The organism is Streptomyces sp. NBC_00224 (genome assembly GCF_041435195.1).
Taxonomy (GTDB): Bacteria; Actinomycetota; Actinomycetes; order Streptomycetales; family Streptomycetaceae; genus Streptomyces.
On the sequence record NZ_CP108106.1, the window covers coordinates 1716251 to 1772899 of the forward strand.

At 72.2% G+C, this 56649-nt stretch carries 46 protein-coding genes and 1 pseudogene (2 of these 47 only partly in view); 19 read left to right on the forward strand and 28 right to left on the reverse strand.

The genetic code is table 11. From position 1 onward, the window contains the following. A protein-coding gene (locus OG965_RS07625; RefSeq protein ID WP_371650465.1) for a beta-ketoacyl synthase crosses the window boundary here: on the reverse strand, positions 1-440 show its beginning. 1084 nt of this gene lie to the left of the window's left edge; the window shows 440 of its 1524 coding nt (coding positions 1-440); the start codon lies at positions 438-440; its stop codon lies off the left edge, out of view. Positions 441-631: 191 nt separating this feature from the next. On the opposite strand from OG965_RS07625, the gene OG965_RS07630 reads away from it, so the two are divergent. Next, positions 632-1798, forward strand: coding sequence for a serine hydrolase domain-containing protein (locus OG965_RS07630; protein ID WP_371656878.1), 1167 nt, complete (start codon positions 632-634; stop codon positions 1796-1798). A gap of 43 nt (positions 1799-1841) precedes the next feature. On the opposite strand, the gene OG965_RS07635 is transcribed toward OG965_RS07630, so the two are convergent. The 3 genes from OG965_RS07635 to OG965_RS07645 all read right to left on the reverse strand — a co-directional run bounded on the left by OG965_RS07635 (position 1842) and on the right by OG965_RS07645 (position 6000). Beyond that, positions 1842-2891, reverse strand: coding sequence for a glutathione S-transferase family protein (locus OG965_RS07635; protein ID WP_371650467.1), 1050 nt, complete (start codon positions 2889-2891; stop codon positions 1842-1844). 150 nt (positions 2892-3041) lie between these two features. Continuing rightward, the gene (locus tag OG965_RS07640; protein ID WP_371650471.1) at positions 3042-4253 is read right to left on the reverse strand and encodes a glycoside hydrolase family 64 protein; all 1212 of its coding nucleotides are present in this window, start codon (positions 4251-4253) and stop codon (positions 3042-3044) included. A gap of 190 nt (positions 4254-4443) precedes the next feature. Continuing rightward, positions 4444-6000: an FG-GAP-like repeat-containing protein gene (locus OG965_RS07645; protein WP_371650473.1), complete on the reverse strand. Its 1557-nt coding sequence runs from the start codon at positions 5998-6000 to the stop codon at positions 4444-4446. 296 nt (positions 6001-6296) lie between these two features. On the opposite strand from OG965_RS07645, the gene OG965_RS07650 reads away from it, so the two are divergent. Next, complete coding sequence (locus tag OG965_RS07650; protein WP_371650475.1) at positions 6297-6797, forward strand: Asp23/Gls24 family envelope stress response protein; 501 nt, start codon at positions 6297-6299, stop codon at positions 6795-6797. A gap of 109 nt (positions 6798-6906) precedes the next feature. Continuing rightward, a complete protein-coding gene (locus OG965_RS07655) occupies positions 6907-7623 on the forward strand; it encodes a flavodoxin family protein (RefSeq protein WP_371650477.1) in 717 nt (238 codons plus the stop codon). A gap of 115 nt (positions 7624-7738) precedes the next feature. Here OG965_RS07655 and OG965_RS07660 read toward each other — a convergent pair whose 3' ends face one another. The 7 genes from OG965_RS07660 to OG965_RS07690 all read right to left on the reverse strand — a co-directional run bounded on the left by OG965_RS07660 (position 7739) and on the right by OG965_RS07690 (position 13928). After that, positions 7739-8968, reverse strand: coding sequence for a cytochrome P450 (locus OG965_RS07660; RefSeq protein ID WP_371650479.1), 1230 nt, complete (start codon positions 8966-8968; stop codon positions 7739-7741). Continuing rightward, a complete protein-coding gene (locus OG965_RS07665) occupies positions 8965-10212 on the reverse strand; it encodes a cytochrome P450 (RefSeq protein WP_371650481.1) in 1248 nt (415 codons plus the stop codon). The genes OG965_RS07660 and OG965_RS07665 overlap by 4 nt, the downstream gene beginning before the upstream one ends. Then, positions 10209-10841: an ATP/GTP-binding protein gene (locus OG965_RS07670; protein WP_371650483.1), complete on the reverse strand. Its 633-nt coding sequence runs from the start codon at positions 10839-10841 to the stop codon at positions 10209-10211. Before OG965_RS07670 ends, OG965_RS07665 begins: the two co-directional genes overlap by 4 nt. Then, positions 10816-11175 carry a DUF742 domain-containing protein gene (locus OG965_RS07675; protein WP_371650485.1) on the reverse strand — a complete coding sequence of 120 codons (360 nt, stop codon included), beginning with the start codon at positions 11173-11175 and terminating at the stop codon, positions 10816-10818. The genes OG965_RS07670 and OG965_RS07675 overlap by 26 nt, the downstream gene beginning before the upstream one ends. After that, complete coding sequence (locus tag OG965_RS07680; RefSeq protein ID WP_371650487.1) at positions 11172-11594, reverse strand: roadblock/LC7 domain-containing protein; 423 nt, start codon at positions 11592-11594, stop codon at positions 11172-11174. Before OG965_RS07680 ends, OG965_RS07675 begins: the two co-directional genes overlap by 4 nt. After that, the gene (locus OG965_RS07685; RefSeq protein WP_371650489.1) at positions 11591-12955 is read right to left on the reverse strand and encodes an ATP-binding protein; all 1365 of its coding nucleotides are present in this window, start codon (positions 12953-12955) and stop codon (positions 11591-11593) included. Before OG965_RS07685 ends, OG965_RS07680 begins: the two co-directional genes overlap by 4 nt. Before the next feature lie 181 nt (positions 12956-13136). Further along, a complete protein-coding gene (locus OG965_RS07690) occupies positions 13137-13928 on the reverse strand; it encodes an MgtC/SapB family protein (protein ID WP_371650491.1) in 792 nt (263 codons plus the stop codon). Between the two features lie 105 nt (positions 13929-14033). Here OG965_RS07690 and OG965_RS07695 point away from each other — a divergent pair, with 105 nt between their 5' ends. Next, entirely contained in the window at positions 14034-14339 is a 306-nt protein-coding gene (locus OG965_RS07695) for a MazG-like family protein (RefSeq protein ID WP_371650493.1), read from the forward strand. 18 nt (positions 14340-14357) lie between these two features. On the opposite strand, the gene pulA is transcribed toward OG965_RS07695, so the two are convergent. From pulA to OG965_RS07710, 3 genes and pseudogenes are all read right to left on the reverse strand, one after another. Further along, positions 14358-19748 carry a pullulanase-type alpha-1,6-glucosidase gene (pulA, locus tag OG965_RS07700; RefSeq protein ID WP_371656879.1) on the reverse strand — a complete coding sequence of 1797 codons (5391 nt, stop codon included), beginning with the start codon at positions 19746-19748 and terminating at the stop codon, positions 14358-14360. A gap of 82 nt (positions 19749-19830) precedes the next feature. Further along, a pseudogene (locus OG965_RS07705) lies at positions 19831-21252 on the reverse strand (alpha-amylase family protein); the annotation flags it as partial. Between the two features lie 341 nt (positions 21253-21593). Then, positions 21594-22238 (reverse strand): LUD domain-containing protein, encoded by a 645-nt coding sequence (locus OG965_RS07710; RefSeq protein ID WP_371650495.1) that lies wholly within the window; start codon positions 22236-22238, stop codon positions 21594-21596. Between the two features lie 96 nt (positions 22239-22334). Here OG965_RS07710 and OG965_RS07715 point away from each other — a divergent pair, with 96 nt between their 5' ends. Next, positions 22335-23570 (forward strand): ROK family protein, encoded by a 1236-nt coding sequence (locus tag OG965_RS07715; RefSeq protein WP_371650497.1) that lies wholly within the window; start codon positions 22335-22337, stop codon positions 23568-23570. 122 nt (positions 23571-23692) lie between these two features. Here the strand turns inward: OG965_RS07715 and xylA are convergent, their stop codons facing one another. Beyond that, the gene (xylA, locus tag OG965_RS07720) at positions 23693-24862 is read right to left on the reverse strand and encodes a xylose isomerase (RefSeq protein ID WP_371650499.1); all 1170 of its coding nucleotides are present in this window, start codon (positions 24860-24862) and stop codon (positions 23693-23695) included. 197 nt (positions 24863-25059) lie between these two features. Here xylA and xylB point away from each other — a divergent pair, with 197 nt between their 5' ends. Further along, positions 25060-26526: a xylulokinase gene (gene xylB, locus OG965_RS07725; RefSeq protein WP_371650503.1), complete on the forward strand. Its 1467-nt coding sequence runs from the start codon at positions 25060-25062 to the stop codon at positions 26524-26526. 131 nt (positions 26527-26657) lie between these two features. On the opposite strand, the gene OG965_RS07730 is transcribed toward xylB, so the two are convergent. Then, a complete protein-coding gene (locus tag OG965_RS07730; RefSeq protein ID WP_371650506.1) occupies positions 26658-27074 on the reverse strand; it encodes an SsgA family sporulation/cell division regulator in 417 nt (138 codons plus the stop codon). Positions 27075-27328: 254 nt separating this feature from the next. On the opposite strand from OG965_RS07730, the gene OG965_RS07735 reads away from it, so the two are divergent. Next, on the forward strand, positions 27329-28849 hold the full coding sequence (locus OG965_RS07735) for a carotenoid oxygenase family protein (protein ID WP_371650508.1): 1521 nt from the start codon (positions 27329-27331) through the stop codon (positions 28847-28849). 5 nt (positions 28850-28854) lie between these two features. On the opposite strand, the gene OG965_RS07740 is transcribed toward OG965_RS07735, so the two are convergent. Together OG965_RS07740 and OG965_RS07745 are read right to left on the reverse strand one after the other, a co-directional pair. Further along, on the reverse strand, positions 28855-29049 hold the full coding sequence (locus OG965_RS07740; protein WP_371650510.1) for a DUF2304 domain-containing protein: 195 nt from the start codon (positions 29047-29049) through the stop codon (positions 28855-28857). 160 nt (positions 29050-29209) lie between these two features. Continuing rightward, complete coding sequence (locus tag OG965_RS07745; RefSeq protein ID WP_371650512.1) at positions 29210-29932, reverse strand: class I SAM-dependent methyltransferase; 723 nt, start codon at positions 29930-29932, stop codon at positions 29210-29212. A gap of 74 nt (positions 29933-30006) precedes the next feature. Here OG965_RS07745 and OG965_RS07750 point away from each other — a divergent pair, with 74 nt between their 5' ends. Continuing rightward, the gene (locus OG965_RS07750) at positions 30007-30432 is read left to right on the forward strand and encodes a hypothetical protein (protein WP_371650514.1); all 426 of its coding nucleotides are present in this window, start codon (positions 30007-30009) and stop codon (positions 30430-30432) included. Positions 30433-30454: 22 nt separating this feature from the next. Here the strand turns inward: OG965_RS07750 and OG965_RS07755 are convergent, their stop codons facing one another. Next, complete coding sequence (locus tag OG965_RS07755) at positions 30455-30778, reverse strand: putative quinol monooxygenase (RefSeq protein WP_371650516.1); 324 nt, start codon at positions 30776-30778, stop codon at positions 30455-30457. Positions 30779-30874: 96 nt separating this feature from the next. Between OG965_RS07755 and OG965_RS07760 the strand changes: the two genes are divergently transcribed. Further along, positions 30875-31672, forward strand: a complete 798-nt coding sequence (locus tag OG965_RS07760; protein WP_371650518.1) for a putative protein N(5)-glutamine methyltransferase — start codon at positions 30875-30877, stop codon at positions 31670-31672. 88 nt (positions 31673-31760) lie between these two features. On the opposite strand, the gene OG965_RS07765 is transcribed toward OG965_RS07760, so the two are convergent. Both OG965_RS07765 and OG965_RS07770 read right to left on the reverse strand, forming a co-directional pair. Next, positions 31761-32432 carry a DUF6445 family protein gene (locus tag OG965_RS07765; protein ID WP_371650520.1) on the reverse strand — a complete coding sequence of 224 codons (672 nt, stop codon included), beginning with the start codon at positions 32430-32432 and terminating at the stop codon, positions 31761-31763. Positions 32433-32611: 179 nt separating this feature from the next. Then, on the reverse strand, positions 32612-33448 hold the full coding sequence (locus OG965_RS07770; protein WP_371650522.1) for an SAM-dependent methyltransferase: 837 nt from the start codon (positions 33446-33448) through the stop codon (positions 32612-32614). Between the two features lie 223 nt (positions 33449-33671). Between OG965_RS07770 and OG965_RS07775 the strand changes: the two genes are divergently transcribed. From OG965_RS07775 to OG965_RS07785, 3 genes are read left to right on the forward strand one after another with little or no spacing between them, the layout of a single operon-like run. Next, positions 33672-34502: a transporter substrate-binding domain-containing protein gene (locus tag OG965_RS07775; protein WP_371650524.1), complete on the forward strand. Its 831-nt coding sequence runs from the start codon at positions 33672-33674 to the stop codon at positions 34500-34502. Then, positions 34499-35299 (forward strand): amino acid ABC transporter permease, encoded by an 801-nt coding sequence (locus tag OG965_RS07780; RefSeq protein WP_371650526.1) that lies wholly within the window; start codon positions 34499-34501, stop codon positions 35297-35299. The genes OG965_RS07775 and OG965_RS07780 overlap by 4 nt, the downstream gene beginning before the upstream one ends. 7 nt (positions 35300-35306) lie before the next feature. Next, positions 35307-36092: an amino acid ABC transporter ATP-binding protein gene (locus OG965_RS07785; protein WP_371650528.1), complete on the forward strand. Its 786-nt coding sequence runs from the start codon at positions 35307-35309 to the stop codon at positions 36090-36092. Positions 36093-36170: 78 nt separating this feature from the next. Here OG965_RS07785 and OG965_RS07790 read toward each other — a convergent pair whose 3' ends face one another. Continuing rightward, on the reverse strand, positions 36171-37526 hold the full coding sequence (locus OG965_RS07790; protein WP_371650530.1) for a vanadium-dependent haloperoxidase: 1356 nt from the start codon (positions 37524-37526) through the stop codon (positions 36171-36173). Between the two features lie 265 nt (positions 37527-37791). Here OG965_RS07790 and OG965_RS07795 point away from each other — a divergent pair, with 265 nt between their 5' ends. Genes OG965_RS07795 through OG965_RS07805 form a run of 3 tightly spaced genes read left to right on the forward strand, consistent with a single transcriptional unit; the run spans position 37792 to position 41801 of the window. After that, a complete protein-coding gene (locus tag OG965_RS07795; RefSeq protein ID WP_371650532.1) occupies positions 37792-40143 on the forward strand; it encodes an FHA domain-containing protein in 2352 nt (783 codons plus the stop codon). A gap of 9 nt (positions 40144-40152) precedes the next feature. After that, entirely contained in the window at positions 40153-40803 is a 651-nt protein-coding gene (locus OG965_RS07800; RefSeq protein ID WP_371650534.1) for a hypothetical protein, read from the forward strand. Further along, entirely contained in the window at positions 40803-41801 is a 999-nt protein-coding gene (locus OG965_RS07805) for a serine/threonine-protein kinase (RefSeq protein ID WP_371650536.1), read from the forward strand. Before OG965_RS07800 ends, OG965_RS07805 begins: the two co-directional genes overlap by 1 nt. A 37-nt stretch (positions 41802-41838) precedes the next feature. On the opposite strand, the gene OG965_RS07810 is transcribed toward OG965_RS07805, so the two are convergent. Then, a complete protein-coding gene (locus tag OG965_RS07810; RefSeq protein WP_371656880.1) occupies positions 41839-43062 on the reverse strand; it encodes a streptophobe family protein in 1224 nt (407 codons plus the stop codon). 354 nt (positions 43063-43416) lie between these two features. Here OG965_RS07810 and OG965_RS07815 point away from each other — a divergent pair, with 354 nt between their 5' ends. From OG965_RS07815 to OG965_RS07825, 3 genes are all read left to right on the forward strand, one after another. Beyond that, entirely contained in the window at positions 43417-44718 is a 1302-nt protein-coding gene (locus OG965_RS07815; protein WP_371650539.1) for a DUF6777 domain-containing protein, read from the forward strand. Between the two features lie 297 nt (positions 44719-45015). Next, positions 45016-46899, forward strand: coding sequence for an ATP-binding cassette domain-containing protein (locus OG965_RS07820; protein WP_371650541.1), 1884 nt, complete (start codon positions 45016-45018; stop codon positions 46897-46899). Positions 46900-47054: 155 nt separating this feature from the next. Next, positions 47055-47693, forward strand: coding sequence for a hypothetical protein (locus OG965_RS07825; RefSeq protein ID WP_371650543.1), 639 nt, complete (start codon positions 47055-47057; stop codon positions 47691-47693). A gap of 18 nt (positions 47694-47711) precedes the next feature. Here the strand turns inward: OG965_RS07825 and OG965_RS07830 are convergent, their stop codons facing one another. From OG965_RS07830 to OG965_RS07840, 3 genes are read right to left on the reverse strand one after another with little or no spacing between them, the layout of a single operon-like run. Beyond that, positions 47712-49127: an MFS transporter gene (locus tag OG965_RS07830; RefSeq protein WP_371650545.1), complete on the reverse strand. Its 1416-nt coding sequence runs from the start codon at positions 49125-49127 to the stop codon at positions 47712-47714. Further along, complete coding sequence (locus OG965_RS07835; RefSeq protein ID WP_371650547.1) at positions 49124-51157, reverse strand: PEP/pyruvate-binding domain-containing protein; 2034 nt, start codon at positions 51155-51157, stop codon at positions 49124-49126. Before OG965_RS07835 ends, OG965_RS07830 begins: the two co-directional genes overlap by 4 nt. Next, positions 51154-52542: an acetyl-CoA carboxylase biotin carboxylase subunit family protein gene (locus tag OG965_RS07840; protein ID WP_371650549.1), complete on the reverse strand. Its 1389-nt coding sequence runs from the start codon at positions 52540-52542 to the stop codon at positions 51154-51156. Before OG965_RS07840 ends, OG965_RS07835 begins: the two co-directional genes overlap by 4 nt. 400 nt (positions 52543-52942) lie before the next feature. Here OG965_RS07840 and OG965_RS07845 point away from each other — a divergent pair, with 400 nt between their 5' ends. Beyond that, the gene (locus OG965_RS07845) at positions 52943-54238 is read left to right on the forward strand and encodes a PAS domain S-box protein (RefSeq protein ID WP_371650552.1); all 1296 of its coding nucleotides are present in this window, start codon (positions 52943-52945) and stop codon (positions 54236-54238) included. 105 nt (positions 54239-54343) lie between these two features. On the opposite strand, the gene OG965_RS07850 is transcribed toward OG965_RS07845, so the two are convergent. Together OG965_RS07850 and OG965_RS07855 are read right to left on the reverse strand one after the other, a co-directional pair. Next, complete coding sequence (locus OG965_RS07850) at positions 54344-54958, reverse strand: hypothetical protein (RefSeq protein WP_371650554.1); 615 nt, start codon at positions 54956-54958, stop codon at positions 54344-54346. Beyond that, positions 54955-56649, reverse strand: the 3' portion of a protein-coding gene (locus OG965_RS07855) for an alpha/beta hydrolase (protein WP_371650556.1). The gene runs 24 nt beyond the window's last position; only the last 1695 of its 1719 coding nucleotides appear in the window; its start codon lies beyond the right edge, outside the window; it ends in the stop codon at positions 54955-54957. Before OG965_RS07855 ends, OG965_RS07850 begins: the two co-directional genes overlap by 4 nt.

Here is a 56649-nt window from a genome sequence, read left to right on the forward strand (position 1 = left end):
GACGGGTCCACCGCGGACCGGGCGGCAAGCCGCACCGGCAGCGCGTCGAACTCCTCGTCCTCCAGCAGCCGCACCGCCGAGCGCCCCGAGAGCAGCCCCTGCCAGAGCCCGGGCACGTCCGCTCCGAGCGGGGTGAGCGCGCCGAGGCCGGTCACCACGACCCGCCGTCTGCCGGTGCCGGGGCCCTCGGGCTTGGTCACGTCGGCCGGGTCGACCCGGCCGACCCGCACCACCTGGCGCTCGCGCCGGTCCAGGAGGCGCTCCTGGTCGGGGCCGCCGCCCACCGGGCGCAGGACGAGCCGGGTCCGGGCCTCGCTGGCGGGCGCGGTGCGCGTCACCACGTGCCAGCTGTCCACGCCGGTCGCGACCACGTCGCCCGGTACGAGTTCTCCGGTGGTGAGGAGACAGCACTCCCCGCCCATGACCGACTCTTCGCTCATCGCCGCTTCCTGGTTCGCACGTGTGAACGGCTCCAGGGCATCACTTCAGCCCTAAGAAGTCGATAAAGCGATCTGGAAACATCTTGCCTGCCCCCTCTCGTCCCAGCACCTCGGCGGGCCGGGCACCGCGCCGGGCATACGGCCCTCTTCCGTACGGTCCGACCAGTCGGTACGGTCCCGGCATGCCCTCCATGACTGAGCCCGTTCCGCCGGTCCACGGCCACTGCGACGCCCGCTTCGAGGCCGTCCGCGCCGCCTTCGAGGAGAACTTCCGCGACCGCTCGGAGCTGGGCGCCGCCGTCAGCGTCCTCGTCGACGGCGTGAGCGTCGTCGACCTGTGGGCGGGCTGGGCCGACGGCGCCCGGACCCGCCCCTGGGAGCGGGACACCCTGGTCAACGTGTGGTCGACGACCAAGGGCCCGACCGCCCTGTGCGCCCACCTCCTCGCCGACCGCGGGCTGCTCGACCTGGACGCGCCGGTCGCCGCGTACTGGCCCGAGTTCGCGGCCGCGGGCAAGGAGTCCGTCCGCGTACGCCATCTGCTCGCGCACCGCGCCGGGCTCGCCGGGCTGCGCGAGCCGCACACCCTCGCCGACCTCTACGACTGGGAGACGACCACCGCGCGCCTCGCCGCGACCGAGCCGTGGTGGGAGCCGGGCACCCGGTCCGGGTACCACGCGCTCACCTACGGCTATCTGGTGGGCGAGGTGGTCCGGCGGGTCACCGGGGTGCTGCCCGGCGAGTATCTGCACCGGGAGGTGACCGGGCCGCTGGGCCTCGACTTCACCATCGGGCTCGACGCCAAGGAGGCCGGGCGCGCCGCCGAGCTGGTGCACCCGCCGACCGCCGACAGCAGTCAACTGGCCGCGCTCTTCGCCCGGTTGGAGCCGGTGGCGATCGCCGCGCTCAGCAACCCGCTGGCCGGGGCCGCCGACGCCAACACCCCCGAGTGGCGGGCCGCCGAGATCCCGGCGGCCAACGGCCACGGCACCGCCCGCGCGGTCGCCGCGCTCTACGGGATCTTCGCCCGGCGGGGCCGCTGCGGCGACCGCCGCGTCCTGTCGCCCGAGGCCGCCGAGCGGGTCCGCGAGGGCCAGGGCGCCTGCCGCGACCTGGTGATCGGCGCGGGCTTCGCGCACGAGACCGAGCTCGGCCTCGGCCTGTGGCTGAGCGGCCCCAACGGCTCGTACGGCCCCAATCCGCGCGCGGTCGGCCACGACGGCTTCGGCGGCTCCTGCGGCCTGGCCGACCCGGAGGCGGGGATCTCCCTCGGCTACGTCATGAACCGCATGGGCTCCCACATCGCGGACGACCCGCGCAAGATGGCGCTGGTCGAGGCCGTCTACAGCGCACTGTGAACCCCGGGCGTCGGGGCGCAGACGGGGGTTCAAAGACAGGCTCTCAGGGGCGGCCCGCCTCGGGGACCGCCTCGCCGCGCCGCACCGGCTCCGGCGGGGTGCCGTCCCCGAAGGGGCGGCCGCCCAGCTGCTCCCGGTGATGGGGTGTCAGCCAGCCGGACAGATCAGGGCCGACGGGCACGATCCCGGTCGGGTTGATGCCGGACTGCACGAGGTAGTAGTGCCGCTTGATGTGGTCGAAGTCGACGGTGTCGCCGAAGCCCGGGGTCTGGAAGAGGTCCCGGGCGTAGGCCCAGAGCACCGGGTCCTCGATCAGTTTGTTCCGGTTGCACTTGAAGTGCCCGTGGTAGACGGCGTCGAAGCGCACCAGCGTGGTGAACAGCCGGATGTCCGCCTCGGTGATGGTGTCCCCGACCAGATAGCGGCGGTCCGCGAGGCGCCCGGAGAGCAGGTCGAGCCGGCGGAACACATCGCGGTGGGCGTCCTCGTACTCACGCTGCCCGGTCGCGAACCCGGCCCGGTACACCCCGTTGTTGAGGTCGCGGTAGACGCCGTCCATGACCTCGTCGATCTCGTCGCGTAGCTCCTCGGGGTAGAGGTCGGGCGCGCCCGCCCGGTGCAGCTCGCGCCACTCGGTGGCCAGGTCCAGGGTGATCCGCTGGAAGTCGTTGGTGACCAGCTCCCCGCTGGGCACGTCCACGATCGCCGGGACGCTGACGCCGCCCGAGTAGCCGGGCTCGCGCGCCTCGTACGCCTCGCCGAGGTAGCGGATGCCGAGCACCGGGTCCCGTCCGTCCGGATGGAGGGTGAAGCGCCAGCTGCGGTCGTCCTGGATGGGGTCGGCCACCGCGAGCGAGAGCGCGTCGTCCAGGCCGAGGAGCCGTCGGGAGACCAGGGCGCGGCTCGCCCAGGGGCAGGCCCGGCTGACGACCAGCCGGTAGCGGCCGTACTCGACGGGCCAGCTGTCGCGCCCGTCGCGCGTGATGCGGTCGACGAAGTGGCTGCGCGAGCGCTTGAACGGCTTGTTCCCATAGCCCGCGTTGCCGTCCGTGCCCTCCATGCCCGCCGTGTCGCTGTCGTCGGGGCGGCTCATCCCGGTCTCCTTCCCGCTGGGCTCACGTGCTTTCTGCGAGCCTTCCCCCGAAGCGGGAGATCTCCCACGGGATGAGCCGCCCGGTCGAGCCCGTGTCCCCCGTCGGGGGCGGGCTCAGGGCCGGGGCCGACCAGATCCGCCGGACAGGCCCTAGCTGAACGGGTCGAGCGTCAGATACGCCTGCCTCGGATCCCCGTCGTTCACCAGCGACTCGTGGTTGCCGACGTCGTCGAAGGCGAAGGCGTACGCCTTGCCGTCGGCCATCCGGGCATGGATCTCGCGGGCGTACTGGTTGGTCACCGCGTCCTGGTAGAAGGCGGCGGACCCGGTGTCGGGCTGGTTGGGGTTGACCAGCAGCGTGGAGCGGTTGTAGCCCGCGCAGAGCGTGCGCGAGATCGGGCCGCGCACCAGGTCGTTCGGGGCGTCGAGCAGCTTGTAGCAGCCGAATACGCTGTCGGAGTCGGGCTTCTGGAAGCTGGTGACGACCGCGCCCGCGCCGTTGGTGAAGTTCATCGTGGAGCCGGAGACCCGGCCGAAGTACTTGGTGTTCGGCTGGTCGGCGAAGGGCGTGACGGTCAGCGTCGAGGTGCTGTACTTCTGCCAGACCCGGTTGATGTAGTCGTCGAGGACGGTCTTCGCCAGGGCGCCCGACTCGATGCCGTGGCCGGGGGCGAGCGCGCGCAGGACCGTTCCGTCGGGCCTGGTCTGGATCAGGTTGGCCCAGCCGCCCGGCTTGCCCCTGAGCGCGGTGAAGATGCCGTTGTAGCCGCCGGGCTTCAGATGCCCGGTCGACCTGGTGGTCCCGTCGGCCGTCTTCACGCCGACCGCGTACGGGGCCGAGACCATGTCGACCTGGGTGCTGTTGATCCACAGTCCGGCGTCGTTGAGCGTGTACTCGGACCAGTTGAACAGGATGTTCCGGTTCGGGTCGCTCGGATTCTGCACCGCCGGCTGCACCAGACCGCCCGTGGTGAGCTTGAAGACGAGCTTCTGGCCGTACGAGAAGTAGACGCGGCCGGAGAACTTGGGCATCCGGATGGTGGTCGACTGCCCGCTCGCCGGCCCGGCGATCGAGGCGTCGGGCGCCGGGGTGGGCGGGTTGCCCCCGGCCGGCCAGGGGTGGAAGGTGCCGTTGGCGTCGGCCCAGCCCTGCCGGCCGGTCGAGAGCTGCGTTCCGAGGTTGTAGATGTAGACCGGCTCGCTACGGCCGGAGTTGTTGGTCACGGTGAGCGGGATGGTCGAGGGCACGGCGGCGGTGGCCGGGGCTGCCGCGCCGGTGGCCGTGAACCCCGCTGCGACGAGCAACGCGGCAACCAGGGGCGCCAGGGGTTTTCCTAGGACAGACACGCTCCAACTCCTCATCGGATCCGGCGGGTTACGTGGGGGCGCCGCGAGGAGGAACGAGCTCTTCCACCTCGTGAGAGCGCTCTCAGAATCGTCGCGGGACGAGGGTGTGTCAATGCGCGTGCGTCAATTTCCTTGAGGAAGCGGGGGTGTTGGCGGGGCCAGGCCGTTCACTTGGTGTCGTGGCCCCGCCTTCGCCGCCGTACGGCTACGGCTTCGGCTTCGGTGCCACCGAGACCACCCGGCCCCGGTCCACCCAGCCGCCGTGCCCGTCGCCGCCCGCCCAGGCGTGCACGGACGCCGCCGTGGCCGAGGGGCCTGCCAGGATGTAGTCGGCGTTGCCGTCCCCGCTGAAGTCCGCCAGCGACACCCGCGCGGCGTCGGTGGTGAAGCCGGTGGTGGTGGTGCCGAGGTCGACCCAGCTGCCCCGTCCGTCACCGCCCCGGTTGAGGAAGCTGCGGACCGCGCCGTTCGCTCCCACCACGCTGTAGTCGGGGCGGCCGTCGTCGTCGAGGTCGGCGAACCGCACCCGGCTCGCGTCGGCGGTCACCCCGGTGGCGACCCGGCCCCAGTCCGTCCAGCCGCCGCGCCCGTCGCCGCCGCGGTTGAGCCGTACCCGCACCTCGCCGGTGGCGCCGAGGGTGACGTAGTCGGTCCGGCCGTCGCCGTCGAAGTCCGCGAACACCACATGGCTCGCGTCCTCCGTGGTGCCCTCGGTGACCTGCCCCAGCGCCTGCCAGCCGCCGTTCGGGTCGCCGCCCCGGTTGAGGTAGACGCTTACGGCGCCGTTCGCGCCCAGGGCGACGCAGTCGGCGCGGCCGTCGCCGTCGAAGTCCGCGAACCGCACCCGGGCCGGGGCGGCGGGCAGGCCCCGGACGACCCGGCCGAGCGACTTCCAGCCGCCGTGGCCCGCGCCGCCCCGATTGAGGCGTACGGACGCACCGCCGTGCCCGTCCAGCGTGAACTGGTCCATGCGGCGGTCGCCGTCGAAGTCCGCCCAGCGCACCGAATTCGCCCCGCCCGCCTCGGTACCGGCGCCGAGCGCGGGACCGCCGCTCTCCCAGCCGCGCCGCCACACCGCGTCGAGCGGCTTGAAGAAGGACCAGGCCATCCGCCGGAATCCGGCGTCGTTGGGGTGGAGCTGGTCGACGAACTCGGCCGAGGTCAGCGCGGGCGGCTCCACATAGCGGAACTTCCGCCCGGCCCGGCTCTCGGTCTCCTCCAGCGCCTCGGCCCGTACGTTGAACGCCTTGGCGGGCTCCTCCAGGCCGCTCGTCGTGGGGATGAGGCCCATCACGAGGACGGTGACGCCCGGCTTGTCCGCGTAGATCCGGTCGACCAGGGCCGCCAGCCGGTCGGGGGCGTGCGGCAGGTCGATGCCCCGGGCGATGTCGTTGATCCCGATGTGGAGCAGCACGACGTCGGGCCGGGCGCCCGCCATCCAGCCGTCGATGCCGTCGCGCAGCTGGTCGATGACGTAGCCGCTGTGGCCCTCGTTGGAGAAGTCGGCGAAGCTGCCGGAGGCCTTGGAGCCCACGAACCGTACGGTGTAGCGGCTTTCGAGCCGCATGATCTGCCACAGCGGGCGCCGGTAGGAGGAGAGGGTGGGGCTGCCGCCGCCCCAGGTGATCGAGTCGCCCAGCGGCATCACCCGGAGCACCGGGGTGCCCTTGTGGTCGGCGGCCGAGGGGCTCGCGGGCAGCGTCGCCAGGGAGAGCGCGCCCGTGAGGGCGAGGAGACCGCGGGTCAACCGGATACGTCTCATGATCTTCCTCCAGCCGAAAAGGCGCCGGTGACGCCTTGTCTTGACGGGGCATCAGTTGCCACGGCAGTCATGGGATCACTCCGGACCACCGTCTCGCGCGTTCTTGTACAGCAGGAGAACCCGGCCGGAGCAGCGGACGGCGCCGTGTTGACGCGCGCGGGACAAAGAACCCGGGACAAAGACCAACGGGCGCGGAACGCCCCCTTGCCCGCATGACAAGCCGCGCGCACGGTACTCGCAGGACGAGAACGCGCGGATCCCGCGCTCCAGCCCCCAACCCCAGGAGGTGGCTTCGGATGACGGAGCCGATCAGCCCGGCCGTGGAGAAACCCGACACCGACGAATACCGCACCGGCACTTCGGGCACCACCCTGCAGTCCGCGCGGAGCGGTGCGGGTCAGCCACCCGCGACCCGGGGCCGGACGACGATCGCCGGGGGCGTGGTGGAGAAGATCGCCGGGCTGGCCGCGCGCGAGGTGCCGGGCATCCACGCGCTGGGCGGCGGGTTCGCCCGTACCATCGGCGCGATGCGCGACCGGGTGCCGCGGGCGCGCGGCGCGGCCGTCAGCCGGGGCGTGAAGGTCGAGGTCGGCGAGCGGCAGACCGCGATCGACCTGGACGTGGTGGTGGAGTACGGCGTGAGCATCACGGCGGTCGCGGCGGAGGTGCGCGAGAACGTGATCGCGGCGGTGGAGCGGATGACCGGTCTGGAGGTCGTGGAGGTCAACATCTCGGTCGACGACGTCCACCTGCCGGACGACGGCGCCTCCGAGGTCTCCGAGGGCCGCGTGCAGTAGCGGGACCGGACCGCCGGTGCCCGGCTCATTCGTTCGGGGCCGCCGAGGTGGCCCGGCGGCCCCGGACCCGGGAGGCTGGGGAGGACTCCGACCGCCCCGAGGAGAACCGATGGCCCCGACCCCGTACCGCTACGACGACCTGCGCGCCCTCTACGTCAACTGCACGCTCAAGCGCTCCCCCGAGGTCAGCAACACCGAGGGGCTGATCGACCGCAGCCGCGCGGTGATGGAGGGGAACGGGGTCACCACGGAGGTGATCCGCGCCGTCGACCACGACATCGCGACCGGCGTCTGGCCCGACATGACGGCGCACGGCTGGGCGAGCGACGAGTGGCCCGAGCTGTACGAGAAGGTGATGGCGGCCGACATCCTGGTGCTCTGCGGGCCCATCTGGCTGGGCGACAACAGCTCCGTCGCCAAACAGGTGGTGGAGCGGCTCTACGCCTGCTCCAGCCTGCTCAACGAGCAGGGCCAGTACGCCTATTACGGCCGGGTCGGCGGCTGTCTGATCACCGGCAACGAGGACGGCGTCAAGCACTGCGCCATGAACCTCCTCTACAGCCTCCAGCACCTCGGCTACACCATCGCGCCGCAGGCCGACGCGGGGTGGATCGGTGAGGCGGGGCCCGGCCCGTCGTATCTGGACGCGGGCTCGGGCGGCCCCGAGAACGACTTCACCAACCGCAACACGTCCTTCATGAGCTGGAACCTGATGCACCTGGCGGCGATGCTCAAGCGGGCGGGCGGCATCCCCGCGCACGGCAACCAGCGGTCGGCGTGGGACGCGGGCTGCCGGGACGACTTCGCCAACCCCGAGCACCGGTGAGGTCCGGGCGGCGCCGGGGTCGCTCAGATCGTCCGAAATGAAGCGGTGGAGCGCCGCCGGATCGCGTCGTACGTGACCCCGTGCGAGCGGCGTCCGCCCGCACGGGACCCACAGCTCAGCCGAGCCGGACCGGGATCTCCTGGTAGCCGAAGGCGATGAACGACGGCACCTGGCTCAACTCGTCGACGTCGGCGGCGAGTCGCAGGTCCGGGAAGCGGTCAAACAGGGTGGGCAGCGCCGCCAGCGCCTCCATCCGGGCCAGCGGCGCGCCGATGCAGCGGTGGACGCCGATGCCGAAGGCCAGGTGGTCGTCGGCGGCGCGGGTGGCGTCGAAGGCTCCGGCGTTCTCGCCGTAGTGGGCCGGGTCGTGGCCGGCCGCCGCGTAGGTGGTGACGATGGCGTCGCCCGCCGCGATGGTGACCCCGTCGACGGTGATGTCGGAGACGGCGAACCGCAGCGGCAGGGTGGCGATGGACGGGTGGACCCGCAGGACCTCGTCGATCACGTTGTCCCAGCTGATCTCGCCGGAGCGGACGGCGGCGAGCTGGTCGGGGTGGTGGAGCAGGTCGACGACGGCGTTGCCGATGAGGTTGACCGTGGTCTCGAAGCCGGCGCCGATGACGAGCAGCAGCGTGTAGACGAGCTCGTCGTTGCTGAGCCGGTCGCCGTCCTCGTCCCGGACCTTGATCAGCTCGGTGGTCATGTCGTCGCCGGGCACCTCGCTCTTGAACGCGATGAGCGAGGGCAGCACATAGGCGATCTGCTTCTGGACGGACTCGGCGTGCTCGGGGCTCGGGTCCGAGGTGTCCATGATGGCCGCGATCAGCCGGGCCATGTCCTTGACCAAGTAGCCGGGTACGCCGAACAGTTCGCAGATCAGCCGCATCGGCAGGGGGTGCGCGTAGGCCGCCTTCAGGTCGACCGGCTCGCCGGACGCGGCCGCCTCGGCCAGCTCGTCGAGCAGCTCGGCGGTGATCTCCTCCACCCGGGCGCGCATCGCCTCGGTGCGCCGGGCGGTGAAGCTGGGGGCGACGAGCTTGCGCAGCCGGGTGTGGTCGGGCCCGTACGTGGAGAGCATGTTGATCACGCCGACCCAGCCCAGGATCCAGCCCCAGTCGGGGTGCTCGCCGAGCTCGGACCACAGCCCCCAGTGCCGGCGGGGGTCCTTGCTGACCCGGGGGTCGAGGATCAGGGACTTGAGGGTGTCGTAACCGGTGGGCGCCCAGGCGGGGATGCCCCCTGGCAGCTCGACGGGCACCACCGTGCCGAGCGCGCGCAGCCTGGCGCTCTCGGCGGGGATGTCGGCGCCGAACGGGTCGAGGGGCACACGCGAGGACGGGGTCATGCTCGTTCTCCTGGCTGGTCGGGGGTGCGCGGGGTGAAGCGGACGGGCAGCGACGTGAGCGAACGGTGGAACGGGCCGGGGCGCCAGGTCAGGCGCCCGCGCTCGGTGGTGGGGTCGAGGTCGGGCAGCCACTGGGTGAGCCGCTCGATGGCCTCGGTGGCGATCAGCAGGGTGTGCTGCTTGACCGGGCAGCCGTGGTTCCCGGCGGACCAGGACAGGTGCGAGGCGTCGTGCGGGTGGTGCGCCCCGGCGAAGTCGCGCTCCGCGAACTGGCCGATGGCACCGAAGGAGACGACCACCGGCACGGCGGCCTGGATCCACACGCCGTGGAAGCTCAGCGACTCGCGGGCGAAGTGGATGCCGTAGTTGGAGAGCGGCGTCTCGTACCGCAGCACCTCGGCGACGGCGTCCGTGACCGGGCGGGAGCCGCTGGTCAGGGTCGAGTAGTAGGCGGGGTTGCCGAGGATGCGCGACAGCGCGTTGGAGACGAGGTTGGCGGTGGGCTCGTGGCCCGCGCCGAGGGTGAGGAACACCTGCCAGGTGACCTCCTCGGGGGTGAGCGCCGCCGGGTGGTCAAGGAGCCGGCTGGTGAGGTCGTCGCCGCGCCGCTCGCTCTTGGCCGCGACGAGTTCGAGGACGTAGCGGCCGTACTCGGCCTCGCCCTGCGCCGCCTGCTCGCCGCCCTCCATCATCTGGCCGAGGGAGTCGTTGAGGCGGCCGCTCTCGCTGTCGGGCAGACCGAACAGGTTGTTGAAGATCAGCGCCATCAGGGGCCGGGCGAACTCCGTGACCAGGTCGGCCCGCCCGGCCGGTCCGAACCGGTCCACCAGGATGTCCACCGCCCGGTGCACCCGCTCGCGCAGGTCGTGCGGCTCGACCAGGTCGAAGGCGTCGAGGAGGGTGCGCCGGTAGCGGATGTGGGCGTCGCCGTCCGCGAAGAGCGCGTTGGGCCGCCAGCGCATCATGCCGAGGATCGGCGAGTCCGCGGCGACCGTGGCCTCCCAGGGCCTCGGGTCGTGCGACCACGTGTCGGGGTCGTGCAGCAGGTCGAGCGCGGCCCGCCGGTCGGTGACGACGTACGCGGGGACGCCCGGGGCGAGTTCGGCCCAGCCGACCGGGCCCTGGGCGCGCAGCGCCGCGTAGTAGGCGTGCGGGTCGGCGGCGAAGCCGTCCTCCCACAGGCGCACCGGCGCGGAGAGCGAGAAGGCGGCTGCGGGGGCGGGGTAGGCGGGGTGCGCGTTCACCGGGTCTCCGGGCGGTTGCGGGCGATCAGGTGCTGGACGAGCGAGAGCAGCGCGTCGATGGAGGAGTTGGTGTCGCGCGCGTCGCACGTCACCATCGGGGTGCCGGCCTCCAGGTCGAGCGAGCGGCGCAGCTGTTCCTCGGTGTACGGGCGGGAGTCGGGGAAGGTGTTGAGCGCGACCGCGTACGGCAGTCCGGTCTCCTCCACCAGGCCGAGTACGTCGAAGGAGTCGTCGATGCGCCGGGTGTCCACCAGGACGAGCGCGCCGAGCGCCCCGTAGGCGATGTCCGCCCACAGAGAGCGGAAACGTTCCTGTCCGGGGGTGCCGAAGAGGTAGAGCACCACTCCCCCGCCCAGGCTGATCCGCCCGAAGTCGATGGCGACCGTGGTGGTGGTCTTGTCCCGGACGCCGGCCAGGTCGTCGACCCGGGCGGACGCCTCGCTCAGGTGCTCCTCGGTGTGCAGCGGGCGGATCTCGGAGACCGAGTCGATCAGGGTGGTCTTGCCCACCCCGAACGGCCCCGCGACCAGGATCTTCACCAACTCGCGTGCGGTGTCGGGCAGATGGATCCCACGGGCCCCGGCGGCGCCGGTGGGGCCGGGGCTACTGCTTGAGGGCGCGGAGGCCATCGGCCACTCTCTTCAACAGATCGGGGGCGGGCAGTGCGGCGACGGGAATCGGCGGGCGGGCGCTCACCAGACCCTGGTCGATCAGCTCGGCGGCGAGCACCCGGACGGCGGAGACCGGCAGTTCCAGGAGCGCCGCCGTCTCGACGACGGTGAGTGAGCCGCCGTCCAGCACGTCGAGCACGGCGTGCTGGGCGGCCGGCAGTCCGGCGGGCTCCGGCCCGCCCCCGCCGGTCAGCACGGACAGCCGCTCCAGGCTGTTGCGGCTGGGCCGCGCGACGCCGCCGGTGGACAGATAGGCGGGAACCAGCGGGCGGCCGCCGCGGCGGCCCGTCATGCGTGGGTGGCGCCGTCGGCTCCGCGCGGCGCGGCCGCCATGGTCTTCTCACCGAGCCGGGCCACCTGGGAGTGGACGCGGTGGGCGAGCAGGTCGAGCCGGACGTCCGGGTCGCCGTAGGCGGCCACACAGGTGCCGTGGGCGGTCGGCGCGACCAGGATGTAGCCGTGGTCCGACTCGATGACGACCTGGCGGATACGGGCGTCCTCCTGGTCCGCGAAGGCGGCCGCGGCGGTGCGGCAGGCGCCCTGCACGGTGCTCATGATGGCGGCGGTGCGCTCGGCGGACGCCTGGGAGAGGGCCTTGGTGTAGCCGGAGACGAGGCCGTCCCGGGTGAGCAGGACGGCGGCCTGGACGTGCGGGATCTCCAGGATCGCGTCGAGCACCCACGCCGTTTCGCCGGTAGTGCCGCTGGTCATCGCGGTTCGTTCCCTTCGGTGGGGGCGGCGGAGCGGGCCGCGGCGGTGCCGGACTGCAGTGCGCCGAGCGCGGCGGCCGACTCCTCGGGGGTACGGGCGGGCGCCGCGGCCGTCTCGGCGGGCAGCGCGGCCCGGGCGCGGCGGCGCCGCTGGGGCAGCGCGTCGCCGTCGGGCGCGGGTTCATGGGTGATCGCGCCGGTGTCGTACGCGGCGACGGGCTCGGGGGCGTACGGCGCGGCGGGCTCCAGGGCCGGCTGCTCGTCGGCCGTGCGCGTGGAGCGCGGCGCTGCCGCGGCGGGCCGCCGCCGGGCCGGGTCGATCCGGCTCAGCAGATGGTTCTTGACCAGCAGCACCGCGCGGACGCCGCCGTACGGCGAGGGCGAGGACAGGTCCACCGAGAGGTCGAACTGCCGGGTCAGCTGGCCGATCGCGGCCAGGCCCATCCGGGGCGGGTCGCCGAGCTCGGAGAGCAGGATCGGCTCGGTGCCCGCCACCATCCGCTGGGCGTAGGCGCGTTCGTCGGGGCTCATGCCGACCCCGGCGTCGTCGATGGTGACCGAGACGCCGTGGTGGGCGCGTTCGAGGTTCACCACGACCTCGGTGTCCGGGGCGGAGTGGCGCAGCGCGTTGTCGAGCAGCTCGGCCACGATGATCGCGACGGGCTCGACCGCGTGCGAGACGAGCGCGGTGCCCGGCTCCAGATGGTTGTGGATCCGCACCCGGTGATAGCCCACGAGCCGGGACTGGCCGCCGGTCACCGCGTCCACCAGGTGCGACTCCTCGCGGGCCAGGCCGACCCAGGCGCCGCAGACCACGGCGGTGACCTGGGCGCGCCGCAGCGACTGCTCGTTCTCGTGGTCGAGGGCGAAGAGCGTCTGGGCCAGCTCGGGGTCGTCGTAGCGCTGTTGGAGTCCGCGCAGCTGGTCCTGGAGGCGGTAGAGCCCGGCCTGGATCTCCCGGGTGGCGCCGCGCATGCCCGCGCGGGCGGCGGCGTCGACGCGCTTGCGCTCCTGCGCCACGGCGGTCGCGATCCCCTCCAGGACGCCGTCGAGGCCGGCGCCGAGCTCGGTGCCCGCGAGGTCCGGGTGGAGGGGGCCGGGCACCTGCACGTGCGGATGCGCGGCCCGGGTCGCCTCGGCCGGGACGCGCCGCTGGGCGAGATGGGCCACCTCGGCGGCGTACGCCCGGGAGAGCCGGCTCACTTCGGCGCGGGCGCCGTCCCCCTGGGAGCGCAGTTCGGCCATCTCCTCCTGCTGCCGGGCTCCCCGGCGCCGGGAGCGCAGCAGCCCGCCCGCCAGCACGAAAGCGGACAGGGTCCCGGCCGCCAGGCCTCCGGCGGCCAGGTCCGGTATCTCAATCATCTGATGGACCTTCAGGGGAGATCGGGGGAAGGGCATGTGGACGACCGCCCCGGAAGGCGAACGTGGCCAGTACACACTGTCATTGACCGGTCCCGCACTGTTTTACACGAAGATCCTTTCGAACCTGAACGCGGGAGTCCGATTCTGTACGAAACGTCAGCGTGTCAGATCTGGCACATGCCTACTGTTGGTTGAAGAAGTTGCGGACCCAGTAGCGGCGGCGCCGCGACTCGCCGCCGTACTCCTCGTCGTCGTTGTCGTCCGGATGGTGCAGCACCGTCCAGCTCACCGCCGAGACGGCCGGTTCCAACGACAGCCTGCTCACCGCCTCTTCGAGGAGGCTGTCGTCGCGGCGCTCGGTGGTCAGCTCGGCGGTCACCGTCACCTTGCCCGGGGCGTCCGCGTCCTGGCTGTGCACCGAGCGCAGCCGGAACCCCGGCCGGGTCAGGGCCTGGACGGAGAGGATGCGGATGTGCGCCTCCTCGGGCTCGGCGCACACCACCTCGAACAGGTAGTCCGTGCCGACCTCGACCCCGCCGTGCGGCTCACGGTCCATGCGCCGCCCCAGCGGCCGCAGCAGCAGGTTCGCCCCGACCACCCCGGCGGTGCCGAGCGCGGCCACCCCGTAGAGCCCGGCGCCGGAGAGCGCCCCGACCGCCGCCGAGCACCACAGCGTCGCGGCGGTGTTGAGCCCGCGCACGCTCAGCCCGTCCCTCATGATCACACCGGCGCCGAGGAAACCGATACCGGAGACGATCTGCGCGGCGACCCGGGAACCGTCGTAGCCGCTGGTGCTGGTGGCGTCCACGAAGCCGTACGTGGAGAGCAGTACGAAGAGCGCGGAGCCGGCGGCCACCAGCGCGTTGGTGCGCAGCCCGGCCATCCGGGCCCGCCACTGGCGCTCCAGACCGATGATCCCGCCATAGCCCAGGCCCGCGCCGATGTTGGCGGCCGTGTGCCACTCGTTGAGCATTGAGTACTCCTCGCCCTCGCTCCGTCCCCCTCCCTATCGGCGGGCCGCGCCGCGCTCGATAGGGTCGGCGGGCAGGAGCGCCCCGCACGGAGGAACCGAGAGACCTTGGACATCCGCACCGCACAGCAGCAGGCGTGGCAGAACAAGCTCGACAAGGGGTTCAACGTCAGCGATGTGCCGCTGGAGTTCGGGCTGCTCAACGCCGAGGTGGGCGAGGCGTTCACGGCCTGGCGCAAGCGGCTGCCCGACTTCGGCGAGGAACTCGCGGACGTCCTCCTGTACCTCGTGGCCCTCGCCGAGATGAACGGCATCGACCTCGACGACGAGGTCGCCCGCAAGCTGGAGAAGAACCGGCGCCGCGTCTACACCCGCGACGAGAAGGGCGTGCTGCACAGGGTCTCGGAGGGCTGAGGCCCTGCGAGACCCCCCTCAGCGACGGCTGAACACCGCGACCGTCCGGGCCGGAACGGTGAACGTGCCCGAACCCTCCTCGTACGAGCTCGACTTCACCGTGGCATCGCCACCGGCCGCCTGCACCGGGTGCAGCCCGTACCCATGACCCGCCAGGTCCGCGACCCGCTGCGCCTGCCGATCCGGCGTCGCGTTGAAGACCACGACCAGGGAGCCGAGCCGCATCGTGATCACACCCGGCGTCTCGTCCTTGCCCGAGAGCGGGAACGAGAGCGCGGACTGCACCTCACCCGCCGTGGCCAGCCGGAACGCCGGATCGGTCGTACGGATCTTCAGTAGGTCCCGGTAGGCGGCCGAGGAGGACGTGATCTCCGGGCATCCGACCGCGAGCGTCGACGCCGTCAACAGGGGCTTCGCATAAGCCCACTTGGACTGATTGTCCGCCGCCGGCGGCAACCCGCGGCCGAAGCCGTTGCCGTCCGCGCAGTCCCAGTGGATCGCGTTGAACCAGTCGCCGCTGTCGAAGGAGTTGCGGTCCAGCGACTTGGAGCGCAGCAGATCCGTACCGGCCTGGGAGAGCGCCGGACCCTGCGAGAGCGTGGCGGTGGCCAGCGCGAGCACCTGCATCCTGGCCCGCTCGGCCGCCGGGGTGGAGCGCGGCAGCTTGAACGCGAGCGCGTCGTACAGCGACTCGTTGTCGTGCGCGTCGGTGTACGCGAGCGCGTCGCCCGGAGCGTCGGCGTACCCGGCAGGGGCGCCGTTGTAGTCGACGTCCGCGCCCTTGACCGTACGGCCCGAGGTGTCGGTGAAGGTGTACCCGGCCAGGTTGCCGGAGAGGCCGACCTTGATCAGGTCCTGGTAGTGCAGCAGCCGGGCCCGCTGCTGGGCCGGGGTGCCGTTGGCGGCCGAGGAGTTGGGGTCGGTGTAGAGGCCGGAGGCGAATCCCTGGACGCCGGGGTCCTCGTCGAAGGGGCCACCGCCGCGCACCGCGTCGCGCGCCCGGTCCGAGAAGGTCGCGATCCCGGTGCCCGCCATGTTCTTCTGGGTCGCCTGGACGAACCGGGCGTCGTCGGCGACCTCGCCGAAGTTCCAGCCCTCCCCGTACAGGACGATCTTCTTGCCGTCGACGCCGTCCTTTTCGGGCGTCAGCGCGTCGAGCGCCTTGCGGACCGCGAGGATGTTGGCCTTGGGGTGGTGGCCCATCAGGTCGAAGCGGAAGCCGTCGACCTTGTACTGCTTGGCCCAGGTGACCACCGAGTCCACGACGAGCTTGCCCATCATGGCGTTCTCGGGCGCGGTGTTGGCGCAGCAGGTGGAGGTGGCCACGGTGCCGTCGGCAAGCAGCCGCTGGTAGTAGCCGGGCACGATCTTGTCGAGGACCGACTTGTCGGCCTGGCCGCTCGCCACGGTGTGGTTGTAGACGACGTCCATCACCGTGCGCAGCCCGGCGCCGTTGAGGCCCTGGACCATCTGCCGGAACTCGACCGTGCGCCGGGTCCCCTCGGGGTCGCTCGCGTAAGAGCCCTCCGGAACCGTGAAGTGCAGCGGGTCGTACCCCCAGTTGTATGCGTCCTTGGCGGCGGTCTTCGCCACGCACGCCTGCTGCGCCGGTGAGTCCGGCGCGTACACCTTGAGGTCACAGGCGGGGACGGCCTGGTCGGACTTCTTCTCCGGGATGGTGCCGATGTCGAACGCCGGGAGGAGGTGGACGTACGAAGTCCCCGAGCCGGCAATCTCCTTGAGGTGCTTCATGCCGTTGGAGCCGGTGTCGGTGAAGGCGAGGTACTGGCCGGGGTGGCGGGAGGTGGGGTCCGCGATCGAGAAGTCGCGGATGTGCAGCTCCTGGATCTGCGCGGCGCGCAGCGGCACGGCGGCGGGCTTGCGCAGCGTCGCCCAGCCCTTGGGGGCGAGCTTCGGGTCGGCGAGGTCGACGACGAGGCCGCGGGCCGAGTCGGTGGTGAGGGCGGTGGCGTACGGGTCGGTGACCAGGTTGGTGACGACCTTCTGGACGCTGGGCACCCACACCGTCACGGCGTACCGGTACGGCTTGCCCGACCAGCTCCTGGGACCCGTCACCGACCAGACGCCGGACGCGTCGTCGCGGCGCATCGCGACCGTACGGCCGTCGAGTTCGAGGACGACCCGCTGGGCGGTGGGGGCCCAGAGCAAGAGTGTCGGACGCCCGCCGGTGAAGACGGGGCCGAGCGCGGCGCCGGTGGCCCGTGTGCTGTACAGGTCGTCGAGGACGCCCTGGGTCTGGACGCCGGTGGCGGCGAGCAGGGCGCCGTTGGCGAGGCGCTGGGTGGCGACGATCTGCCCGGTGAGGGCCTTTCCGGCCCGGGCGCGGTCGCGCGGGTCGACGGTGAACGCCGCGTACTTCTTGAGGTGCGGGAACCTGGCCTTCTGCGCGTCCGTCAGGCCGCCCGGCACGGGGGTGAGCCGCAGCCAGTGGCCGTCGCCGGTGAGGGCGCCGTCCTTGACGGCGAGACCGCCCTTCGGCGCGTACACCAGCTGGTAGCTCGCGGCCGTGGCGCCCGTGTCCCAGGCGACGGTGTCACGGTCGATCCACTGCGCCCGCGACTTCGACAGGTCGAGGTCGGCGGCGGAGCCGGACGTCATGGGCAGAAGGTACTTCTCGACCCCGCCCAGTAGCCACACCTCGTGCGAGGACGGCGAGAAGTCCAGGGAGCGGTCGGAGCCGAACTCCTTGGTGTCGCCCTTGTGGAGGATGTAACTCAGGCTCGACGCGCCCTCCTTGAGGGGCACCTCGAAGACCGCGCCGAAGGCGTCGGTGCGCACCGGCGGAAGCGGGCTCGACCAGTCGGTGGGCGTCGCGGCCCCCGTCCAGGTGTGGATTCCCCAGCCGCTGTAGTCGCCGTCGGCGCGCTGGTAGTGGATGACGGCCTTGGTGGTGTCCTGCGGCGGATAGGTGCCGGCGGGCGGCGCGGTCAGTACCGCGTCCTTGCCCTGCTCGACCCAGATCTCGCCGGCCCGGCCGACGTCGATGGTGCGGTCGGCCAGGACGTCCTTGTTGCCGTCCTTGTCGATGACGAGGAACCCGACGCTGGAGGCACCCGGCTTGAGCTTGACGTGGGCGAAGGCGCCGTAGGCGTCGCGGCCCGCGAAGGCGTGGCCCGCGGGCCAGGTGGTGGACTCGCCGTCGGCGAGGTCGCCCCAGGCGTACAGCCGCCAGTCGGTGTAGTCGCCCGCCGGGCGCTTGTAGTGGACCACGGCGTAGTCGCGCCGGGTCGCGGTGGGCACCGGTTCCGCGGCGGGGGCGCCGCTGGTGGTCTCGGCGGTCGCGCTCGCGGTGCGTCCGGCCGAGTCGACGACAACGGCCTTGTAGCGCAGGGGCGTTCCGGCCGCGAGGGTCGCGGGCAGGTGCTGGACGACCTTGTACGGGGCGTGGTCGGCGGAGCCGAGGACCTGCCACTTACCGGTGCCGGCCCGGGCGGCGAACACCACCCGGTTCAGCTGACCGCCGACGGTGTCCGCCGCGATCTCGACGTCACCGGTGGCGCCCGCCGCCGGGGCCTTGAGGGTGAGCGAGGGCCGCGCGGCCGGGGCGCCCAGGGGCTTTGCCGCCTTGTAGACGACGGCGGAGAGGGCGGGCACCCGCACCGCGACGCGGCGGTCGGCGGCGCTGGTGAGCGTGCCGGACGCGCCGTAGATCCCCGTGAACGCGGTGTTCGCGGAGCCGGTCGCGAACTCGGCGGTCTTCTCCTCGGCCGCGTTGTTGACGGCGACGACGTACTCGGTCCCGGTCTTCGCGTCGGTGCGGGAGAAGGCGTAGACGCCCTTGCCCTGCGCCGCGTACCGCTCGCTCTGCACACCGTCCGCGAGCGCCGGGTTCTGCCTGCGGAGCTTCGAGAGAGCGGCGATCGCCTTGTAGAGCGGGTGCTCCGGATCGAAAGCACTGCTCGCGTGCGTACGGGTCGTACCGATCTGGGCGTCGTCCAGATAGTCGGCGACCTTGGACGCGAACATGGTCTGCCGGGCGTCCTTGTCGCCGCCCGCGCCCGTGAAGCCCTGCTCGTCGCCGTAGTAGACGACGGGGTTGCCCCGGCTGAGGAACATCAGCTCGTGGGCGAGCCTGTCGCGCCGCAGCAGCTCGGCGGCATCGGCCCGCGGGTTGTCCTGGACCAGGAAGCTGCCGATCCGGCCCATGTCGTGATTGCCGAGGAAGGTCACCTGCTCATAGGCGTTGGCCTTGTCGGTGGTGTAGCGGTAGTCCTGGCCGAGGGCCGCGGCCAGGTCGCCTGCCGGGCCGCCCTGCGAGACGTAACTGCGCATGGCCTGCTGGTAGGGGAAGTCCAGGGTCGCGTCGAGTCTGCCCCGGGTGACGTACGGGGAGGTCACGGCCGGGTCCGCGGAGTACACCTCGCCGTAGATGAAGAAGTCCTTGCGCCCATGCTTCGCCGCGTAGGCGTCCAGCGCGGTCGCCCACTGGGTCCAGAAGTCCATGTCGACGTGCTTGACCGTGTCGACGCGGAAGCCGTCCACGTCGAAGTCCTTCACCCACTTCTCGTAGATCTTCTCCATGCCCCGCACGACCTCGGGCCGCTCGGTCCACAGGTCGTCGAGCCCGGAGAAGTCCCCGTACTCCGCGCTCTCACCGGCGAAGGTCGAGTCCCCCCGGTTGTGGTACAGCGTCGGGTCGTTGAGCCACGCCGGGACCTTGGCGTTCTTCTCGGCGGCGGGCACGGTCGGCGTGTACGGGAAGGAGCCGGGGCCGACATCCGGGAAGCCCTTGCCGCCGGCCGCGTAGGCACTGTCGTCGAACGGCACGCCGTCCTTGGTCAGATACGGGAACGCGCCCTTGGAGAGGTACGGGGAGCTCTGCCCGGTGTGGCCGATGACGTCGGCGGTGTGGTTGGTGATGACGTCGAAGAAGACCTTCATGCCCTTGGCGTGGGCCTTGTCGATCAGCCGCGCCAGATCGGCGTTGGTGCCGAAGTGCGGGTCGACCTGGGTGAAGTCGGTGATCCAGTAGCCGTGGTACCCGGCGCTCTGGTCGGCGCCGGTGCCCTGGACCGGCTTGTTCTTGAAGATCGGCGCCAGCCAGATCGCGGTGCTGCCGAGCCCCTTGATGTAGTCCAGCTTCCGCGTCAGGCCCTTGAGGTCGCCGCCCTGGTAGAAGCCCTTGTCGGCCGGGTCGTAGCCCGTCACCGAGCGGCTGCCGGTCAGACCGCCCCTGTTGTTGGCGCCGTGGCCGTCGGCGAACCGGTCCGGCAGGACGAAGTAGGGCTGCTCCCGGGTGAGTTCGTGCCGGGCGGGCTCGGCGGCGAGCCGGGCGTCGGACGGCGGGGCCGGGGGCGCAGCCGGCGCCGGATGCGCCGCGGGCGCGGCCGACGCCAGCAGCGCGAGGGCCACGGCGGCGGTGACGGCGGTTCGGCGCGGAGAGCCGATCACGGGACGTACTCCTTCGACAGGGGGGCTACGGGGTGCGGGGCACGGGGAGAGCGTCGCGCCGGGGGTGTTCACGTCACTTGCCGCCGCATGTCCTGGCGTCGACGTGCAGGGCGAGCGCGGTGTCCGGGGCGAGGGTCGCGGTGAACTGCCCGCTGCCGTCGACCGTGACGCTCCTGCCGCTCTGCACGTCGCAGTAGCCACCCGCGGGCAACGACGTCTGGAAGGTGCGGGTGAGCGGGGAGCCCTCGTGATTGATGGCCACGTACGCCTTGGCGCCGCGGCCGAAGGCGATGGCGTTGCCGCCGTTGTCCCACCAGTTGGCGACCGCCGCGTTGCCCGCCGCGTTGCGGAACTTGACCATGGAGCGGACCTCGGGCCAGGCGTGCTGGCACTTCCACCCGTCGCTGTAACAGGCGTTCACCTGGCCGTTGTTGGGCGGGCCCGCGTCCTTGTCGCTGAACACATAGCCGGAGTGGACGTCCGGGGAGCCGTAGGGCCAGGCCAGCATGAAGACGTGGGCCAGGGTGTACCGGGCGCCGTCGTTGTAGGTGAGCGTCTGGCCGCCGCGCTCGGTGTCGTGGTTGTCGACGAAGACCGAGGCCTTGCCCGAGGCCATGTAGCCCCAGCCCTCGCCGAAGTTCTTCAGATACGCGAGCTTCTCGTTGTTGAACACCCGCTTGAGGTCCCAGGAGTAGCGGAACTCCTGGGCGTCGCCGGTGGTGACGTACTCGGTGGGCTGTACGGCCTCGCCCGCGCCGGAGATCGTCTCCTGCTTCCAGTAGACGCCCGGGTTGCTCAGCCGGGACTTGATGGCGGCGAGGTCGTCCTCGGGTATGTGCTTGGCCGCGTCGACGCGGAAGCCGTCGACGCCGAGCGAGAGCAGGTCGTTCAGGTATCCGGCGACGGTGTTGCGGACGTACTCCTCGCCGGTGTCGAGGTCGGCCAGGCCGACGAGCTCGCAGTGCTGGACGTTCCAGCGGTCCTGGTAGTTGGTGATCTCGGACTTGCAGTCGTCCAGGTCGGCGCCGGAGTACGTGCCGGGGTAGTTGTACTTGGTGTAGGCCGACCCGGCGGATCCGGTGCCGGAGCCGCTCGTCATGTGGTTGATCACCGAGTCGGCGACGACCTTGACGCCCGCCGCGTGACAGGTGTCCACCATGGAGCGGAAGGCGGCGCGGTCGCCGAGCCGGCTGCCGATCTTGTAGCTGACGGGCTGGTACGCGGTCCACCAGGCGGCGCCCTGTATACGTTCCTGGGGCGGGGACACCTGGACGTATCCATAGCCGTCGGGGCCGAGTTCACTGGTGCAGGCCTTGGCGACCGAGGCGAAGTTCCACTCGAAGAGGACGGCGGTCACGTCCTTGGGCCCGGGTGCGGCGGCCTGCGCCTGCGGGGCGCCGAGGACGACGCTGCTCGCGGCCCCCGCGACGAGCGCGACGGCGGCGGCCAGTGATCTGCGCGTGCGGCGGGTGCGGGGGGTGCCGGCGGTACGAGCGTCCATGGGGGGGACCTCCGTGCGGGGATACGGGGGGCGGAGCGACCTCCCGGGCGGCGCGGCCCGGCCACCCCAGGAGGACTCTGAATGTTCTTGCTGAAACAACCGGAAAGCTATTGCGGTCGAGACCGTAGGCGGCCCGGACGGCCTGGTCAACCCTTTGGACACACCGTCGCCATACCTGGGAAATCTCACCGCTTTCTCTCCGCAAAGCCTTTCGCAAGAGATTGCAGTGGTGTTACGTTCAACGACACCTCGGGCCCGGACGTGCCCCGCACGGGCCCCGAACGGCAGGAGCCGCCGCACCGAACGGTGCGGCGGCTCCTGGAAATCGGATGGACGGGGTCTCAGAAGCCGATCGCCTCGCGGACGAGCACCACGGTGCTGCGCTGCGGAACGACCTCGCGGCTGTTGATCAGGATCTTGGCGACGACACTGCGCTTGCCGTACGCGTGCTGGGCACGGACGTCCTCCTTGGGCAGCGAGTACGTCTCGACGCGGCGCAGCGCGGTGTCCAGGTCGGCGACGACCTTCTGGGCGCCGACCACCCAGACCGTCCGGCTCGCGCCGAACGCGTACGCGGCGAGCTGGCTGCCGCTGGCGGAGGCGGTGACGAGGCGGCCGTCCTCGGTCACGGCGTGCACGCTGCCGACGACGACGTCGGGCGCGGAACGCGTGGTGCGCATGTCGTCGTTGCGGGCGCGCGGGTCCCAGTCGGCCTGCTCGGCACGGATGCTCTTGAACCGGCCCGACGCGTCGATGTCCTCCTGGATCCCGGAGAGCCGCAGGGTCTCGCTGGTCGAGGCGAGGATCGCCTTGTCGGTCGGCAGGGCCTCGGCGACGAGCTCGCGGGCGTCGGCGGCGGTGTCCACTATGTGCACGGCAAACCCGTTGCCGCGCAGGGCCTCGGCGGCCCGTTCGATGCTCTCGGCGCTCGCGGCGACCGCGAAGGTCTCGTCGGCGGGCAGTGTGGTGATGGTCTTCTCGCTCATGATCAGAAAACCTAGCGCCGGGACGCGAGTCTCGTTCGAGCGTCGCTGGATCGGGCAACTGCGGCGCCCGGGCCATCGCATAGGCTCGGCCACGACATGAAGAGCAACCTCGCCCCGCTGGCGCCCAAGGCCGACAAGGACACCGTGCGGCGGCACAACCTCAGCCTGGTGCTCCGGGCGGTCCACGACGAGGGCGAGACGACCCGGGCGGGCGTCGCGGCGCGCGTCGGGCTGACCCGGGCGGCCGTATCTTCCCTGGTGGAGCAGCTCATGGAGGGCGGCTTCCTCACGGAGTCGGGCAAGACGTTCAGCGGGCAGGCGGGCCGGCCCGGCACCGTCCTCAAGCCGGCCAGGACCGGCGCGGCCGGGGTCGGCGTCGAGATCAACGTCGACTACGTGACCGTGTGCGTGGTGGATCTGGCCGGAACCGACCGGGTGCGCCTCACCGAGCATCTGGACAACCGGGGCACGGCGCCTGCCGAGGTGCTGGCCCGGGCGGCCCGGATCGCCTCGCACGCGCTGGACTCCGCCCGGCAGCAGGAGCTGCGGCCCGCCGGGGTGACGCTCGCCCTGCCGGGCCTGGTCGCGGGCGGTACTGTTCGCCAGGCACCGAACCTGGGCTGGAACGGCGTCCCGGCCGACGCCCTGTTCGCCCGGGCGCTCACGGAGTGCCCGGGCACCCTTGCCCTGCCGGTGAGTTCGGAGAACGAGGCCAACCTCGCGGCGCTCGCCGAGCTCTGGTTCGGCGGCTCCGGCGAGGCCCGTACGTTCCTCTACCTCTCCGGCGAGATCGGCGTGGGCGGCGCCCTCGTCCTCGACGGCGAACTCCTGCGCGGCGCCCACGGCTTCGCCGGGGAGATCGGCCACGTCCCGGTGGACCCGGCCGGCCCCGCCTGCCGCTGCGGGGCGCGGGGCTGCCTGGAGCAGTACGCGGGCCAGTCGGCGCTGCTGCGCGGCGCGGGCATCGACGAGGACGCCGGGGCGGCGGGCGTGGCCGAGCTGGAGCGCCGGGCGCGGGCGGGCGACGAGCGCGCGCTGGCGGCGCTGGGCACGGCCGGGCTGATGCTGGGCCGGGTGCTCGCGGGCGCGGTGAACCTCGTCGACCCGGAGGCCGTGGTGCTCGGCGGTGTCTACCGCGCACTGGCGCCGTGGCTGTCGCCCCCGGCCGAGGCCGAGCTCGCCGCCCGGGTGGTGTCGGGCCTGTGGCCCCGCGACAGCGGCCGCCTGCGCGCCTCGTCCCTCGCGGGGGACGCGGCGCGGGGCGCGGCGGCCCTGGTGGTGGAGGCGGTCCTCGACGACCCGGCGGGGTGGACGGAGGGGACGGCGGGCTGAGCCGGGCGGCTCGACCCCGGCTTCAGGAGGCGTCCGCTCGCCCGGAGAGGCGTCCCGCCCGGCGCCGTCGACCCCAGCCGGGCTGTCCGCCCGGGCGACACCCCTGCCCCCGGACGCACCCCTCAGCGCACCCCCATCAAGTGCTCCATCGCCAGCTGGTCCAGCTGCTCGAACGCCATGCCGCGCGCCCCCGCCGCCTCCGCGTCGAAGTCCTCGAAGGCCGAGCGGTCCCCGAGCAGCCCGGCCAGGCCGTCCGCCGCCGTCGGGCGGGCGAGGTCGTCGAGGCGGGAGGCCCGCAGCGCCTCCCGTACCGCCGGGTCGGCACGGAACGCCGCCGAACGCTCCCGCAGAATCAGATAGTTGCGCATGTTCCCCGCCGCCGAGGCCCACACCCCGTCGGCGTCCTCCGTGCGCGGCGGCTTGAAGTCGAAGTGGCGGGGGCCCTCGTACCCCGCCGACTCCAGGAGGTCGACCAGCCAGAACGCGTCCCGCAGGTTCCCCGCCCCGAACCGCAGGTCCTGGTCGTACTTGATGCCGGACTGACCGTTGAGGTCGATGTGGAAGAGCTTCTCGGCCCAGAGCGCCTGGGCGATCCCGTGGGTGAAGTTGAGCCCGGCCATCTGCTCGTGCCCGGTCTCCGGGTTGACCCCGACCAGCTCCGGGCGCTCCAGACGCTCGATGAAGGCGAGCGCGTGCCCCACCGTGGGCAGCAGGATGTCGCCGCGCGGCTCGTTCGGCTTGGGCTCGACCGCGAACCGCAGGTCGTACCCCTGGCTCACCACGTACTCGCCCAGCAGGTCGAAGGCCTCCTTCATCCGGTCCAGCGCCACCCGTACGTCCTTCGCGGCCCCGGACTCCGCGCCCTCGCGGCCACCCCACGCCACGTACACCCGGGCGCCGAGCTCCACGGCCAGGTCGATGTTGCGGATCGTCTTGCGCAGCGCGTACCGGCGTACGTCCCGGTCGTTGGCGGTGAAGGCGCCGTCCTTGAAGACGGGGTGGGTGAAAAGGTTGGTGGTGGCCATCGGCACCGCGAGGCCGGTGGCGTCGAGCGCCGCCCGGAAGCGCTTGATGTGGGCGCTCCGGTCGGCGCCGGACGCGCCGAACGGGATCAGGTCGTCGTCGTGGAAGGTCACCCCGTACGCCCCGAGCTCCGCGAGCCGGTGGACCGTCGCGACCGGGTCGAGGGCGGGCCGGGTCGCGTCGCCGAACGGGTCGCGCCCCTGCCAGCCCACGGTCCACAGACCGAAGGTGAACTTGTCCTCGGGGGTGGGAGTGAAGCGTTCCGTCATCGTCGTGTCCACCTCGGTGCGGGGCGCCCGACGGCCCCTGCGGCTATTTGTTTGCTGACCTTACGAATATGACATGATCGCGGCGGCTTCCGTAACCCCGGGCCTTCATCTAATTTGTTTCGCGCACGCTCAAATGCTCGCTCGCCCATCGGGACCGGCCAAGAACCGGGTCCGCCCGCAGGAGAAGGGGTGCCCGGATGCCGCAGGCCCCGGTCGTCATCGGTGTGGACAGCTCCACCCAGTCCACCAAGGCGCTGCTCGCCGACGCGGAGACCGGGCGGCCGCTCGCCGTCGGCCGCGCCCCGCACCGGGTCGACGGCGCCGCCGGGGCCCGCGAGAGCGACCCCGAGCTGTGGTGGCGGGCGCTGTGCGCGGCGGTCGCGGCCGGGCTGAAGGAGGCGGGGGTGGCCGCGTCCGCCGTCACCGGCATCGCGGTCGCCGGACAGCAGCACGGCCTGGTCGTCGTGGACCGCGCCGGGCGCCCGCTGCGCCCGGCGCTGCTCTGGAACGACACCCGCTCGGCCCCGCAGGCCGCCGCCCTCACCGAGGCGCTCGGCGGCCCGGCCGCCTGGACCGCGCGCACCGGCTCGGTGCCCGTCGCCGCCGTGACCGCCGCCAAGTGGCGCTGGCTGCAGGAGAACGAGCCCGCGCACGCCTCGGCCGCCGCCGGGGTGCGCCTCCCCCACGACTTCCTCACCGAGCGCCTCGCCGGAGTCGCCGCGACCGACCCCGGGGACGCCTCGGGCACCGGCTGGTACTCGACGGCGACCGGCTCCTACGACGCCGGACTGCTCGAACTCCTCGGCCTGGACGCCCACTCGCTGCCCGAGGTCGCCGCCACCGGGGCCACCCGGGTGGGATCCCTGACGGCCCGGGCCGCCGAGGCGCTCGGGCTGCCCGCCGGGATCGCGGTCGCCGCCGGGACCGGCGACAACATGGCCGCGGCCGTGGGCCTCGGGCTCGGCGGCGCGGGCCTGCTCGACCACCCCGTGCTCAGCCTCGGCACCTCCGGCACGGTCTTCGCCGCCACCCGCACCCGGCCCGCCTCGCCCGCGCTCTCCGGGTTCGCCGCCACCGACGGCGCCTTCCTCCCGCTCGCCTGCACCCTCAACTGCACGCTCGCCGTCGACAAGGTCGCGGCCCTGCTCGGGCTCGGCCGCGACGACGCCGAACCCGGCGGCGAGGCGGTGCTCCTGCCGTACCTCGACGGCGAGCGCACCCCCGACCTGCCGGCCGCCGCCGGGCTGCTCACCGGCCTGCGCCACACCACCACCGGGCCCCAACTCCTGGGCGCGGCCTATGAAGGCGCGGTCTTCACCGCCCTGCGCGTCCTCGACGACCTGCTGCGCGCGTGCGGGCTCGACGCCGCCGGGGCCGCCGCTCGTCCGCTGCGGCTGATCGGCGGCGGCGCCCGGGGCCGTACCTGGGTCGAGACCGTACGACGGCTCTCCGGCCGGCCGCTGATCGTGCCCCGGGCCACCGAGCTGGTCGCGCTCGGCGCCGCCGCACTGGCCGCGGCGGCCGTCTCCGGCGCGGACCCGGTGGCGACCGCAGGCGCGTGGGGCACGGGCGCGGGCGCCGCGCTTGAGCCGGTCGCCCGTGACACCGCGGCCTGGGAGCGCATCGCCTCCGTCCTCGGCCGGGCGGCGCCGGTCCTCGGCTGAACGGGTCCGATGGCCGCCGCGGATCAGATCACTCGGGCCGACGCCGACCGCGACTTCGCCTTCCTGGCCGCGCCGGGGCGGGTGCCCGATCCGTACGGGGGTTCAAAGACAGGCTCTCAGGGGCCGCGTACTCACCGGCTCTCGCCCAGCAGCTCGGCCAGGGCGCTGTCCATGTCGAGGTCCTGGTTCTCGGCCTCCGCGGAGACGGCCGCGTAGGTGTGGAAGAGGAAGCGGCGCAGTGCCGCCGTGCCGAATTCGAGGAGCGCCAGGCCGTCCGGGGAGCGCAGCTCCACCATGGTCTGTGCCCGCCCGAGCGGCCACACGTGCACATCGCCGGTGCCGGCCGGGGCACTCAGTCCCCGGTCGATGAGGTCCCGGGCGAACACCCAGGTCACGCCCCCTTCGTGCAGGGAGACCTCGGGCGGGAAAACCATCCGGACGGCCAGCGGGTCGGAGCCGTCGTAGCTGAGGGTGACGGGGACGGGGACGCCGTGGGGTGCGTCGGTGACGAGGCGGGCCAGGACGGATTCTTCGACGGTGGTGGACATCGACTCGCTCCTTGCTGCCACTCCCGATCTGTGACCCGCATCACATCATCTCAATAGTCGCACATTCAACACCTTGCTTGAGATTTCGTGCGAAAGACCCGAATGAGGCCCGCGCGGCCAGGCCTGGCGAGCCCGCGGAAAAGGGGGCCTGGCACCACCCCGGTCCGGGGCCCAGCCCTCCTGACCGGGACCGCCTCTCGGACGGACGATCGTGGGCGACAGGTCGTACGAACGTGGGAGCAGGGGGCTCGGACATGAACGATCACACTCGGCGGAACGTGCTGCGCGGCGCGGCGGGCGCGGCCGCGGGGGGACTGCTCGCCGCGCGCGGCGCGGCGGTCGCGGCCGCCGCCGGCCTCGGCACACCGCACCCGTCGGCGCCGTCCGCCACAAGCCAACCGTTCCTGCACGGGGCCTTCGCCCCGGTCACCGAAGAGCGCACCGCCTTCGACCTCCCCGTCACCGGCCGCATCCCCCGCTCGCTCAACGGGCGCTATCTGCGCACCGGCCCCAATGTGCTCGGCCTGGAGGACCCCCGGGCCCACCACTGGATGCTGGGGGACGGCATGGTCCACGGGGTGCGGCTGCGGAACGGGCGGGCCGAGTGGTACCGCAACCGGTGGGTCCGCTCGGCCGCCGTCAAGGCCAAGCTCGGCGAGCCGCACCCCGGGCCCGTCCCCGAGGACGACTTCGCATGCAACACGCACGTCATCCCGTACAAGGGCCGGATCCTCGCCCTTCAGGAGAGCGGGCCGCTGCCGTACGAGCTCGACGGCGAGCTCAACACCCTGCGCCCGTACGACTTCCGCTCCACGCTGAGCGGCGCGTTCACCGCGCACACCAAGTACGACGCCCACGCCGACGAGCTGCACGCCATCACCTACTACCCGACCTGGGACCACGTCCGCCACCTCGTGGTCGACCGGACCGGGCGGGTCGCCCGTACGACGCGGATCCCCGTCGCCGACAGCCCGATGATGCACGACTTCGCGCTCACCGAGCGGCATGTGGTCCTCTTCGACCTGCCCGTCACCTTCGACGAGGCGGCGGCCGGGGCGGGCGCGCCCGTGCCGTACGTCTGGAACGACCGGCACCCGGCGCGGGTGGGCGTGCTGCCGCGTGCGGGCGGGAGCGTGCGCTGGTTCGAGGTGGACCCGGTCTTCTACTCGCACACCCTGAACGCCTATGACGACGGGGACTCGGTGGTCGTCGACCTCACCACGTTCCCGGCGCCGTTCTTCGTCGCGGGGAAGGGCTCCGACGGGCCCACCGCGCTCGGCACCGCCTCACTGGACCGCTGGACCGTCGACCTGGCGCACGGCAGGGTCCGCACCCGGCGCCTCGACGACCGGCCGCAGGAGTTCCCGCGCGTCAACGAGGCGCTGGTGTCCCGGCGCCACCGGTACGGGTACACGGCGGCCGCCGCCGAGATGTCCACCGCGTATCTGACGGCCGACGGTGTGCCGCCGGACCGCTCCTTCGGCAACGCCCTGATCAAGCACGACTTCCTGCGCGGCACCGCCCAGTCGCACCGGCTGCCGCGCGGTGCGGCGGTGGGCGAGGCGGTGTTCGTGTCCGCGCACGGGCCGGACCCGGACCCGGGGGCCGCCGAGGACGACGGCTACACGCTGGCGTACGTCCACGATCCGGAGCGCGGCGCCGCCGATCTGCTGATTCTGGCGGCGCAGGACTTCACCGGCAGGCCGCTGGCCCGGATCCATCTGCCGGGCCGGGTCCCGCTCGGCTTCCACGGCAGCTGGGTGGCGGACGCGTGAGGCTCTCAGCCGAGCTGACTGAGCATGCCCATCACCGAGTTGACCGCGCTGTGCAGTGAGGGGGCGGCGGCGGTGTCGGCGAAGTAGAAACCGAAGGCCGCGCAGATCACGGCGTGCGAGACCTTGGTGCCGCCCTTGCGGCAGAGGAGGAACGCGGCCACGGCGAGCGCGAGCATCAGGGGAAAGTGCACGGAGGGCACGGTGTTTCACCTCGTGACCCCGAGTCTGTCGAGCACCGGCCCGCCGCACCGAACGGCGGTGGGCCGGTGGAAAGCACCTCCGTCACGCTACGGCCGATGCTCACCCGTCGCCACACAGCCGGTCACCGGCCGTCATCGCCGCAGCTCGGGCGGGCCGGGGTCACACGGCGGTGGCGACGACCAGGCGGCAGCGGGGGCTGCCGTCAGGGCGCCGGCCGAGCTCGTCCAGTGCGTACAGCTCGACCCGGAACCCGGCGTCGGCGAGTTCCCGCGTCACGTCGCCGAGCGCGAAGTCCCGGTAGTACATGACGAATCGGGGCCGCCACAGCGCGTTGCGCACCCGCATCGCGGCGTCGAAGCCGAGCAGGGTCCAGTAGCCGAGGGAGCCGGGGCGGGCGGGCGCCGCGACCGGGAACGCGAAGCGGCCGCCGGGCGCGAGCACCGAGCGGACCTGGGAGAACAGGCCGGGCCGCTCGCGGGGAAGGAAGTGGCCGAACGCGCCGAAGCTCACGACGAGGTCGAAGGCGGCCGGTGCGAACGGCAGGGCACGGACGTCGGCCCGGATCCAGTCGACGGCCTCGCCCCCGGGCGTACGGGCGCGCGCGACCGCCAGCATCCCCGCGCTGAAGTCGACCGCGGCGATCCGCTCCCGGCACACCGCGCGCAGCACCGGGACGCCCGCGCCGGTGCCGCAGCACAGGTCGAGCCCGCGGCCGAAGGGGCCGAGTTCACAGAGGGTGCGCGCGACGGCGTCGAGGACCGGCTCGGGCGTCCGGTACGGGGTGAAGTCGAACTTCGGCGCCAGCAGGTCGTAGCCGTGCTCGACCGAAGACAGTGCCTGGACGGCGAGTTCACGCAGAGTAGGGCCCTGGGAAGCGGACATCGACCTCAGCCTATAGCCTCGGAAAAGGTACCAATCGAGCGGATGGGGAGCCGCAGAGACGGGAGAAAGCCATCGTGAAATCCACTCTGACACGTCGCTGTGCCCGGATGGCCGCGGCCAGTGCCCTGTCCGTCGCCCTGCTCGCCGGCGGATCCGCCGCGCTCGCGACGGCCGCGGGCCCCACCCCCAAACCATCTCCGAGCGGCAGCAAGTACGCGTCGGCGGCGCCGGGTTCGCTGACCATCAAGGCGAGCACCACCGAGGCCAAGGTGGGTGACAAGGTCACGTTCACCGGCCGGTCCAAGGGGCTGTCCGTCGGCAGCAAGGTCGTGCTCCAGCACAAGAACAAGGGCAAGTGGACGACCCTGCACGCCGACACCACCATCAAGCAGGGCAGCAGCTACTCCCTGGACTACAAGGTGAACACCAAGGGCAAGGAGGAGCTGCGGGTGATGGACGGCGCGACCGTCTCCCCGACGGTGACCGTCACCGTGAAGTGACGGTCACCCCCGCCACGAAGGGCTAGTCGATCTTCAGCTCGCCCATCGAGCTCCACCCCGTCGCACCCTCGATCGTCGTGCTCACGATGTCGGGGGTGTGACGCAGGAGCGGGCGCATCGTCTCCATGGCGGCCCTGAAGTGGTCGGAGTTCACATGCGCCTCGCCGGCGCCGTCCTGGAACGCCTCGACCAGCACATAGGTGTTCGGGTCCTCCAGGCTGCGCGACCACTCGTACCAGAGGTTGCCCGGCTCGGCGCGGGTCGCGCTGGTGAAGTCCGCGACGTGCCGCGGCCACTCCTCGACGTGTTCGGGCTTCACGGGGAACTTGACGACGATAAAGATCATTCCGTCATTCTATGCACGCTTTAATCACTCGGCAGCCCGACCGCGCCGAGGGTAGGGTGGCCGCGCCCAGAAGTGATCCGGCCATGAAAACCGCAGGTGAGACTCATTACCACCCCTCCCCCCGACGCCATCGTCGCCCGGCTCCGCGCGGCGGGCTGTGTCTTCGCCGAGGACGAGGCCGAGTTGCTGGTCTCCACGGCCCGCACCCCGGCCGAGCTCGACGCCATGGTGGCGCGGCGCGCCGAAGGCCTGCCGCTCGAACACGTCCTGGGATGGGCCGAGTTCCACGGTGTACGGGTCGCGGTGGACCCGGGCGTCTTCGTGCCCCGGCGCCGCACCGAGTTCCTGGTGGAGCAGGCCGTTCCGCTCGCCCCCGCGGGCGCGGTCGTGGTGGACCTGTGCTGCGGCTCGGGCGCCTTGGGCGCGGCGCTGGTGGCGGGGCTCGGCCGGGCGGAGCTGCACGCGGCCGACATCGACCCGGCCGCCGTCGAGTGCGCCCGGCGCAATGTCGCCGCCGCCGGGGGCCGGGCCTACCAGGGCGATCTGTTCGCCGCGCTCCCCGCCGGGCTGCGGGGCCGCGTGGACGTCCTGCTCGCCAATGTGCCGTACGTACCGAGCGAGGAGATCGAGCTGCTCCCCTCGGAGGCGCGCGTCCACGAGGCGCGGGTGGCGCTCGACGGCGGCGCCGACGGCCTCGACGTGCTGCGCCGGGTGACCGCCGAGGCGGCCCACTGGCTGGCGCCCGGCGGCCATCTGCTCTTCGAGACGAGCGAGCGCCAGGTGCCCCTGGCCGTCGCCGCGGTCACCGCGGGCGGACTCGTCCCGCGCGTGGCGACCTGTGAGGAGCGGTACGCCACGGTCGTCGTCGCCGGCCGGCCCGCCCCGGCCGGGTAGTCAGAGCCTGTCTTTGAACCCCCGTCGTCCGCCCGAAGGGCGGGCGCACCGACCGCCGCTGCGCAGGCGGGGGTTCAAAGACCGGCTCTCAGGCCATCCAGAAGAAGACGGCCGTCATCCGGCTGTCCTCGATGGTGCTGCCCCAGTAGCCGGTGGCGGTGTGGATCATGTTGGCGTTGTAGAGGAGCAGCCGGTTGTAGCGGTGGGCGACGCGTACGTCCTCGGTGAAGGAGTCCGGCGGCACGAACCGGGTGCCGAGCGCCTCGACCAGGTTGGTGTGCGGGGCCGCGACCAGATTGCCGCCGAGGACGCCACCGGGCAGGCTCTGCCGGTAGAAGCTGGTGCCGCAGTCCTTGGGCACGCCCGGGTTGAGGTACAGCACGGCCGCGTACCGGCACAGCGCACGCGAGTCGGTGTGCGGGCGCGGCTCGCTCTCGTCCCTGCCGACGACCTGGACGCAGTTGTGGTTGAGCCTGGCGCCGCCGGGCGCCTTCCGCAGCCACAGCTCGCGTACCCCGGTGGCCTTCTTGACCAGCCGCTCCACCCGGGCCAGTTCCGCGGGCTCCAGGCCCGGCATGGTGCGCAGCCCCGGCCAGGTCTCGGGCTTGCGGGGGTATCCCTCGACCCAGTCGTCCTTGGCGAGGCAGCGCGCGCGGACCTCGTCGACGTTGGGCAGGACGTCGTCGAGGACCCAGTAGTCCCGGCCGGGCGTGGGTTTGCGGTACGGGAGAACCGGGAGCGAGGAGCGGTTGGGGGGCATGCGGCCGAACCTAGTTCCGCAACCCTCCGTCGCCGTCCGCGAGTTGGTCAACCTTGTTTCAAGGTGCGGTGAAGCCGCACTCCGTGACGAAGGGCGCATTGCGGGGACATCCCGGCGGGAGATCCCCGCAATGGCAAAGGCGGGCCCATTTTCGTCCCAGGAGAGGGCTGCGGCGCAGGTCAGGCCTTGCGGCCGACGCCGCCGAACATGGCCACCTCGGCCGGCTCGCCGTCGGCTGTGTCGTCGGAGGACTCGGGCCGCCACCGCGAGCACGACACCACGCCGGGCTCCAGGACCTCCAGGCCGTCGAAGAAGCGGGCGGTCTGCTCGGGGGTGCGCTGGGTGAGCTTGGGGGTGCCGTGCTCGTTCCAGAACGCCACCGCCTCGTCGACGTCCGGCATGTCGGGGTGGGTCACCGTGTGCGAGAGGACCAGGTAGCTGCCGGGGGCCAGCCTCTCCATCAGCTGGTGCACCAGGCCGTACGCCTGGGCGTCGTCCCCGATGAAGATGACCACGCCGAGCAGCATCAGCGCGACCGGCTGCGTCAAGTCCAGCGTCTTCGACGCGTGTTCCAGGATGCTGTCCACATCGCGCAGATCCGCGTCGAGGTAGTCGGTCCGCCCCTCGGGCGTGCTGGTCAGCAGCGCGCGGGCGTGGGCGAGCACCAGCGGGTCGTTGTCGACGTAGACGATCCGGGACTCGGGCGCGATGCGCTGCGCCACCTCGTGGGTGTTGTCGGCGGTGGGCAGGCCGGTGCCGACGTCGAGGAACTGCCGGATGCCCCGGTCGGCCACCAGGTGGCGCACGGCGCGGCCGAGGAAGAGCCGGTCCGCGCGCGCGTAGTCGCCGATACCGGGGTGGAGCTGCCGGATCTGGTCGCCGACCGCGCGGTCGACCTCGTAGTTGTCCTTGCCGCCGAGCCAGTAGTTCCAGATCCGGGCCGTGTGCGGCTGGGAGGTGTTGATTCTGCTCCGAACGTGCTCGGGAGCATCGAGGTGGGCCGGGTTCTCGGTCACGGGCGTCTTCTCCTGGGGCCTGGTGGAACTGTCAATGATCAGCCTAGATGGCCAAGTTGAGCCGCGTCCCGGAAGCCCCTGGGCCGGTGCCCCGGGCAGGCGGGTGTCCGGATGACCCATCGGCGCGCCTGACGCGTTCCGGGACGAAGTCACCCCCAGTCTCATACGATCATGGCTGAACGGTTCCGCTCCTCAGCCACCCCCGTATCCATGGAGGTCAACCGTGACCAGGACGGCTCACCGTATCCGCAATCTGACCACCGCCGCAGCCGCTGCGGCCGGGCTGCTGCTCGCCGCCACCGGCTGCTCGTCGAGCGGTGGCGGCGCCGGGGAGGCCGCGGGCGGGGTGCCCGTGGTCAAGAAGGGCAAGCTGACCACCTGTACCCATCTGCCCTATCCGCCGTTCCAGTCGGAGCAGAACGGCAAGGTCGTGGGCTTCGACGTGTCCCTGATCGACCTCGTCGCCAAGAACCTCAAGGTCGAACAGAAGATCCTCGACACCCCGTTCGAGAACTTCAAGACCGGTGCCTTCCTCAACTCCGGCGAGTGCGACCTCGCCGCCGCCGGCATGACCATCACCGACGAGCGCAAGAAGAACGTCGACTTCTCCGTCCCCTACTTCGACGCCACCCAGGCGCTCCTCGCCACCAAGAAGAGCGGCGTCACCTCGCTGGCCGACCTCAAGGCCAAGGGCAAGAAGCTCGGCGCCCAGGCCGAGACCACCGGCGAGAGCTACGCCACCGGCAAGGGCTTCAACCCGGTCGCCTTCGAGAGCTCGGACGCGGTGATCAACGGTCTGCGCACCGGCCAGGTGGACGCCGTGGTGATCGACTACCCGGTGGTCCAGGGCTGGCTCAAGGACAAGGCCAACGCCGATCAGTTCGCCCTGGTGGAGAACATCTCGACCGGCGAGCAGTACGGCTTCTCGGTCAAGAAGGGCAACACCAAGCTGCTCGCCGCCATCGACAAGGCCGTCACCGACGCCAAGGCGGACGGCACGTACAAGAAGATCTACGAACAGTGGATCGGACCGCTGCCCAAGGCCCAGCCGTGACCTCGCGCCTGACGAGGCGTCAACGAAGGCGCGTCTCGCAGGGCATCCAGTACGCGGTCTTCGTGGCGGTGCTGATCACCATCGGCGTGCTGGCCGACTGGGACCGGCTGCAGAACCAGTTCGCGCAGACCGACCTGATCGGGAAGCTCTTCCCGGAAATCATCACCATCGCCCTGCGCAACACCGTGGTGTACACGCTCTCCGGCTTCGCCTTCGGCCTGGTGCTCGGTCTGGTGGTCGCGCTGATGCGGCTCTCTTCCGTGGCGCCCTACCGCTGGGTGGCGGGCATCTACATCGAGCTGTTCCGCGGGCTGCCCGCCCTGCTGATCTTCATCTTCGTGGGCGTGGCGGTGCCGCTGGCCTTCCCCGGCACGGAGATCCCCGGCGGTACATACGGAAAGGTCGCCCTCGGGCTCGGTCTGGTCGCCGCGGCCTATATGGCCGAGACCATCAGGGCGGGCATCCAGGCCGTGCCCAAGGGCCAGATGGAGGCGGCCCGCTCGCTGGGGTTCTCGCACGCCCGGGCCATGGTGTCGGTGATCATCCCGCAGGCGTTCCGGATCGTCATCCCGCCGCTGACCAACGAACTGGTGCTGCTGTTCAAGGACTCCTCGCTCGTGCTGTTCCTCGGGGTCACCCTGGAGGAGCGGGAGCTGACCAAGTACGGCAGGGACCTGGCCAGCCAGAGCGCCAACTCCACCCCGATCCTGGTCGCCGGGCTCTGCTACCTGATGGTGACCGTGCCCCTGAGCTTCGTGGTGCGCCGTCTAGAGGCCCGCGCCGACCGGGCGAGGTGAGGAAGCGATGCCAGAGAACGAGATCGAGATCCGCGGGCTGCGCAAGTCGTTCGGGGACAACGAAGTGCTGCGCGGCATCGACATGGAGGTCGCCCGGGGCGAGGTGGTGTGCGTCATCGGCCCCTCGGGGTCGGGCAAGTCGACGCTGCTGCGCTGTGTGAACCTCCTGGAGGAGCCGAGCGCGGGGCAGGTGTTCGTCGGCGGCACCGAGGTCACCGACCTGGACGTCGACATCGACGCGGTGCGCCGCCGTATCGGCATGGTCTTCCAGCAGTTCAACCTCTTCCCGCACATCACGGTCACCGAGAACCTGATCCTGCCGCAGCGCCGGGTGCTGCGCCGGGACAGGGCGAAGGCGGCTGCCGTGGCCCGCGAGAACCTGGACCGGGTCGGGCTCGCCGAGAAGGCCGACGCGTATCCGGCGCAGCTCTCCGGCGGGCAGCAGCAGCGCGTCGCCATCGCCCGGGCGCTCGCCATGGGCCCCGAGGTGATGCTCTTCGACGAGCCGACCTCGGCGCTCGACCCCGAACTCGTCGGGGACGTCCTCGCGGTGATGCGGGTGCTCGCGGGCGAGGGCATGACGATGATGGTGGTCACCCATGAGATGAGCTTCGCCCGGGAGGTCGCGGACCGGGTGGTGTTCATGGACGGCGGCGTCATCGTCGAGCAGGGCCCGGCCGCGCAGGTCGTGGGCGCCCCGCGCGAGGAGCGGACCAGGAACTTCCTCAACCGCATCCTGGACCCGGCGGCGGAGCCGGGACCCGCCTCGCACCTGCCGCCCGAGGACGCCTGACCCACGCGTACGGAACCGTACGGACCGCCCGCCCCGGAGAGCTCCGGGGCGGGCGCCGTCGTACCGGGCACTACCGGCTCAGGAGCCCGCGGCCTTCATCCTGTGCGTGAACACCCAGGTGGCGATGGAGTCGCCGAGCGCGTAGCCGTCGCTCGCGTCCCACGGGTAGTGCACGCCGAGCCAGATCCTGCTGTCCGCGTCCTCGTGCGCGGCCTGGCTGAAGCTGGTGAACGAGCGGGTCCGCACAGGTGAGTGCGGATCGTCGGTGGACGCCGTGAAGCTCACGTTGTCGCTCTTGAAGTACTGCCGCATGATCCCCGCCCATGCGGCACCGAACGCGGAGTGGCCCGAGGCCCACGCCGGGAAGCAGGGCGTGGTGCCCGACAGCGGCTTCCAGGCGGGGTCGAGACCGCCTTCGCGGATGGCCGACACCGGACGCCAAAGGTCGATGGGCGTCTGGTACTTGACGTCCCACTCCCCGATCGCCGCGTCCGCCATCGCGACGGAGACGAGCGCGAACAGCCGGGCGTTCTGATATGGCGTCAGCCCCCGGTCCTTCGCCACGCGCGCGGTGATGTCGAGCAGCTGCCCCGGCGGCTTGTAGGTGCCGTTGGCGTCATTGGCCCAGAACCAGGCGGCCGCGGTCTGGTCCGTCGTCCGTGTGGTGGACCCGGCGGCGCCCAGCGAGCGCACCTTGGCCACCTGGTCGGCGTAGGCCGGGCTCGCGAGCAGGTTCTCGTACGACGCGTAGGTGCCCGGGGTCGACGGCCGGAACTGGGAGCCGGAGGTCAGCGCCCACGGCTTCACCAGGCCCCAGTTGGGGCCGGCCGCCTGGCCCGGCTGCGAACAGCTCGGGTCCGCCACGTCCGGGTAGCTGGTGGGCAGCCAGGCGCCGGGCTTGGCGTCCGGGGTGTAGACGGTCCTGTCGTCGGACCCGTCGGCGGTCCGGGAGTCCTGCGTGTTCTTGACGATCGTGCCTACCACCGTGACGTCCAGCAGGTCGAAGTCCGTGGAGTTGGTGCCGAACCGCTCCTTGAACTTGTTGTCCAGGTACGTCGTCTGGTCGGGGAACAGCTTGAGCAGGATGTTGTAGGCGGTCCGCCCGATGACCCGCTCCTCCTCGCCCGGTCCCTCGCTCCAGGCCGCGTAGTTGACCGCCTGGAGGTACGGGTCGGAGGTCATGGTGTGCCAGCGGAGCTGGTAGGAGCTCTCGGCGTCGTAGATCGCCGTGTTCATCATGGCGGCCGCCCGGGACAGCGGGCCCGGGGCGCCGCCCGCCGTGCGGATCGCGCCGTTCAGGACGTTGTTCCAGTACTGCACGGGGTCGCCGCTGTAGTTGGGCGCGGCGGAGGCCGGCTGCGGGGCCAGGGTGAGCGCGCCCAGCGCGGTGGCGGCCACGGCGGCCAGCGCCACCGCCCGGGTGCGCGGACGCACGGCGGGTCTTCTTCTCGTACGGATCCATAACATCGGGCACGGGTCCTCTCCGTCGGTGATGCGGTGCGGGTGTGCCGGTGGCGCTCTGCTTCCGCGTCGCAACCTAGGTCCGCGCGCTCGCACGCACATCCAGCCGACGGCTGACACCGCACGTCATCCCAGCGGCGCAGAAACCGCGGGAGGTAAACCCTGGCGGTACCGGCCCGGCACCCCCTCCCCTCTGCGCAAAGGGCGCGATCAGGTGCTGATCGGTAGAATTCACCCCATGGGAGAGCGGTCTGCCGCGCCGACAGCGCCCGAGCTCGTCCTGGAGACCGACACCGGCTCCACGGTGATGAGTCCGAGCCGGGACTACCACGTCGGGCGCGACCCCCTCAGCGAGATCGTCATCGACGACGCCCGCGTCTCGTGGCACCACGCGGTGCTGCGCGTGGACGGCGGTCACTGGACGGTCGAGGACGAGGGCAGCACCAACGGGACGTACGCCGACGGCCGTCGCATCCACGAGTGGGGCGTGGGCCCCGGCAGCGTCATCCGGTTCGGCAGTCCGGCCGACGGCCCCCGCGCCGTCCTGGTGGGCCGCGCGCCGCCACCGGTGCGCGCCCCGGAGCGGCTGTCCGCCGTGTCCATGCCGTCCGCGACCGGCGCCTTCCGGCAGCCCACCTCGGTGCGGCCGCTGCCCACCCGTACCGTACGGATCGGCCGCGCCCCCGACAACGACCTGGTCGTCGACGATCTGGTCGTCTCGCGCCGGCACGCCGAACTGCGCGCCCACCCCGACGGCAGCTACGAGATCGTCGACCTCGGCAGCCACAACGGCACCTTCCTCAACGGCCAGCCCGTCGCCCGCGCCCGGGTCGCGTCCGGCGACATCGTCGGCGTCGGCCACTCGGCGTTCTGCCTGGTCGGGGACGAGCTCCGGGAGTACGTCGACACCGGCGAGGTCTCGCTCGACGTCCAGGACCTCACGGTCGCCGTCGACCGGGGCCGCAAGACGCTGCTCGACCAGGTGTCGTTCCCGGTCGGCGAGAAGTGCCTGCTGGCCGTGGTGGGACCGAGCGGCGCCGGCAAGTCCACCCTGCTCAACGCCCTGACCGGGCTGCGCCCCGCCGACCGGGGCACGGTCCTCTACGACGGCCGCGACCTCTACCGGGACTACGCGGAGCTGCGCCAGCGCATCGGGCTCGTCCCCCAGGACGACATCCTGCACGCCCAGCTCACCGTGCGCCGGGCGCTTGGCTACGCCGCCGAACTGCGCTTCCCGCAGGACACCGCCAAGTCCGAGCGCCGCGCCCGGGTCGACGAGGTGATCGGCGAGCTCGGTCTGGAGCAGCGCGCGGACCAGTCCATCCACAGCCTCTCCGGCGGCCAGCGCAAACGCGTGAGCGTCGCCCTGGAGCTGCTGACCAAGCCGTCGCTGCTCTTCCTCGACGAGCCCACCTCCGGGCTCGACCCGGGCATGGACCGCTCGGTGATGCACATGCTGCGCGGCCTCGCGGACGACGGCCGCACCGTCATCGTGGTCACCCACAGCGTCCTCAGCCTCGACGTCTGCGACCGGCTCCTCGTCCTGGCCCCCGGCGGGCACATCGCGTACTACGGACCGCCCCGCGACACCCTGGGCTTCTTCGGCTTCGGTGAGTGGCCGGAGGCGTTCGAGGCCTTCGAGCGGGACCGCGAGCGGGACTGGGCGGGCGAGTACGCCCAGTCGTCCTTCCACCAGCAGTACGTGGTCAGCTCCAGCGCCCAGCCGCACCTCAAGGAGGCCGCCGCCGCCCGGATCGTGGCCCCGCCGCCCAAGGCGCAGAGCTGGGGTGCCCAGCTGGGCACCCTGGTGCGCCGGTACGCGGCCGCGCTCGGCGCCGACCGGACCTTCCTCGCCATCATGATCGCGCTGCCCTTCGTGATGGGAGCCATGGCGCGTGCGCTGGCGGGCAGCAAGCTGACCCAGGAGACGGCGATGAACGCGCTGCTCATCCTGTGCGTCGGCGGTGTGCTCACCGGTGCGGCCAACGCCGTACGGGAGCTGGTCAAGGAGCGGGTGATCTACCAGCGCGAACGGGCCGTCGGCCTGTCCAGATCGGCGTATCTGATGTCCAAGGTGGTGGTCCTGGGGACGATCACCGTGCTCCAGGCCGTCGTCCTGACACTGGTGGCGCTGTTCGGCGTGAACCTCAACGCGCCGGGCGGCAAGGGCGTGGTCATGCCACCGCTGGTGGAGATCACGGTGGCGGTGGCCCTGCTCTCGTTCACGGCGATGATGCTCGGCCTGCTCGTCTCGGCGCTCGTGCGCAAGGAGGAGGTGACGATGCCACTCCTTGTGCTGCTCGCCATCGTCCAAGTGGTGTTCTGCGGAGCGCTGTTGAAGCTGCACGGCGTCCCGGGCATCGAGCAGCTGGCCTGGCTGATCCCCTCCCGGTGGGCGCTCGGCGGGATGGCGGGCACGATCGGGCTCTCCAGGATCGTGCCGGGCGAGCTGACGGGCGACCCGCTGTTCAAGCACGAGACGGGGGTGTGGCTGCTCAACATGGGCATGCTGGTCGCCCTGTCGGTGCTCTTCGGCTTCGCGGTCGCCCGGCTGCTGCGGCGGCACGAGCCCGCCGTGATGCGGAAGTAGGCGGCCGCGATGAGCGCTCCCGTGGACTTCCGTCCCACCCATGTCGTCCCTCCGGGCGGACTGGCCGCCTGGGAGAGCCCGGACACCGGGCGGCCCACGGTGCCGCTGGACGCGCTGCTGCCGGTGCAGCTGATCGACCGGCGGGGCGACTGGGCCCGGATCCTGTGCGCCAACGCCTGGTCGGCGTGGGTCGACGGCCGCCTCCTGGTCACCGTTCCGCAGGGGCCTCCGGTGCCGGGCGCGCCCCTGGCCCGCACGGCCGACCCGCGCCCGCTCCTCTCCCGCGTCCAGGACATGCTGAACCGCTACCGCAGCGCGGCGGAGGACCTGGCCGCGGGCCATCTCGACGGCGAGGCGTTCCGGCAGCACACCCAGGGGCTGCGAGCCGGGATGGTCGTCGACGGCGAGGCGGTGTGGCTGTACGACGCGGAGCACGAGCGGTGGGTGTACTGCGACGGGACGCGGCTGAGCACGTTCGCGGCGTCCGGGCAGCCGTCCGGTGCGCGCACGAGCGCGGTGTCTTCCGCCGACGACGGGCTTCCTCCGGCCGGAGGCTCCGGCGCGGCCCCGGCCGACGCGACCCGGGTGGTCGGCCCGAACGGCGAGGCGCCGCGGCCCGGGGCCGTCGACGGCGCCCGCGCGTGGCCCGGTGACGCCTGATGGCACCCGAGAGCGACCTGTACACCGGGCGCCCCTCCGACCTCGTCGGGCGGCGGATCGCCGGGTACCGGATCGAGCGGGAGATCGGGCGCGGCGGGATGGCCGTGGTGTACCGGGCCCGTGACCTGCGCCTGGAACGGACGGTCGCGCTGAAGCTGCTCGCCCCCGAACTCGCCCGCAACGACACCTTCCGGCAGCGCTTCACCCACGAGTCGCGGGTGGCCGCCGCGATCGACCACCCGCACATCGTGCCGGTCTTCGAGGCCGGGGAGACCGACGGCGTCCTGTACATCGCCATGCGGTACGTCGCCGGGCGCGATCTGCGGGCGCTGCTCGACCAGGAGGGTCCGCTGCCGGTCGCCACGGCGGCCAGGATCGCGGCCCAGGTGGCGTCCGCGCTGGACGCCGCCCATGAGCACGACCTCGTACACCGGGACGTGAAGCCGGGCAACATCCTGGTGGCCCAGGGCACGGACAGCGACCACCCCGAGCACGTCTACCTCACCGACTTCGGACTGACGAAGAAGTCGCTGTCGCTGACCGGGTTCACCACGGTCGGCCAGTTCGTCGGCACGCTCGACTACGTAGCGCCGGAACAGATCTCCGGACGCCCGGTGGACGGCCGCTGCGACGTCTACAGCCTCGCGTGCGTGGTCTACGAGACGATGGCGGGCGCCCCGCCGTTCCAGCGCGACGACGACATGGCGCTGCTGTGGGCCCACCAGTACGACCAGCCGCCGCCGCTGACCGAGAAGCGCCCCGACATCGCGGCCGGGGTCGACGACGTCATGGCGAAGGCGCTGGCCAAGAGCCCGGACGACCGGTACGACTCGTGCCTGGCATTCGTGGCCGCACTGCGCGCGGCGGCCAAGGGCGTGGGGCCGGAAGGGCATCCCCCGACGCGGGTGGATCTGCGGGTGATCGGCGCCCCGGAGCCGCCCCGCCCGCCGCCCGAGCCGCCGGAGTGGGCGCGGCCGGTGTTCCCGGGGGTGAGGTGAGGGCGGGGGGGCGGACGCACGGTTTTCCTCGCGCCGGTCAGCCGGACGGCCCTTCGGGACTCTCGGCCGGCGCCCGGTCCCCCTCCGGCTCCACCTCCCCGCGCCGCCGCACGCGCCGGGCGAGCAGACTGCCGAGGAAGCCCGCGACCAGCCCCCACAGCACGGCGAAGCCCAGCCCCGTCCACAGGCGCGGCTTGAGGGACACCTGGCCGGAGAGGCCGCCGCCGATGTCTCCGATGCCGAGCAGCGAAAGCCCGTAGTGCGCGGAGATCCGGGCGAGCAGAGAGACGGCCAGCACGGTGAGGGCGAGCGCGAGGGCCATGTGCAGGGCGTGCTGCCACGCCCGTACCCGGGCGGGTGACCGGGCCGCCATGACGAACGCGGCGGCCGGCACCAGCACCGCGGCGACCACGAGCAGCCACCACACCCGCCCGTCGTAGTCCGCGAGAGTGCTCAGATTGAGGGTGGAGAGGTCGGGCGTACGCAGCACCTGGTCCAGTACGTGCGGCATGGGCAGCCCGAACGGCCCGTCCACCCGGCCCTCCCAGGAGGCGCCGAGCCCGAGCGTGAAGGCCAGCCAGACGAGGTTCGGCAGGCCGAGCAGGATCACGGCGAAGGTCTCGGCCGTGTGTCCCTTGACCACCGCGACGACGAGTCCCACCACGATGCCCAGCGCCACATACGCCAGCAGCAGCACGACCATCGCGAAGGCGGCCGGGCGTACCGACTCCTGGAAACGCAGCAGCCGGGCGGGCAGCGGGGCCTTGCGGGAGACCACCAGGGCGAGGAAGAGCAGTCCGGCGAGCCAGAGCAGCCCGAAGAGCAGGGTGAGCGGCACATCGGTCTCGAACCCGACTTTGGGCGAGGCGCCCAGCAGATCCCCGACGTCGCCGATGGCCCCGTTCCCGAGCCCGATGGCGAACTGCTTGCGGGCGAGGAACGAGAGGCCGAGGAGCGCAAGCAGCCACAGGACGGCCACCCGGGCGGCCCAGGCCGCCAGTTCGCGGGCGCTCGCCACGGCCCGGTGCCGCAGCGGCCGCAGGAACCCGACGGCGACGAGCAGCGCGCCGACGAGCGTGACGGAGAGCGGGAGCACGGCCAGATCGGCGTTGGTCTCGCCGATCACACCGGCGTCGCCCTTGATGTCGACGGAGCCGCCGACCGCCATGACGACGACGGCCGCGACGACCTGGGGGAAGGCGTTGTCGGGCAGGTCCGCCGCACCGGCCGCGAGCAGCCCGAGAGCGGCGACGACGGCCATGGCGATCAGACCGGTCAGCACCGCCACGAGGGCCTCGACCCAGCCGTGGCGGGCGCGTCGCGGTCCCGCGGGCGAATCGGGGGGTTTGTCCTGGCTCACGCTGTCACGCTAAGCAGCGCCGGGGCGGTCCGCCCGTCGTGGGGGGCCGACCGCGTCAGCTTGCGGGGCCGCCGGGGCCCGGGCACACAATGGGCAGGTCGAGGACGTACCGGACTCGTCGCGCAAAACGGACGAGCCGGACCGCCCCGCGCACAGCCGTTCCCCACCGCGCCGCGGCGGGCACACGGTTCCGCGGGTCTCCTCGGCCGAGTGCCCCGCACCCCCGCGGGACCCCAACGCCGGGAAGAAGAGCTCGTGAGCGTCGAACCTCCCCCGTCCGGCCGCCCCACCGGCCCCCCGTCCGGCCCCCTCTCGGACCCCTCGCAGCCCGGCCCGCCGACGGGCCCGCCGAGCGGCGGCGGCAAGGGCGGTACGGGCCGGGGCGACGGAAGCGAGGGCGGCGGCCGGAGCGGGGGCGGCCACGACGAGACGATCGCGGTCGGTACGGGCGAGGGCGGCGGGCCGTCGGGCCCAGGGGGTACGGGTGGCCCCGGCGGCGGAGGCGGACCCTCCGGGTCCGGCGGAGGCTCCGGCGGTGGCCCCGGCGACCAGGGCTCCGGCAAGGGCCCGGGCGACGGCTCCACCCCCGGCAAGGACGGCGGCCCCGCCCGCCCGTGGTGGCGCTCGGCCCCCCGTATCGCCCTCACCACCGGCGCGATCGTGGCGGCCGTGGCGCTCATCCTCGTCTTCACCCGCCCCGACGGCTCGTCCGGCAAGAAGGGCGCGGGCAGCGAGGTCTTCCTCCAGGCGGCGGGCAAGGACGGCCCGGAGCCCTTCACCCCGTCGAGCGCGCGTCACAGCTCCCCGCCCCCGTCCCCGCCGTCCCTGCCCAGCGCGTCGGCGCCGGCCTCGGCCAATGTGACGCGCGGCGTGGACGGTTCGGCCCCCGGCCTCTACGGCGGTACGCGGAACAAGGCGAGCTGCGACGTGGAGAAGCAGATCGGCGCGCTGGGGGCGGACCCGGCGAAGAACAAGGCGTTCGCGTCCGTCCTGGGCATCGGCCCCGACACCGTGCCCACGTATCTGCGCGCCCTCACCCCCGTACAGCTCCGCGTCGACACCCGGGTGACCAACCACGGCTTCCGTAACGGTTCCGCGAGCTCCTATCAGGCCGTTCTGCAGGCCGGTACGGCCGTGCTCGTGGACGACCGGGGTGTGCCGAGGGTGCGCTGCGCCTGCGGGAACCCGCTGATGCCGCCGGTCGCCCAGCAGGGCACGCCCAAACCGACGGGTGACGCGTGGCCCGCGTACCGGCCGTCGAACGTGGCCGTCGTCGCCCCCGCCACCCATGTGGTCGACACGTTCGTCATGTTCGACCCGGACCGCGACGAGTGGTTCTCGCGCCCCAAGGGCGACACGGGCGCGGGCGACAAGAAGACCCCGCCGCCGGGGCAGTCGGAGCCGTACAGCTCGTCGCCCACCACCGGCGAGTCCGCGCGGTCCGAGTCCCCTTCCTCTTCCTCGCAGGCCCCGGCAACGTCGGCGCCGCAGCCGGAGACCTCGACCCCGTACGCGCCGGCGACGAGCACCGCGCCCTCGGCACCGGGCGGTTACTGACCCGGGGACCCGCCCTCATAGGGCAGGTCGCGGGCGCCCGGCAATCCCCTTATAGAGTGCCGGTCCACTCCCGGGTGATTCGAACTACGGATCACGGGCGCCCAGTCCAGCCGCCACAACGTTTCGCCTCGGCAGTCGAACTTTTTCTCGACGGCTCGGCCGTGACGTCGCGCTGATCAGCAGCGTTGTACGTACGTCAGGTCCCGCAACCGCCGTCCGAGGAGTCGCCATGGATGCCCGTACCCACGTCGTAGACGTTCATCTGGTGTTCGATCAGGCGGACCTGGGAAGGCGGGCATGAGCAGCGAAGCCACACCGTCGGCACCCCCGGTGCCGCCGCCCCCGCCCACCGAGATCACGTTCGCGGGGCACTACAGGAAGAACCCGCTCGGCGGGGCCTCGTTCCGGCAGATGTGCGGGCGGCTGCCGTCCGTGCTGGGGCAGACCTGCCGGATGGCGTGGCGGATCGACCGGGGCTCGGTCCTCCTGCTGCTGGTCTGCCAGATCGTGATCGGGCTCGCGGCGGCGGTGCTGCTCGGCGCCACCTCCCGGGCCATGGCGCCGATCCTGGGCGAGGGCCGGGCGGCCGACCGGATCGACGCGGCGTTGCCGGCGCTGGTGGTCATCGCCGTCGCGGTCGGCGTCGCGCGCCTGACGTCCGCGCTCGCGTCGTACGCGGAGGGCAGGATCAGCCCGCTGCTGACGACGGCGGCCGACGCCGACATGGTCGAGGCGGTGTGCCGCGTGGAGGTGGCCGCGTACGGCGAGGAGGGCTTCGCGGACCGCCAGGAGGCGGCCGAAATGGGCGTGATGCGCACCAACTTGATGGTGCGCGACGCCCAGCAGTTCATGGCGGCGGTGATCCGCATGGCCGCCGCGGCGGGCGTCCTCACGGTGCTGCACCCGCTGATGCTCGCCCTGCTCGTGCTCGCCGTCCTGCCCGCGGGCGCGGGCGCCGTGATGTCGGCGCGGGTCGACTACGAGACGCACTACGCCAATGTGGGCGACCGCAATGTGCGCGGGATGATGCGCTGGTGGGCGACGACGCCCAAGCTCGCGGACGAGGTGCGGGCGAACGGCATGACCGGCTATCTGATGTTCTGGTACCGCTCCCTGTCCGAGCGCATCGACCGCCGCACCCTCGCGATGGCACCCCGGCTGCTGCGGATCGCCCTGGCCACCTCGGTGCTCGGCGGCGCCTTCCTCCTCGCCACCTGGGCCACCCTGGCCTGGCTGGCCGTATCCGGCCGGGTCGAACTGGGCGTCGCGGCGACGGCGGTGGTCGCGGTGCAGAGCTCGCTGAGCGCCCTGTCGCAGGTCGTCGTGTACGGGGCGGCGATGTTCCACACCAGCCTGTACCTGGCGGACATGCGCACGTTCCTCGACTTCGCCGCCGAACGCGCCCCGAAGAGAGGCAAGTTGGCCGCACCCGCGCGACCCGAGGAAATCCGCCTCGACGAGGTCGTCTACCAGTACCCCAACAAGGCGGCGCCCGCCGTGAACCGGGTCTCGCTCACCCTGCGCCGGGGCGAGGTCGTCGCGGTGGTCGGCGAGAACGGCTCGGGAAAATCCACCCTCACCCGTCTGATCACCGGCCTCTATCTGCCCGACAAGGGCCGGGTGACCTGGGACGGCGTCGACGTGGCGGCCGCCGACCCGGAGACGGTGTGGCGCCGCACCGGCCTGGTCCCGCAGTTCTTCGGCCAATGGCCGCTGGCCGTACGGGAGAACGTCACCCTGGGCCAGCCGCGCACCCACCACGACGCGCCCGTCTGGGACTCCGTGGACGCGGTCGGGATGCGCACGGCGGTGGAGGACCTGCCGCACGGCCTCGACACCCTGCTGGCGCGCGAACTGTGGGGCGGCAGCGAGCTCTCCGGCGGCCAGTGGCAGCGCATCGCCTGCTCCCGCGCGCTCTACCGCCGCCCACCGGTCCTGATCCTGGACGAGCCGACGTCGGAGATGGACGCGCGCGGCGAGCACCGGATGTTCACGGTCCTCAAGGACATGGCCCGCGACCGCATCACGATCGTGGTCACCCACCGCATCGAGAACACCCGTATGGCGGACCGGATCGTGGTGATGGAACACGGCCGCATCACCGAACAGGGCACATACGAGGACCTGTTGCACTCGGGGGGCCTGTTCAGCGAATTGCACGCGCTGTCGCAGGACCGGTAGACCACGAGGTTTTCGAACGACCTGACGGAGAGGGGCTGACGGGCGCGCGGCCCGGCCGCCGCGCGCCCGCCGCGTGAGAGACTGCGGCACCTGTATGTCATGAACAGGCCATTCACGCATCGTCCGCGGTGCGCAAGGAGAAGGGCGACGACGCCATGAACAGATCCCCCTCCAAGGGCTTGGGCCGGGCCGGCCTCGCGCTGGGCGCAGCCCTGGCGTCGACCGTGCTCTGCACCACGGTGAGTGCCGCGGCGCCCGGGGGCGCGAGCGGCGGCACGAGTAAGGACTCCGTCGCGCGCACGGACACCGAACGCGCCTGCCCCGTCGCGTACTTCGACCTGGGCGAGACCCTCGTGCACACCGCCGCCGACGGCAGCATCGGCTATCAGCCCGGCGCGGCCTCCTATCTGCGCACCCTGCGCGAACACCACATCCGAATCGGCCTGATCACCAACGTTCCGCCCTCCTGGGGCAGTACCGACGCCGAACGTGCCGCCAGGCTCAAGAAGGAGGTCGACGCCACGTGGCGGGGCTCCGCGCCCTTCGCCTGGCAGGACTTCGGCGACCGGATCCTCACCCCGCGTACCGAGGCGGAACGCAAACCGGCACCTGCCCTGTGGCAGCGCGCGCAGGCCGACTCGGGGCGCTGCCGACTCGTCTACCAGGCGGAGACGACCGAGGAGATCAAGGTCGCCGCCTCGCTGGGCTATGTGCCGTACCAGGTCGGACAGCCCCACCGGCCCGCGTTCCTCCCGGCCGGACTTGTCGAACTCCTCGGCCGCCGGTCCCGCTGACCGACGCCCGCGCCGCGGCTATGTGTCCGACCGCGGCCTGCGGCCTCCGCCTCCGCCTCCAGTCAACCGGGCCGTGTCGCCGGTGTCATGACCGTCCGCGTCCGCCCCGGGGGCGGCGCGGGCGGTCGGGTCCGACGTCCCCGGGTCCGCCGCCGGTATCCCGGCCCCGGCGCGGTCCCGCTCCACCACCCCGCTGCGCAGGAGCAGTTGGAAGGCCCCTAGCAGCACCGCGGTCGCGAGCGCGCTGTGCCACAGCAGGGCGTCCAGGCGCCCCGCGGAGAGATACGCGCCGACGGCGATCGCGGCCAGTGCGCACACCGCGCGGTCCACGATGCTCTCGACCGAGAGCAGCGTGGCCCGTGGGGCGTTCGCGGGGATCGCGTCGTTCACCAACTTGCGCTGGACGGGGTACGCGAAGCCGGTCGCGGCGGCGAACAGGCAGAGCAGCGCGACGACGGCCCACGGCCCGCCGAACGTCATGGCCGCCAGGGTGCCCGCGAGCGCGAGGCTGAGGAGCGACACCCAGGCCACCGGTGGCAGCCGGCGGCTCAGCCACTGGGGGCGTGCCGATGCCACCGCCTCCGCGACCGTCATCGCCGCCATCACCCCACCGTGCGAGGCCTCCCCGATGCCGTGGTCGAGGAGGATCGGCTGGAAGAGGTTGACCTGGCAGATCCGCGACAGCGTGAAGATCGCCACGCCCTGCACCATCACCAGGGCCAGCCACGGCGAAGAGGCGACGCAGCGCAGCGCGGAGCCCGCGTCCCGCAGGAACGCACCGCCCCTGCGCCCGCCGTTCGCCCGGTCGGCCGCCTCCCCCGTACCACCGCCCGCCCCGGCGAGCCGGGGCAGCGCGACGGCGCACGCGAGGGAGCCCGCGGCGCTGGCGGCGCTGAGTACGTACGGAGCCGCGTGGGCGACGGTCATCAAGGGCCCGACCAGCGGCCAGCACACGACCTTCGCCGCCAGCCCCAGGGCCCGTGCGGTGCCCTCCGCCTTCAGATAGTGCTCGTCGCACTTCTCGGCCCGCAGCCCGTCGTACAGATAGGCGCTCGCCGCTCCCGAGGTGAGGGAACGGCCCGCGGCGATGGCGAGGAAGTGGACGAGGAAGCCGGTGTACGAGGCGCTGACCACGGGAGCCAGGTTCGCCGCCGTCATCACCACCGCCCCGGCCCGCAGGCAGTTGCGGGCGCCGATCCGGTCTGCGATCAGCCCGGTCGGGATCTCGAACAGGCAGAAGGCCACGTAGTAGATGCTCTGGATGCCGAAGATCTGCCCGTCCGAGAGCCCGGCCGCCTTCTGGTAGGCGTAGAACACCGGCATCCACCACAGCAGGTTGAACAGCAGTTGGAAGCCGTAGTTGAGCCGGATGATCCGGCGGGCGGTGGCCGTCGGACCGGTGGCGGCCCGCTCTCCGGGGCGCGGCCGCCTCACAGCGCGTACGGGCGGATCTGGACCAGCCTGAAGTCGCCCCGCTCGGTCATCAGCCACTCGATGTCCAGTGGCTTGTCCACATCGGCCCCGCCGAAGTCCGACCCGCTGAAGTGGGACTGCAGGAGCCGCCCGGTCAGGGACAGGTCGGCGAGCCGGGCGCGGGTGGCGGCGGGCAGCCCGTCGCCCCAGGAGCCCAGGGCGACAGTGCGGCCGCCGCCCTCCACCGTGTTGTACAGGTACTGCTGCGGCAGGACCGAGCCGTCGACGACCTGCTCCGGGGAGCCGGGGGAACAGTTGAGGTAGACATTGCGGAAGTCCTCGCGGCGGGTCGGGTCGCAGGTCACCAGAACGCCACCGAGTGAGGCGGGCACGTACTCCTGGATGATCACGCCCATGTAGGTGTCGTCGAGGGAGATCCCGACCTGGTGGCGCAGTCGTACGCTGCGGGGCGAGACCAGGGAGGCCCACACCTGGCGTACCGCGTCGAGGAGTTCGGCGGTGCCGTGGACGGCGGTGACGGAGTCGTAGACGCCCGCCGCGGAGAAGCCCGGGAGGTCCTCGGCGTTGGACGAGGAGCGCACCACCAGGCGTCCGAGCGCGGCAGCCGGGGCGGGGAACGCCTGGCTGATCTGCCGGGTGACGGACTCGGGGACGGGAGTGTGCCGGATCAGCTGCTGGAGTTGCAGACAGAGCGGGTCCAGGACGTCGGTGGCGTCGAGTTCGAGTGCCATCTTGAGCTTGCCGATGCCCTGCTGGAGGGCGGGCGACGAGGCGAGGAAGTGCTGCTGGAGCGCGAAGGGGAGCGCGATTCCCTCCGGGGCGCCGACCGTTCTGGCCACGAAGTCGGCCGCCCCGGCGCGGAGTTCGGCCACGGAGGGCGCACTGAGGCCGAGCCGGGCGGCGAGGTGCCCGTAGAGGTCGTCGCGCGGCGGGCGGGGCCGCCCGTAGAAGGCGGTCAGGTCGGCCGTACGGCTGTCGAGTACGTGGTGCAGTTCGCCGAGGTTGGCCGCCTTGGTGCCGTACCGGTCGCGGTCGGCGCTGCGCAGCCGGTGCAGGGCCAGCACGGGGGCGTTTTCGAGCAGCGGCGGTTCGAGGCGGATGCGCTGCTGGTGCCAGGCCGGAGCCCGCAGGACCGGTTCCTGGTCCAGCCGCTCCAGGGAGATCTCGTCCTCGCGCACCCGGTAGCGGACCCAAGCTCCGTCCAGGCCGCCCCGCTCGACGAGCTCCTCCAGATCGAGCACGATCGCGTTGGGTATCCCCCAGCCGGAGGCCAGGACGTTGGTGTGCGAAAGCGGGGTGATCGGCGCGGTGTTGAGGAATCCGGCCACCCGGGGCACATCGTCCGGCAGACACGGCATGGCCACGATGTCCGCCCAGCCGAGCCCGGCCTCCGCGGCTGCATACTCGGCGTACTCCTCGTTCGTACGGAAGAACCGCAGCCGCCCGGTGGCCTCGCCGGGGTTCAGCGGCGTCCGGGTCCTGGAGCCGAACAGCTCGTGGCTCAGGATGCGCGGCACGCGCAGTTCGCTGATCGCCGCCAGCTCCTCCTCCTGCCCGTGGTTGGCGGGCTTGAGCAGCAACGGGAGCCTGCCGTCGACGCGTACCCGTACGAACTCGTAGAAGAATTCAAGGAGTTCGCCGTGCATGGTGTCGGCCTCGGTCGTCTCCAGGACGAGGAAGGTGCGCTCGCGGCCCTCCGCGCCCTCGCCGGTGTGCAGGGACAGCACACCGAGCAGGAAGCGACGCCCGGGGTCCATGTAGACGGAGGCGTTGAACGCGTCCAGGTCCGCGTCCAGCTCGGCGAGTTCCATGCCCAGGACGCGGGTGGCGATGTAGTTGACGTGGAAGGGGTGCGCGGCCGTGTCGAGCAGGTGCCAGGTGTTCTCGGCGCGGTCGACGACGACCTTGAGGTAGGGGTGGCCGGCCAGGACCCCGGAGAGCGTGCGGAAGAGCGGCAGGGAGAGGTTCTCGCCGACGACCGTACGGTCGGTGTCCGGTTCGGCAGCGCCGGTGAACAGCTGGGCGGTCATGCGGAGACCTCCTCGGGCCGTATGACGGAGGGCCGCGCGGCGGGCAGCACCCGCGGCAGGGCGTCGACCAGCGTCTCGAAGTCGCGGAGCACCGTCCGCGGGTCGGCGGCGGAGAGCAGGCACAGGGCCGCCATGGTGTTGGCGCCCGCGGCCGGGTCGTACACCGGCACGACGGTGCCGTCGGCGAGCGAACTCTCCGCGACCACCGACAGCTCGCTGCCCCGGCTGAGCGGCACGTCCTTGGCGACGGCCGGGAAGTCCCAGACCTTGCGGTCCCGCCAGGCCTCGCCCTCACCGTCGACCGCGAGGACGACGAGGGAGCCGGCCGCGCCGCGCGCCTGCGCCGGGGTGAGGGCCTGCTCGGGCCACTCGACCGGGCGCCCGAGCAGGTGGTCGACGAGCATGCCGACGAGGTCGAGCCCGAAGACCTCCTCGATCTGCGGCACCGTCATCGCGCCGCCGAACCGGGCAGCCGTCTCGATCAGCCACATGTCGCCGTCCGCGCCGAGCTTGATCTCGGTGTGCGTCCCGCAGTCGCGCAGGCCGAGGGCGTCGACGGCCTCCCGCGCGAGCGCCACCACGCGGTCCTGGGCGCCTGGGGACAGCAGGGCGGGGGTGATGCCCGCGCGCTCGGTGAACGGCTCGACCGTGGGCATCCGGCCGCTGATGCAGACCGGGCGGAAGGTGCCGTCCGCCACGACGCCCTCGACACTGACGTAGTCGCCCCAGCCGGGCTCGTCGAACCAGTCCGACACGGCGCCGGTCACGATCCGCTCGACCACGAAGTCCGCGTTCGCCTCCGCCACATGAAGCTCCGCGTACCCCAACTGAGCCGATTCGGCCATGACTTCACGCGAGCGACGCCAGGCGGCGGACACCTCGTGCGGGGAGCGGATGATCTGATGCGCGGTGGAGCCCGCGCTCCAGGCCGCCTTGAGGAGCATCGGGTAGGGCAGGGCACCGGCCGCCTCGCGCAGGTCCGCTTCCGTGGCGACGGCACGGAACTCGGGCTGCGGCAGGCCGTGTTCCTGCCAGGTGCGCCGCATCAGCCGCTTGTCACGGGCGAGCGCCGAGGCGCTGCCGGCCCCCGCGAGACCGAGCGCCTCGCACGCCTCGGCGACGGCCACGACCGCGTACTCGGAGAAGGTGAGCACCGCGTCCGCGCCAACAGCCTCGGCCCGCGAGACGATGAGGGCCACCAGGTCGGAGCGCTGCGCGTCGGCGGGCGTCACGACCGAGGCGCACAGTCTCCGGGCGGAGCCTGCCACGGCGGGAGGAAGAGCGCTGAGCGCCAGCAGGTGCACTTCCGCCCTCGCGGCCGTCCTGGACAGGACGTGACCGAGCGGCGGACCACCCTTGGCATGCACTAACAGCACCTTGCTCACTGAAGTTCGTCTCCATTCGTCCGTGTTGGTACGTGGTTGGTACGCGGTTGGTACGTGCCGCCGTACGTGTCGTACGTGTCGTACGTGTCGCCGTATGTGCCGTCGTACGGATCAGCGATGCGCGTCGGGTGCGGGGGAATGTCCCGGCGTATGTGTCGGGGCGTGTTCACCCGCACACTCAAGGAGACCACTCAGCAGGCGCCCGAAACACCACCGGGGCGCCTGACGTTCAGGCAAATGCCTGAGTCGCAGGCCGTGTTGGGGCACCGGGAGAGTTCCGTGAGGGCTCGCGGGCCGGCCCCCACTTCGGCCGAGAACCGAGCATGCGCGGGATCGGGACGGGATACCCATCGCGTTGTGACTGTGCGTCAGCCAGTTGTATACGGACGGAGAGACCGCTGTGGACGATTCCAGTCTCAAGGCACTGCTGGAACACCTTCCCGTGTTCTGGTGGGAGGTCGACGAGCCGTGGCAGGTACTGGAGAGGGGAGGCGGCGCGTTCGCCGACACGGGCACGGCGCAGCGCTTCCTCGACCGGATGCGGCAGGAGCTCTCGGCCCCGGGGCACCCGCCGGAGGAGGGCCGCTGGCAGGCCCGGTTCGACGGCCGCACCTTCGACGTGAGCTGGCCCCTGGACGAGAGCCGCGCCCACAGCCGTACGCGCGGCCTCGCCGTGGAGGTCGACGCCCACCCCGAGACCCCGCGCCGGTACGCCGCCTTCGCGGGCCTAGTGGACCTCGCCCCGGCCGCCGCCTTCATCCGGGACCGCGAGGGCCGCTACCTGTGGGCCAACCACGCCTACGCGCACCTCTACGGCACCGTTCCGGACGAACTCGTCGGCAAGTACATCGAGGACTTGGACGCCCCCGCCGAAGCCGTCCAGTTCCGCGCCCTCGACCAGGAGATCCTCACCCGGGGGACGCCGGTGCGCCACACCCTCGACTACCGGCGCCCGGACGGCAGCGCGGGCCAGGCGGTGGGCCACCGGTTCCCCGTCCGGGAGAACGCGCGGACCTGCGTCGCCGGGATCTACGTGGACATCACGGATCAACTCCGCGCCATGGTCCAGTGGCAGGAGGCCGAGGACAGCCTGCAGGCCCTGCGCGACCACAGCGGTCTGCCCTGCGCACTGCTGTCGGCGAACGGACGCGTGGTCGAGGCGAGCGCCGCCGCCGCCGAGCTGTTCCAGCTCAGCCTGCCCGACCTGGTCGGCCGCCGCGCGCACACCCTGCTCGCCCCCGGGCCCGGCCTCGACCGGCTGCACCGCAGGTGGAACGGCCTGATAGCACGCCGCACCAGACGAGTGGAGACCTCCGCGATACTCGTCGACGCCCAGGGGCGGCAGCGCCGCGCACAGCTCCATCTGACGACGGTCGGCCATTCCGCCGCCCGCGCCCGGCACGTCTGGGCCATCGTCACCCACCAGAGCCTCGCCCACGAGGCCCACCCGTCACTCACCGCAGCGCAGATCCGCATCCTCTCCCTCCTGGCGGCGGGCAGCAGCAACGGCGACATCGCCACCTCGCTGAAGCTGTCCCGGCAGACGGTCGACTACCACCTCAGCCGCCTGCGAGAACTCCTGGGCGCCGCGACCCGCCCCGCCCTGGTCGCCCGCGCCTACGTACTCGGCATCCTCGCCCCCCGCACCTGGCCCCCGCGCTCCACCACGGCGGCCCATCCACTCAGCACGGCCTGACGGGCAAGGGCGGGCCCGCCACTGGGGCCGGGCAGCGCGGTCCGGTCCTGGCGGGGCCGGAAGGCGCTGCCCGGCCGGGGCGGCCCTAGGTCGGACGCGACCGCCTCACCCCGCCGCCGACCAGAACTCCGACTGCTCCCGAGGCCGAAGGTCCTCCGCCCGAGGCCCCCCGGGCTGCCCCGGCGTCCCGGCCGGATACGTCATGGCCGAGTCCTCAGCGCACCCGAAACTCGCGCTGATGAACACATTCCCCACGCTCCCCACCTGCAGCGACACGCTGAAGCCGTCCGGGCGGCTCGCGCGGAGCCACGGCATCGACTCGTCGTTCCGCACGCTCGTGACCTTGAAGCCCTGCTGCTCCCAGTAGCGCTGGACCACGCCCAGGAGGCTGCCGCGGCGGTGGGGGGAGACCACCGTCAGGATGTTGCGGCTGCGGGTGACCGTCGTCCTGCCCGTCGGCTCGTTGAGGTCGGTGCTGCATGCCTCCCGCATGGGAGCGCCGTACGCCCACTTCAGCGGCGGCTGGATCGTCGCCAGCGTCTCGTCCAGGATCTTTTCCGAGCCCTCGCCCGCCTGCTGCATGTTCATCTTCGATGCCTTCTGCGTCTGCCGTACCCGCTGGTCGCCGCTCTTCGTCTGCCCGGGCCCGGCCTCGCCGGGCCCGCACGCCGCCAGCGCCGTCATCAGCACCGCGCACGCCACCACCTTGGCCCGCCTCATCGCGGCCTCGTCGTCGTGATGCGGTCACCGTGACCCGTCACCACACTCGCGATGTTGGGGAGGGAGTCGCCGCCCGCGTCGGGGTCGAAGTAGAGCGCGTGCGCGGGGAGGTCACCCTTCGCCAGGCCCGTCAGACCCGTGTCCTTGCCCGGGGCCACGGCGAAGTGGTGACCGCCGAAGTGGTTGTCCGCGGGGTCCGTACCGAACCAGTTCTTCTTCGGGCCGTACTCGCTTCCCGGTGCCACGTACTCCAGGAGGTTCGGCGACGGAAGGTACGTGACCTGGTCGTTCTCCGCCGCGCCTATGTACACGTGTTCCGCCCCCACACCCAGGTCGGACGCCTTGTTCACGCCCACACCGGGGCTGCCGACCAGGACCACGTCGTCCGCCGGGATACCGCCGGGCTGCTGCGTCGCCTGGCCCACCGTGAGCGAGCCGTACGAGTGGCCGATGGCCGTCACATGCGGCGAGCCGGACTCGTGGGTGGCCCTGATGCCGCTCAGGAACCGGTCGTACGCCGGAGCTCCCGCCTTCGCGTCGTCCTTGCTCATCACGTCCGTCGCCGACCACGAGAAGCTGTCGAGCTGCGGGCAGTCGTAGCCGAGCCACACCACCGAGGCGGTCGTGGTGTCCGGGTACATCTTGTTCGCCATGGTCGCCACGTTCCGGGCGCGGTCCACGTCCGCCGACGCGAAGTGGCCGCTCAGCTTGGTGTTGAGCCCCGGCACGTACGCGGAGACGTTCTTCGACGCGTCCGGGTTGCCGAAGGAGACTATGGCCCGGCCCTTGCCCTCCGAGCCGATGCCCAGCAGGTACGGGCGCGGCTCGCCCTCCGCCGACAGCTGCTTCTTGATGCCCTGCAGCCCTTCGATCTTGTCCTTGAGCGCCTTCGCCTCGTCCCCGCTCGCTCCCGCGTACTGCCCCTCCAGGCTGTTCAGCAACATCGGCAGGTATGTCCGGTTGGCCCGGTCGCGATCGACGGCCGGGATGCCGTCGCGGTTGCCGATCTCCTGCGGGTAGTCCTGGATCAACTTGGCCTGGAGGCTGGGAGACAGCTGCGCCCACCACGCCTGTACGGAGGCGGGGGAGCCGTTCTTGTCCGGCATGCCGAGCTCGTGCAGCAACTCGCGGTTGAGCTCGTCCGCCTTCGCCAGCTCCACGAAGCCGGCGCTCCAGTCGCCCTTCGCACAGCGGTTGGCCGCGTCGGTGAAGAGCTTGACCGCCGCCGCGTACTCCTTGTCCGCCTTCTGCGCCTCCGTCAGGGCGTCGCCGATGCGGTCGGCGTACCCCTGCGCGCGGGTGGCCTGGTCGCGCTGCATCATCGCCACGTCGCCGGGCTTCATCCCGCCGGTGTCGACGCTCGGCGCGGTGACCTTGCCGTCGTCCGCGACCTGGTACCCGGCTCCCGTCGCGTCCGCCACGGCGTTCGCGAGTTTGCCCTGCTGCGCGGCGAGCTCCTCGCCGCAGGCCCTCAACACCTTTCCCACGGCGTCGAGTTCCTTCTTCGCCACCACCAGGTCGCGCTGCATCCGGGCGAGCCGGTCGGCGGCGGACTCGGCGGCCATCCCGCCCCAGTTCCCCTGCTGGAGGGGCTGGTGCAGATATTTGCCGCAGTCGGTGGTGTGCGTGGCGAACTTCTCCGCCAGCTTGTCCCAGGCGTCGCCCGCGTCCGTCAGCAGAAGCGGTTTGGC

What these genes read in the sequence shown, in the direction of transcription:
- OG965_RS07630 (WP_371656878.1), top strand. Translation starts at nt 632, where the DNA reads ATGACTGAGCCCGTTCCGCCGGTCCACGGCCACTGCGACGCCCGCTTC.
- OG965_RS07635 (WP_371650467.1), bottom strand. Translation starts at nt 2,891, where the DNA reads ATGAGCCGCCCCGACGACAGCGACACGGCGGGCATGGAGGGCACGGAC.
- OG965_RS07640 (WP_371650471.1), bottom strand. Translation starts at nt 4,253, where the DNA reads ATGAGGAGTTGGAGCGTGTCTGTCCTAGGAAAACCCCTGGCGCCCCTG.
- OG965_RS07645 (WP_371650473.1), bottom strand. Translation starts at nt 6,000, where the DNA reads ATGAGACGTATCCGGTTGACCCGCGGTCTCCTCGCCCTCACGGGCGCG.
- OG965_RS07650 (WP_371650475.1), top strand. Translation starts at nt 6,297, where the DNA reads ATGACGGAGCCGATCAGCCCGGCCGTGGAGAAACCCGACACCGACGAA.
- OG965_RS07655 (WP_371650477.1), top strand. Translation starts at nt 6,907, where the DNA reads ATGGCCCCGACCCCGTACCGCTACGACGACCTGCGCGCCCTCTACGTC.
- OG965_RS07660 (WP_371650479.1), bottom strand. Translation starts at nt 8,968, where the DNA reads ATGACCCCGTCCTCGCGTGTGCCCCTCGACCCGTTCGGCGCCGACATC.
- OG965_RS07670 (WP_371650483.1), bottom strand. Translation starts at nt 10,841, where the DNA reads ATGGCCTCCGCGCCCTCAAGCAGTAGCCCCGGCCCCACCGGCGCCGCC.
- OG965_RS07675 (WP_371650485.1), bottom strand. Translation starts at nt 11,175, where the DNA reads ATGACGGGCCGCCGCGGCGGCCGCCCGCTGGTTCCCGCCTATCTGTCC.
- OG965_RS07680 (WP_371650487.1), bottom strand. Translation starts at nt 11,594, where the DNA reads ATGACCAGCGGCACTACCGGCGAAACGGCGTGGGTGCTCGACGCGATC.
- OG965_RS07685 (WP_371650489.1), bottom strand. Translation starts at nt 12,955, where the DNA reads ATGATTGAGATACCGGACCTGGCCGCCGGAGGCCTGGCGGCCGGGACC.
- OG965_RS07690 (WP_371650491.1), bottom strand. Translation starts at nt 13,928, where the DNA reads ATGCTCAACGAGTGGCACACGGCCGCCAACATCGGCGCGGGCCTGGGC.
- OG965_RS07710 (WP_371650495.1), bottom strand. Translation starts at nt 22,238, where the DNA reads ATGAGCGAGAAGACCATCACCACACTGCCCGCCGACGAGACCTTCGCG.
- OG965_RS07715 (WP_371650497.1), top strand. Translation starts at nt 22,335, where the DNA reads ATGAAGAGCAACCTCGCCCCGCTGGCGCCCAAGGCCGACAAGGACACC.
- xylA (WP_371650499.1), bottom strand. Translation starts at nt 24,862, where the DNA reads ATGACGGAACGCTTCACTCCCACCCCCGAGGACAAGTTCACCTTCGGT.
- xylB (WP_371650503.1), top strand. Translation starts at nt 25,060, where the DNA reads ATGCCGCAGGCCCCGGTCGTCATCGGTGTGGACAGCTCCACCCAGTCC.
- OG965_RS07730 (WP_371650506.1), bottom strand. Translation starts at nt 27,074, where the DNA reads ATGTCCACCACCGTCGAAGAATCCGTCCTGGCCCGCCTCGTCACCGAC.
- OG965_RS07735 (WP_371650508.1), top strand. Translation starts at nt 27,329, where the DNA reads ATGAACGATCACACTCGGCGGAACGTGCTGCGCGGCGCGGCGGGCGCG.
- OG965_RS07745 (WP_371650512.1), bottom strand. Translation starts at nt 29,932, where the DNA reads ATGTCCGCTTCCCAGGGCCCTACTCTGCGTGAACTCGCCGTCCAGGCA.
- OG965_RS07755 (WP_371650516.1), bottom strand. Translation starts at nt 30,778, where the DNA reads ATGATCTTTATCGTCGTCAAGTTCCCCGTGAAGCCCGAACACGTCGAG.
- OG965_RS07765 (WP_371650520.1), bottom strand. Translation starts at nt 32,432, where the DNA reads ATGCCCCCCAACCGCTCCTCGCTCCCGGTTCTCCCGTACCGCAAACCC.
- OG965_RS07785 (WP_371650528.1), top strand. Translation starts at nt 35,307, where the DNA reads ATGCCAGAGAACGAGATCGAGATCCGCGGGCTGCGCAAGTCGTTCGGG.
- OG965_RS07795 (WP_371650532.1), top strand. Translation starts at nt 37,792, where the DNA reads ATGGGAGAGCGGTCTGCCGCGCCGACAGCGCCCGAGCTCGTCCTGGAG.
- OG965_RS07800 (WP_371650534.1), top strand. Translation starts at nt 40,153, where the DNA reads ATGAGCGCTCCCGTGGACTTCCGTCCCACCCATGTCGTCCCTCCGGGC.
- OG965_RS07805 (WP_371650536.1), top strand. Translation starts at nt 40,803, where the DNA reads ATGGCACCCGAGAGCGACCTGTACACCGGGCGCCCCTCCGACCTCGTC.
- OG965_RS07810 (WP_371656880.1), bottom strand. Translation starts at nt 43,062, where the DNA reads ATGGCCGTCGTCGCCGCTCTCGGGCTGCTCGCGGCCGGTGCGGCGGAC.
- OG965_RS07820 (WP_371650541.1), top strand. Translation starts at nt 45,016, where the DNA reads ATGAGCAGCGAAGCCACACCGTCGGCACCCCCGGTGCCGCCGCCCCCG.
- OG965_RS07825 (WP_371650543.1), top strand. Translation starts at nt 47,055, where the DNA reads ATGAACAGATCCCCCTCCAAGGGCTTGGGCCGGGCCGGCCTCGCGCTG.
- OG965_RS07835 (WP_371650547.1), bottom strand. Translation starts at nt 51,157, where the DNA reads ATGACCGCCCAGCTGTTCACCGGCGCTGCCGAACCGGACACCGACCGT.
- OG965_RS07850 (WP_371650554.1), bottom strand. Translation starts at nt 54,958, where the DNA reads ATGAGGCGGGCCAAGGTGGTGGCGTGCGCGGTGCTGATGACGGCGCTG.